Annotated in this window: 56 protein-coding genes and 1 tRNA gene (2 of these 57 running past the window's edge); 25 read left to right on the top strand and 32 right to left on the bottom strand. The window is 69.2% G+C overall.

The genetic code is table 11. The annotated features are described in order from the left end of the window. The 4 genes in view from AAHF99_RS17035 to AAHF99_RS17050 are tightly spaced (at most 56 nt apart) and all read left to right on the top strand, a layout consistent with a single transcriptional unit that may run on beyond the window. On the top strand, positions 1-206 hold the 3' end of the coding sequence (locus AAHF99_RS17035; RefSeq protein WP_342165822.1) for a 3-hydroxyacyl-CoA dehydrogenase. Its footprint begins 718 nt before the window's first position; 206 of the gene's 924 nt are visible here — the last part of the coding sequence; its start codon lies off the left edge, out of view; its stop codon occupies positions 204-206. A 2-nt stretch (positions 207-208) separates the two neighbouring features. Then, positions 209-1,138 (top strand): beta-keto acid cleavage family enzyme, encoded by a 930-nt coding sequence (locus AAHF99_RS17040; protein WP_342165706.1) that lies wholly within the window; start codon positions 209-211, stop codon positions 1,136-1,138. Between the two features lie 56 nt (positions 1,139-1,194). Further along, complete coding sequence (locus AAHF99_RS17045; RefSeq protein ID WP_342165707.1) at positions 1,195-1,425, top strand: antitoxin; 231 nt, start codon at positions 1,195-1,197, stop codon at positions 1,423-1,425. Further along, the gene (locus AAHF99_RS17050; RefSeq protein WP_342165708.1) at positions 1,422-1,844 is read left to right on the top strand and encodes a type II toxin-antitoxin system VapC family toxin; all 423 of its coding nucleotides are present in this window, start codon (positions 1,422-1,424) and stop codon (positions 1,842-1,844) included. Before AAHF99_RS17045 ends, AAHF99_RS17050 begins: the two co-directional genes overlap by 4 nt. Here AAHF99_RS17050 and AAHF99_RS17055 read toward each other — a convergent pair. Genes AAHF99_RS17055 through AAHF99_RS17070 form a run of 4 tightly spaced genes read right to left on the bottom strand, consistent with a single transcriptional unit; the run spans position 1,841 to position 6,184 of the window. After that, on the bottom strand, positions 1,841-2,152 hold the full coding sequence (locus AAHF99_RS17055) for a DUF167 domain-containing protein (protein WP_342165709.1): 312 nt from the start codon (positions 2,150-2,152) through the stop codon (positions 1,841-1,843). The two genes, AAHF99_RS17050 and AAHF99_RS17055, sit on opposite strands and share 4 nt — an antisense overlap. Positions 2,153-2,156: 4 nt before the next feature. After that, positions 2,157-3,527: an FAD-binding oxidoreductase gene (locus AAHF99_RS17060; protein WP_342165710.1), complete on the bottom strand. Its 1,371-nt coding sequence runs from the start codon at positions 3,525-3,527 to the stop codon at positions 2,157-2,159. A 33-nt stretch (positions 3,528-3,560) separates the two neighbouring features. Beyond that, positions 3,561-5,165, bottom strand: a complete 1,605-nt coding sequence (locus AAHF99_RS17065; RefSeq protein ID WP_342165711.1) for an acyl-CoA synthetase — start codon at positions 5,163-5,165, stop codon at positions 3,561-3,563. Positions 5,166-5,167: 2 nt separating this feature from the next. Beyond that, positions 5,168-6,184 (bottom strand): TRAP transporter substrate-binding protein, encoded by a 1,017-nt coding sequence (locus tag AAHF99_RS17070; protein WP_342165712.1) that lies wholly within the window; start codon positions 6,182-6,184, stop codon positions 5,168-5,170. Positions 6,185-6,414: 230 nt separating this feature from the next. Here AAHF99_RS17070 and AAHF99_RS17075 point away from each other — a divergent pair, with 230 nt between their 5' ends. After that, positions 6,415-8,049 (top strand): dihydroxyacetone kinase subunit DhaK, encoded by a 1,635-nt coding sequence (locus AAHF99_RS17075; protein ID WP_342165713.1) that lies wholly within the window; start codon positions 6,415-6,417, stop codon positions 8,047-8,049. Between the two features lie 9 nt (positions 8,050-8,058). Then, positions 8,059-9,009 (top strand): D-2-hydroxyacid dehydrogenase family protein, encoded by a 951-nt coding sequence (locus AAHF99_RS17080; protein WP_342165714.1) that lies wholly within the window; start codon positions 8,059-8,061, stop codon positions 9,007-9,009. A 4-nt stretch (positions 9,010-9,013) separates the two neighbouring features. Here the strand turns inward: AAHF99_RS17080 and AAHF99_RS17085 are convergent, their stop codons facing one another. From AAHF99_RS17085 to AAHF99_RS17105, 5 genes are read right to left on the bottom strand one after another with little or no spacing between them, the layout of a single operon-like run. Next, positions 9,014-10,078, bottom strand: a complete 1,065-nt coding sequence (locus AAHF99_RS17085) for an ABC transporter permease (RefSeq protein ID WP_342165715.1) — start codon at positions 10,076-10,078, stop codon at positions 9,014-9,016. Continuing rightward, a complete protein-coding gene (locus AAHF99_RS17090; protein ID WP_342165716.1) occupies positions 10,075-10,998 on the bottom strand; it encodes an ABC transporter permease in 924 nt (307 codons plus the stop codon). Before AAHF99_RS17090 ends, AAHF99_RS17085 begins: the two co-directional genes overlap by 4 nt. Beyond that, a complete protein-coding gene (locus AAHF99_RS17095; RefSeq protein ID WP_342165717.1) occupies positions 10,995-12,587 on the bottom strand; it encodes a peptide ABC transporter substrate-binding protein in 1,593 nt (530 codons plus the stop codon). The genes AAHF99_RS17090 and AAHF99_RS17095 overlap by 4 nt, the downstream gene beginning before the upstream one ends. After that, on the bottom strand, positions 12,587-13,024 hold the full coding sequence (locus tag AAHF99_RS17100; protein ID WP_342165718.1) for a GlcG/HbpS family heme-binding protein: 438 nt from the start codon (positions 13,022-13,024) through the stop codon (positions 12,587-12,589). Before AAHF99_RS17100 ends, AAHF99_RS17095 begins: the two co-directional genes overlap by 1 nt. Before the next feature lie 13 nt (positions 13,025-13,037). Beyond that, on the bottom strand, positions 13,038-13,538 hold the full coding sequence (locus AAHF99_RS17105; protein ID WP_342165719.1) for a GAF domain-containing protein: 501 nt from the start codon (positions 13,536-13,538) through the stop codon (positions 13,038-13,040). Positions 13,539-13,842: 304 nt separating this feature from the next. Between AAHF99_RS17105 and AAHF99_RS17110 the strand changes: the two genes are divergently transcribed. Both AAHF99_RS17110 and AAHF99_RS17115 read left to right on the top strand, forming a co-directional pair. Next, on the top strand, positions 13,843-15,123 hold the full coding sequence (locus AAHF99_RS17110; RefSeq protein WP_342165720.1) for a glycosyltransferase: 1,281 nt from the start codon (positions 13,843-13,845) through the stop codon (positions 15,121-15,123). Positions 15,124-15,217: 94 nt separating this feature from the next. Next, positions 15,218-16,210: an SDR family oxidoreductase gene (locus AAHF99_RS17115; protein WP_342165721.1), complete on the top strand. Its 993-nt coding sequence runs from the start codon at positions 15,218-15,220 to the stop codon at positions 16,208-16,210. Positions 16,211-16,317: 107 nt separating this feature from the next. Here AAHF99_RS17115 and AAHF99_RS17120 read toward each other — a convergent pair. Then, a tRNA-Lys gene (locus AAHF99_RS17120) sits at positions 16,318-16,393 on the bottom strand. 101 nt (positions 16,394-16,494) lie between these two features. Continuing rightward, positions 16,495-18,069, bottom strand: coding sequence for a 2-isopropylmalate synthase (locus AAHF99_RS17125; RefSeq protein WP_342165722.1), 1,575 nt, complete (start codon positions 18,067-18,069; stop codon positions 16,495-16,497). A gap of 403 nt (positions 18,070-18,472) precedes the next feature. Here AAHF99_RS17125 and leuB point away from each other — a divergent pair, with 403 nt between their 5' ends. The 3 genes from leuB to ubiB all read left to right on the top strand — a co-directional run bounded on the left by leuB (position 18,473) and on the right by ubiB (position 22,035). Continuing rightward, positions 18,473-19,582 carry a 3-isopropylmalate dehydrogenase gene (gene leuB, locus AAHF99_RS17130; RefSeq protein WP_342165723.1) on the top strand — a complete coding sequence of 370 codons (1,110 nt, stop codon included), beginning with the start codon at positions 18,473-18,475 and terminating at the stop codon, positions 19,580-19,582. A gap of 103 nt (positions 19,583-19,685) precedes the next feature. Continuing rightward, positions 19,686-20,459 (top strand): bifunctional demethylmenaquinone methyltransferase/2-methoxy-6-polyprenyl-1,4-benzoquinol methylase UbiE, encoded by a 774-nt coding sequence (ubiE, locus tag AAHF99_RS17135; RefSeq protein WP_342165724.1) that lies wholly within the window; start codon positions 19,686-19,688, stop codon positions 20,457-20,459. A 13-nt stretch (positions 20,460-20,472) separates the two neighbouring features. Then, positions 20,473-22,035, top strand: coding sequence for a 2-polyprenylphenol 6-hydroxylase (gene ubiB, locus AAHF99_RS17140; protein ID WP_342165725.1), 1,563 nt, complete (start codon positions 20,473-20,475; stop codon positions 22,033-22,035). A gap of 6 nt (positions 22,036-22,041) precedes the next feature. Here ubiB and zapE read toward each other — a convergent pair whose 3' ends face one another. Then, positions 22,042-23,274, bottom strand: coding sequence for a cell division protein ZapE (gene zapE / locus AAHF99_RS17145; protein WP_412759903.1), 1,233 nt, complete (start codon positions 23,272-23,274; stop codon positions 22,042-22,044). A gap of 266 nt (positions 23,275-23,540) precedes the next feature. Between zapE and AAHF99_RS17150 the strand changes: the two genes are divergently transcribed. Then, positions 23,541-24,137 (top strand): GNAT family N-acetyltransferase, encoded by a 597-nt coding sequence (locus tag AAHF99_RS17150; RefSeq protein WP_342165726.1) that lies wholly within the window; start codon positions 23,541-23,543, stop codon positions 24,135-24,137. Here AAHF99_RS17150 and AAHF99_RS17155 read toward each other — a convergent pair. Both AAHF99_RS17155 and AAHF99_RS17160 read right to left on the bottom strand, forming a co-directional pair. Further along, positions 24,134-24,841: a ComF family protein gene (locus tag AAHF99_RS17155; RefSeq protein WP_342165824.1), complete on the bottom strand. Its 708-nt coding sequence runs from the start codon at positions 24,839-24,841 to the stop codon at positions 24,134-24,136. The genes AAHF99_RS17150 and AAHF99_RS17155 overlap by 4 nt on opposite strands. 74 nt (positions 24,842-24,915) lie before the next feature. Beyond that, positions 24,916-25,146 carry a hypothetical protein gene (locus AAHF99_RS17160; protein WP_243955720.1) on the bottom strand — a complete coding sequence of 77 codons (231 nt, stop codon included), beginning with the start codon at positions 25,144-25,146 and terminating at the stop codon, positions 24,916-24,918. Between the two features lie 146 nt (positions 25,147-25,292). On the opposite strand from AAHF99_RS17160, the gene AAHF99_RS17165 reads away from it, so the two are divergent. Then, positions 25,293-26,174, top strand: coding sequence for a methyltransferase domain-containing protein (locus tag AAHF99_RS17165; RefSeq protein ID WP_342165727.1), 882 nt, complete (start codon positions 25,293-25,295; stop codon positions 26,172-26,174). A gap of 22 nt (positions 26,175-26,196) precedes the next feature. Here the strand turns inward: AAHF99_RS17165 and AAHF99_RS17170 are convergent, their stop codons facing one another. Further along, positions 26,197-26,436: a DUF2188 domain-containing protein gene (locus AAHF99_RS17170; RefSeq protein WP_243955718.1), complete on the bottom strand. Its 240-nt coding sequence runs from the start codon at positions 26,434-26,436 to the stop codon at positions 26,197-26,199. A 126-nt stretch (positions 26,437-26,562) separates the two neighbouring features. Here AAHF99_RS17170 and AAHF99_RS17175 point away from each other — a divergent pair, with 126 nt between their 5' ends. Continuing rightward, complete coding sequence (locus tag AAHF99_RS17175) at positions 26,563-26,826, top strand: hypothetical protein (protein WP_342165728.1); 264 nt, start codon at positions 26,563-26,565, stop codon at positions 26,824-26,826. 2 nt (positions 26,827-26,828) lie between these two features. Here AAHF99_RS17175 and fabI read toward each other — a convergent pair whose 3' ends face one another. The 3 genes from fabI to fabA form a co-directional block, all read right to left on the bottom strand. After that, on the bottom strand, positions 26,829-27,659 hold the full coding sequence (gene fabI / locus AAHF99_RS17180; RefSeq protein WP_342165729.1) for an enoyl-ACP reductase FabI: 831 nt from the start codon (positions 27,657-27,659) through the stop codon (positions 26,829-26,831). Positions 27,660-27,758: 99 nt separating this feature from the next. After that, on the bottom strand, positions 27,759-28,985 hold the full coding sequence (gene fabB / locus AAHF99_RS17185; protein WP_342165730.1) for a beta-ketoacyl-ACP synthase I: 1,227 nt from the start codon (positions 28,983-28,985) through the stop codon (positions 27,759-27,761). 183 nt (positions 28,986-29,168) lie between these two features. After that, complete coding sequence (fabA, locus tag AAHF99_RS17190) at positions 29,169-29,708, bottom strand: 3-hydroxyacyl-[acyl-carrier-protein] dehydratase FabA (protein ID WP_243955714.1); 540 nt, start codon at positions 29,706-29,708, stop codon at positions 29,169-29,171. A 191-nt stretch (positions 29,709-29,899) separates the two neighbouring features. Between fabA and irr the strand changes: the two genes are divergently transcribed. Beyond that, on the top strand, positions 29,900-30,418 hold the full coding sequence (gene irr, locus AAHF99_RS17195) for a Fur family transcriptional regulator Irr (protein WP_243955713.1): 519 nt from the start codon (positions 29,900-29,902) through the stop codon (positions 30,416-30,418). A 54-nt stretch (positions 30,419-30,472) separates the two neighbouring features. Here irr and AAHF99_RS17200 read toward each other — a convergent pair whose 3' ends face one another. After that, the gene (locus tag AAHF99_RS17200; RefSeq protein ID WP_243955712.1) at positions 30,473-31,024 is read right to left on the bottom strand and encodes an SH3 domain-containing protein; all 552 of its coding nucleotides are present in this window, start codon (positions 31,022-31,024) and stop codon (positions 30,473-30,475) included. A gap of 193 nt (positions 31,025-31,217) precedes the next feature. On the opposite strand from AAHF99_RS17200, the gene AAHF99_RS17205 reads away from it, so the two are divergent. Next, positions 31,218-32,216, top strand: a complete 999-nt coding sequence (locus AAHF99_RS17205; RefSeq protein WP_342165731.1) for a 2-hydroxyacid dehydrogenase — start codon at positions 31,218-31,220, stop codon at positions 32,214-32,216. Here the strand turns inward: AAHF99_RS17205 and AAHF99_RS17210 are convergent. Then, the gene (locus AAHF99_RS17210) at positions 32,213-32,833 is read right to left on the bottom strand and encodes a Crp/Fnr family transcriptional regulator (RefSeq protein WP_342165825.1); all 621 of its coding nucleotides are present in this window, start codon (positions 32,831-32,833) and stop codon (positions 32,213-32,215) included. The two genes, AAHF99_RS17205 and AAHF99_RS17210, sit on opposite strands and share 4 nt — an antisense overlap. A gap of 64 nt (positions 32,834-32,897) precedes the next feature. Continuing rightward, positions 32,898-34,205, bottom strand: a complete 1,308-nt coding sequence (locus AAHF99_RS17215; RefSeq protein WP_342165732.1) for a flavin monoamine oxidase family protein — start codon at positions 34,203-34,205, stop codon at positions 32,898-32,900. Positions 34,206-34,293: 88 nt separating this feature from the next. Between AAHF99_RS17215 and AAHF99_RS17220 the strand changes: the two genes are divergently transcribed. Both AAHF99_RS17220 and AAHF99_RS17225 read left to right on the top strand, forming a co-directional pair. Further along, positions 34,294-34,995, top strand: coding sequence for a sulfate transporter family protein (locus AAHF99_RS17220; RefSeq protein ID WP_342165733.1), 702 nt, complete (start codon positions 34,294-34,296; stop codon positions 34,993-34,995). A gap of 93 nt (positions 34,996-35,088) precedes the next feature. Next, positions 35,089-36,363, top strand: a complete 1,275-nt coding sequence (locus AAHF99_RS17225; RefSeq protein ID WP_342165734.1) for an efflux RND transporter periplasmic adaptor subunit — start codon at positions 35,089-35,091, stop codon at positions 36,361-36,363. A gap of 2 nt (positions 36,364-36,365) precedes the next feature. Here AAHF99_RS17225 and AAHF99_RS17230 read toward each other — a convergent pair whose 3' ends face one another. Then, positions 36,366-36,743 carry a cupredoxin domain-containing protein gene (locus tag AAHF99_RS17230; RefSeq protein WP_342165735.1) on the bottom strand — a complete coding sequence of 126 codons (378 nt, stop codon included), beginning with the start codon at positions 36,741-36,743 and terminating at the stop codon, positions 36,366-36,368. Between the two features lie 231 nt (positions 36,744-36,974). Between AAHF99_RS17230 and AAHF99_RS17235 the strand changes: the two genes are divergently transcribed. Continuing rightward, complete coding sequence (locus AAHF99_RS17235; protein WP_342165736.1) at positions 36,975-39,737, top strand: EAL domain-containing protein; 2,763 nt, start codon at positions 36,975-36,977, stop codon at positions 39,735-39,737. Positions 39,738-39,772: 35 nt separating this feature from the next. On the opposite strand, the gene AAHF99_RS17240 is transcribed toward AAHF99_RS17235, so the two are convergent. The 7 genes from AAHF99_RS17240 to AAHF99_RS17270 all read right to left on the bottom strand — a co-directional run bounded on the left by AAHF99_RS17240 (position 39,773) and on the right by AAHF99_RS17270 (position 46,101). Next, the gene (locus AAHF99_RS17240; RefSeq protein ID WP_342165737.1) at positions 39,773-41,155 is read right to left on the bottom strand and encodes a class II 3-deoxy-7-phosphoheptulonate synthase; all 1,383 of its coding nucleotides are present in this window, start codon (positions 41,153-41,155) and stop codon (positions 39,773-39,775) included. 93 nt (positions 41,156-41,248) lie between these two features. Continuing rightward, positions 41,249-41,572: an RNA polymerase sigma factor region1.1 domain-containing protein gene (locus AAHF99_RS17245; RefSeq protein WP_342165738.1), complete on the bottom strand. Its 324-nt coding sequence runs from the start codon at positions 41,570-41,572 to the stop codon at positions 41,249-41,251. A 54-nt stretch (positions 41,573-41,626) separates the two neighbouring features. Continuing rightward, entirely contained in the window at positions 41,627-43,006 is a 1,380-nt protein-coding gene (gene gor / locus AAHF99_RS17250) for a glutathione-disulfide reductase (RefSeq protein WP_342165739.1), read from the bottom strand. Then, positions 43,003-44,217 (bottom strand): O-antigen ligase family protein, encoded by a 1,215-nt coding sequence (locus AAHF99_RS17255; protein WP_342165740.1) that lies wholly within the window; start codon positions 44,215-44,217, stop codon positions 43,003-43,005. Before AAHF99_RS17255 ends, gor begins: the two co-directional genes overlap by 4 nt. Before the next feature lie 6 nt (positions 44,218-44,223). Then, positions 44,224-44,766 carry a DUF2059 domain-containing protein gene (locus AAHF99_RS17260; protein WP_342165741.1) on the bottom strand — a complete coding sequence of 181 codons (543 nt, stop codon included), beginning with the start codon at positions 44,764-44,766 and terminating at the stop codon, positions 44,224-44,226. Between the two features lie 29 nt (positions 44,767-44,795). Beyond that, positions 44,796-45,509 carry a ribose-5-phosphate isomerase RpiA gene (gene rpiA / locus AAHF99_RS17265; protein ID WP_342165742.1) on the bottom strand — a complete coding sequence of 238 codons (714 nt, stop codon included), beginning with the start codon at positions 45,507-45,509 and terminating at the stop codon, positions 44,796-44,798. 127 nt (positions 45,510-45,636) lie between these two features. Continuing rightward, positions 45,637-46,101, bottom strand: coding sequence for a hypothetical protein (locus AAHF99_RS17270; RefSeq protein ID WP_342165743.1), 465 nt, complete (start codon positions 46,099-46,101; stop codon positions 45,637-45,639). A 127-nt stretch (positions 46,102-46,228) separates the two neighbouring features. Here AAHF99_RS17270 and gph point away from each other — a divergent pair, with 127 nt between their 5' ends. Further along, the gene (gene gph, locus AAHF99_RS17275; RefSeq protein WP_342165744.1) at positions 46,229-46,906 is read left to right on the top strand and encodes a phosphoglycolate phosphatase; all 678 of its coding nucleotides are present in this window, start codon (positions 46,229-46,231) and stop codon (positions 46,904-46,906) included. Between the two features lie 6 nt (positions 46,907-46,912). Here gph and AAHF99_RS17280 read toward each other — a convergent pair whose 3' ends face one another. Beyond that, positions 46,913-48,067 carry a pyridoxal phosphate-dependent aminotransferase gene (locus tag AAHF99_RS17280; RefSeq protein WP_342165745.1) on the bottom strand — a complete coding sequence of 385 codons (1,155 nt, stop codon included), beginning with the start codon at positions 48,065-48,067 and terminating at the stop codon, positions 46,913-46,915. Positions 48,068-48,190: 123 nt separating this feature from the next. On the opposite strand from AAHF99_RS17280, the gene AAHF99_RS17285 reads away from it, so the two are divergent. The 4 genes from AAHF99_RS17285 (at position 48,191) to aat (ending at position 51,711) form a co-directional block, all read left to right on the top strand. Continuing rightward, complete coding sequence (locus AAHF99_RS17285; protein ID WP_342165746.1) at positions 48,191-48,967, top strand: DsbA family protein; 777 nt, start codon at positions 48,191-48,193, stop codon at positions 48,965-48,967. Positions 48,968-49,132: 165 nt separating this feature from the next. Beyond that, on the top strand, positions 49,133-49,600 hold the full coding sequence (gene accB / locus AAHF99_RS17290) for an acetyl-CoA carboxylase biotin carboxyl carrier protein (protein ID WP_342165747.1): 468 nt from the start codon (positions 49,133-49,135) through the stop codon (positions 49,598-49,600). 20 nt (positions 49,601-49,620) lie between these two features. Continuing rightward, positions 49,621-50,973, top strand: a complete 1,353-nt coding sequence (gene accC, locus AAHF99_RS17295; protein ID WP_342165748.1) for an acetyl-CoA carboxylase biotin carboxylase subunit — start codon at positions 49,621-49,623, stop codon at positions 50,971-50,973. A gap of 57 nt (positions 50,974-51,030) precedes the next feature. Beyond that, positions 51,031-51,711: a leucyl/phenylalanyl-tRNA--protein transferase gene (aat, locus tag AAHF99_RS17300; RefSeq protein WP_342165749.1), complete on the top strand. Its 681-nt coding sequence runs from the start codon at positions 51,031-51,033 to the stop codon at positions 51,709-51,711. Positions 51,712-51,718: 7 nt separating this feature from the next. Here aat and AAHF99_RS17305 read toward each other — a convergent pair whose 3' ends face one another. Together AAHF99_RS17305 and AAHF99_RS17310 are read right to left on the bottom strand one after the other, a co-directional pair. Further along, positions 51,719-52,369 (bottom strand): DUF2155 domain-containing protein, encoded by a 651-nt coding sequence (locus tag AAHF99_RS17305; protein WP_342165750.1) that lies wholly within the window; start codon positions 52,367-52,369, stop codon positions 51,719-51,721. Positions 52,370-52,456: 87 nt separating this feature from the next. After that, the gene (locus AAHF99_RS17310) at positions 52,457-52,870 is read right to left on the bottom strand and encodes an NADH:ubiquinone oxidoreductase subunit NDUFA12 (protein WP_243955680.1); all 414 of its coding nucleotides are present in this window, start codon (positions 52,868-52,870) and stop codon (positions 52,457-52,459) included. Positions 52,871-53,351: 481 nt separating this feature from the next. Here AAHF99_RS17310 and AAHF99_RS17315 point away from each other — a divergent pair, with 481 nt between their 5' ends. Next, positions 53,352-54,551 carry the beginning of a vitamin B12-dependent ribonucleotide reductase gene (locus AAHF99_RS17315; protein ID WP_342165751.1) on the top strand. 2,505 nt of this gene lie beyond the right edge of the window, so only the first 1,200 of its 3,705 coding nucleotides appear in the window; its start codon is at positions 53,352-53,354; its stop codon lies beyond the right edge, outside the window.

A 54,551-nucleotide genomic window follows, 5' to 3' on the forward strand; every position in this document is an offset into this window, starting at 1 on the left:
GGGGCATCGCGGATTACTGCGCGCGCTACACCGGCTTCTACAAGCGCCTTGCCGCCGAGCCTCCGGCCCCCGCCGTCTACGAACCGGCTGCGGTCGAGACGATCCTCGCCCAATGGACTGCGCCCGCCGATCTGCCGGCGCGGATGACACGACGCGACGCGCGCCTGGCCGCCCTTCGCGCCCACAAGAGCCAACACAAGGATTGAGCATGGCCACCCAGCGGAAGGTCATCATCACCTGCGCGGTGACGGGGGCGATCCACACGCCGAGCATGTCTCCTTACCTGCCGGTGTCGCCCGAGGAGATCGCCGACGCCGCCATCGGCGCGGCGGAAGCGGGCGCGGCCATCATCCACCTGCACGCCCGCGACCCGCAAGACGGTCGCCCTGACCAGAGCCCGGAAGCGTTCGCGAAGTTCCTGCCTGTCATCAAGCAGCGGTCGAACTGCGTCGTAAACCTCACGACCGGCGGCGCGCCGACCATGTCCATCGAGGAGCGCGTCCGCCCCGCCGCCACGTTCAAGCCGGAGGTTGCCTCCCTGAACCTCGGTTCGATGAATTTCGGCCTGTTCGGGATGCTCGACCGCTTCAAGGATCTGAAGCACCAGTGGGAGCGCGACTACCTCGGCAACAAGGACATCATCTTCCGCAACACGTTCGGGCAGATCGAGCACATCCTCACCACCTGCGGCCCGAACGGGACGCGGTTCGAGTTCGAATGCTACGACACCGCGCATCTCTATAATCTCAAATACTTTTTCGACCGTGGCCTTGTTCAGGCGCCGCTCTTCATCCAGACGGTGTTCGGCCTTCAGGGCGGCATCGGCGCCCACCCGGACGACGTGATGCACATGAAGCGCACCGCCGACCGGCTGTTCGGAGACCAGTACCGGTGGTCGGTGCTGGGCGCGGGCCGCAACCAGATGACCATTGCCGCCATGGCCGCCGCGATGGGCGGGAACGTCCGCGTCGGCCTGGAGGACAGCCTCTGGGACGGCCCCGGCAAGCTCGCCGAGACCAACGCCGCCCAGGTCCGCCGGGTGCGCAGCATCATCGAAGGGCTCGGCCTCTCCATCGCCACACCCGACGAGGCGCGGGAGATGCTGTCGCTGAAGGGCGGGGACAACGTGGGCTTCTAAGAATCTTGCTTCGTGAGAGGCCCCGGCATATGTCAAAGCATATGCCGGGGTGAGACATGGAACGCGTCGCAAGCTTGTTCATGAACAATCGCAGCCAAGCCGTTCGCATCCCGAAGGAATTCGAGCTGCCGGGCAGCGAGGTCACGATCGAGCGCCAGACGGATGGCAGCCTCGTGATCCGCCCCAGGCTTCACTTGGCTGCCCTCATCGCATCTCTCGATCCACTGCCGCCCGGCGATATCCTCGATGACATCCCGGAACTCGATATCGAGGACGTGACGCTGTGAGCGTCGCGCCGCATTACCTTCTCGACACGAACATCCTGTCCGATCTGATTAATCGCGGCCGGACCAGCGTGGTGTCCGCGAAGCTCGACAAGTTCGGCGCCGTCGTGTGCACGAGCGTCGTGGTGGCGGCCGAAATCCGCTACGGCGTCGCGAAGAAAGGCTCCGCGCTCCTGGCGGAACGCGCCGATGCCGTGCTGAAGACCATCCCCATCCGCGCTCTCGGCGATCCCGTGGATCGGCACTATGCCGAGATCCGCGTCCATCTGGACCGCCAGGGGACGCCGATAGGCCCGAACGACCTGCTGATCGCAGCCCAGAGCCGTGCCCTCGACCTGTGTCTGGTGACGGCGAATGTCGGCGAGTTCGAGCGCGTGCTGGGCCTCGCGGTGGAGAATTGGCTCGATCCGCGCGACCGTTAAGGCACCACGCCAAACACCCGCGTCAGGTCTGCCTCCCCTACCCCCACGATCTCCAACCGCTTCACCCGCGCCTGATGGCCGGCGACGACCTTCACGGCGCGGCCGGGCACGTTCAGTGTGCTCGCGATGAGCTTCTCCAGCGCCTCGTTCGCCGCGCCCTCGACCGGCGGCGCCGAGACGCGGACCTTCAGGCAGGGCGCGCCGTCCGCGTCGCGCATCCAGCCGTCGATGGTGTCGCGACCGCCGCGCGGGGTGAGCCTGACCACGAGGCGCGCGGGCTTGTCCGCCTCGGCGGGAGCGCGGGCCATGGCCTCAGAAGACCTTGCCGGGGTTCAGCCGGTTGTCGGGGTCCAGCGCCCGCTTGACGAGCCGCATCGTGGCGATCTCCTCAGGCGAGCGGGAGAGCTTCAGCTTGCCCCGCTTCATCAGGCCGATCCCGTGTTCGGCCGAAACCGAGCCGTTCAAATCGGCCAGCGGCTCATAGATCGCCGCGTCGATGGCCGCGTTGCCGGCGGCGTCGAGGTCGGTCGTGTTCCAATGCAGGTTGTTGTCGCCGATATGGCCATAGACCACCGCGCGACAGCCGGGGATCGCGCCCATCCGCGCCAGGGCGCCCTCGACATAGCCGTTCATCGTGTCGAGGGGCACGCTCACGTCGAAGGCGCGCTCGATCCCGTCGGCGTTCATGTTCTCCACGCGGTCGCGGATGCGCCACATCGCCTGCCGCTGCTCCTCGGACGAGGCGAGCGCCGCGTCGAGCACCGTGCCCTCGCCCATCAGGCGGTCGAGGAGGTCGATGAAGCGGTCCGTCTCTTCCGGCACGCACTCGACTTCGATGATGGCGTAGAACGGGTAATCCGGCCCGAGCGGCGGGGTGGCGCGGCCGGGCTTGGTCATCAGCCGGTAGAAATCGGGCCACAGGCCCTCGAAGGAGGAGACGCGGCCCTGGAAGGCCGATTGCGCGGCCCGCAGCAGCCGGGCGCCGTCATCGACGCCGGGGCAGGCGACGAGGGCAGTGACATAACCCGCAGGCTCCGGCCGCAGGCGCAGCACCGCGCGGGTAACGATGCCGAGCGTGCCCTCCGTGCCGAGGAACAATTGCTTCAAATCGAGCCCGGTGTTGTTCTTGATGAGCGGGCGCATGGACGACACGATGGTGCCATCTGCCAGCACGGCTTCGAGCCCCAGCACCATCTCGCGCATCATGCCGTAACGCAGAACACGCAGGCCGCCGGCATTGGTGGAGATCGTCCCGCCCACGGTGGCCGAGCCCCGCGCGCCGAGATCCAGCGGGAAGAACAGGCCGGCGTCGCGGGCGGCGTTCTGCACCGATTCCACCGTCGCGCCGCTGCCCGCCACCACGGTCATCGACAGGGGATCGACGGGGGCGATGCCGGTCATCCGCTCGGTGGAGAGGGTGATCTGGTCGGTCTCGCAGAGGATGCCGTCCACGAGGCCGGTGGCCCCGCCGCGCGGCACGATGCTCACCCCCATCTCCGCGCAGGCCTTCACCACGCCGGCGGTCTCCTCCGTGTCGCGAGGGCGCACCAGCGCGAGGGCGGCGCAGGGCTCGGCGGGGCGGGTCCAGGTGGCGGGGCGGCTGCGCAATTCCTCGCCCGTCACGAGGCCGTTCGGCCCGACGATGGCGGCAAGGCGGTCGAGGATCGCGGACGCTTGGGTCATGGCGCGTGAGCTATCGTTCGAGGGGGCGTACGGTCACAGCGGAAGGCTACCTCTGGCTTCGAGCCCTTCGCGGATGGCGCGCTTGGTGATCTTGCCGTAGCCGGATTTCGGCAACTCGTTCCAGAAGAAGATGCGCTTCGGCAGCTTGTAGCGCGCCACCTCGGCCGAGAGCCATGCGATCAGCGCAGCCTCGTCCACCGCCTCGCCGGGCCGCAGAACGCAGACCGCGACGCCGACCTCGCCCCAGGTCGGGTCGGGCACGCCGAGGATCGCGGCCTCGGCGATGGCCGGGTGCTTCAGGAGCTTTTCCTCGGTCTCGCGCGGATACACGTTCGAGCCGCCGGAGATGTACATGTCCGAGGCGCGGCCGGTGATGAACAGGAAGCCCTCGTCATCGAGATGGCCCAGGTCGCCCGTGCGGAACCAGCCATTGCGAAACGCCTCCGCATTGGCTTTCGGGTTGTCGTAATAGCCCGCGAACACCGCCGGCCCGCATACGCAGATCTCCCCGGTCTCCCCCGCCGGGAGGGAGCGGCCGTCCGTGTCCTGGATATCGACCTGCATGCCTGTGCGCTCGAAGCCGCAGGTGCCGACCTTCACCGTCGGCCCGTCCTCGGCCGCGTGGAGGCGCGGCGGCAGGACAGTGACGTTGCCGGTCACTTCGCCGAGGCCGAAATACTGCACCAGCACCGGCCCGAGGGCCTTCAGCGCTCGCTTCTGGTCCTCCCGGTACATCGGCGCACCGGCATAGATGACGTGGCGTAGGCTCGAATGGTCGTGATGGGCCACCGACGGATGTTCGGTCAGCAGCTTCACGATGGTCGGCACCGTGAACATGTTGGTGATGCGCCATTCCTCGACCAGCGACCACACCTCCGCCGGGTCGAGTCGATCGCCCGCCGTCAGCACCGTCGTCGCCCCGGCGGCGGCCTGCGCCAGTTGGTGAATGCCGGCGCCGTGCGAGAGCGGCGCCACGACGAGAGAGGTGTCGCCCTCCTGCGTGCCCGGCATCAGGTCGCAGAGGTGGTTGGTGATGACGAAGCCCATCTGGCCATGCGTCAGCACCGCCGCCTTGGGCCGCCCGGTCGTACCGGAGGTGAAGAAGAACCAGCACGGGTCGTCGTGCTCGACATCCGCCGTAGGGGCGGCCCGCCCCGCATGGTCCGCGACGAGGATGTCGTAATCCTCCCCGAAGGTCGCGCCGCCGATCTCGACCACGATGTCGATGGCGGGGCACTCGGCCCGGATCGCGGCGGCGTGGTCGGGGAAGACGCAGCCGCAAATCATCGCGCGGGCGCCGCTCGCCTTGGCGAGATAGGCGACCTCGGCCGGCGTCTGCCGGTAGTTCGTCGGCACCCAGACGGCGCCGAGCCGGAAGCAGACGAACATCGATTCGAACAACTGGTGGCAGTTGCGCGACTGCACCAGCACCCGGTCGCCCTTCACCACCCCGCGCTGCGTGAGCGCGGCGGCCATGGCATCGACGCGGGAATCGAGGTCCGCCCATGTCCAGCGGCGTTCGGCCTGGACGAGACCGAGGCCGTCGCGCAGGCGACGGCCGTTCTTGCGCAGGACATGGGCGAGGTTCATCACCCGCCGCGTGCAGGGGGCGACCCCGCCGCGCGGCGCGGTGGCCACCACTAGGCGAGCTTCCCCGTGTACTTCTCGAGGATCGACCAGCCCTCTTCGCCGTAGCGGCCCTTCCACTCGGTGTAGAAGCCAGCCTTGCGCAGCTTGTCGCGGAAGGGCGCCGGGTCGGGCTTGTTGAAGGCGAGACCGTTCTTGGTCAGCTCGTCCTGAAGGTTGGCATTGAGCTTGGCGACATCCTCGCGCTCCTTCATGCCGGCGGCGTTGATGTGCTTGGCCACCATTTCGCGCAGGTCCGGCGGCAGCTTCTCGAAGGCGCGGCGGTTGGCCAGGAACCAGTATCCGTCCCACATGTGGTTCGTGAGCGAGCAGTACTTCTGCACCTCGTAGAACTTGGTGGTGGAGATCACCGCCAGCGGGTTCTCCTGGCCTTCCACGATCTTGGTCTGAAGGGCGGAGTAGGTCTCATTCAGGTTGATCGAAGTCGGCGCGGCATCGAAGGCCTTGAACATCGAGGTCCAGAGCGGCGACACCGGCACGCGGATCTTGAAGGCCTTGAAGTCGTCGGGCGTCGCGATCGGCTTGGTGGACGAGGTAGTCTGCCGGTAGCCGTTGTCCCAGATCTTCTCCATGGCGATGAGGTTTGCCTTGGCGATCTGCCCGCGCACCCAGGCGCCGAGCTCACCGTCCATCGCCGCCCAGACCTTGTCGTAGTCGGGGAAGGCGTAGCCGATGCCGTTGATCGAGGCGTTCGGCACGAGCGTCGAGAGGATGAGCGGCGACATCGTGAAGAACTCGACGCCGCCGTTTCGCAGCTGGCTCAACGTGTCGGTGTCGGAGCCGAGCTGGCTGGTCGGGAAGATTTTCAGGTCGAACCGGCCGCCGCTCTCGGCGCGCAGGGCTTCCGCCATCTCCCGAGCGCGCACGTTCATCGGGTGCGTGTCGGGCAGGTTGTTCGCGTATTTGTAGGTGAACTCGGCCCGCTGAGCGCGGGCGACGTGGGGCGCGGCGACTCCGGCGAGCACAGCGGTGGAACCGGCCGACAGGATGCGGCGGCGGGTGAAAAGCATGGCGAACGCCTTCCCGGTGGGGGCTTCGAACGAGCCCGGCATTTCCTCGTGACCCACGGGTGAACCCCGCGGATTTTGTATGCGAAGTCATCGATAGCTTCGGTCGAGGTCGTGTCAACGGCCAAGACAGACGATGCGCCGAGCGCCCACGGCCGTTGTCAGCCGGCACGGATCGCGCCACCCTCGGTTCAGGACCGCGCGGGGAATCGCGGCCAATGGGGAGGGGTGTCATGGCGCAACCGCTCGGGCATTTCATCGAGGCGCGCGACAGCCTCGTCACCGACGCCATCGACGGGCTGCTCGCCGCGCGGGGCGGGGCGCTGGCCCGGCTCGACGGCTATCCCGATATCCGCGTCGTGGTTCGGGCCGAGCGCGATCCCAACAAGGTCGCCATCATCTCCGGCGGCGGCTCGGGGCATGAGCCCACCCATGCCGGGTTCGTCGGCGAAGGGCTGCTCGACGCGGCGGTCTGCGGCGATGTCTTCGCCTCGCCCTCGGCCGATGCGGTGCTGGCGGGCATCTTCGCGGTGAGCGGCCCAGCGGGCTGCCTCGTGGTGGTAAAGAACTACGCGGGCGACCGGCTCAATTTCGGCCTCGCCGCCGAGCGGGCGCGGGGCCTCGGTATCGCCGTCGAGACGGTGCTGGTGGCCGACGACATCGCCCTGCCGGAGGCCAAGCAGCCGCGCGGCATCGCCGGCACATTGTTCGTCCACAAGGTAGCGGGCCATGCCGCCGCCGCCGGATTGCCCCTCGCGGAGGTCGCGGAGCGGGCACGCAAGGCGGCGTCGGTCGCGCGGTCGCTCGGCATCGCCGTCTCCACCGCGACCATTCCCGGCTCGCACCGGGCCGAGCGCATGGCGGAGGGGCAGGCGGAACTCGGGCTCGGCATCCATGGCGAGCCGGGGGTCGAGCGCCTTGCCCTGCCGCAGGCCTCCGAACTGGCGCGGATCATGGCCGAGCGCCTCGCGCCGACGCTGCCGGGGGATGCGCCGCTGGCGCTCTTCCTCAACAATCTCGGCGCGACGACCGCGCTTGAAATGCAGGTCCTGACCCGCGCCGTGCTCGCGACCGATCTCGGCAAGCGGGTGCGGCTGCTGCTAGGGCCTGCGCCGGCCATGACCGCGCTCGACATGCACGGTGCCTCGCTGAGCGTCCTTCCCCTCGACGGGACGATGGAAGAGGCCTTGCTCGCCCTGGTGCCCGTGCCGTCGTGGCCGGCGGCGGTGACGGTGACGGCGCCCGTGGTGAAGCCGCTTCCCGGCGGTCTCGAAGGCGAGCGCTTCACGCCCTCTCAGGATGTCCTCGCCGCCGGGCGCATCGCGGCGGTGGCGAAGGCGCTGATTGCGGCCGAAGCCGACCTCAACGCCCTCGACGCCAAAGTCGGCGACGGCGACACCGGCACCACGTTCGCGGGCGCCGCCCGCGCCGTACTGGCCGATCTCGACCGGCTGCCGCAAGCCGATCCGTCTGCCCTCGCCCGCGCGCTGGCCGAGCGGATCGGCCGGGCGGCCGGCGGGTCGAGCGGCGTTCTCGCCTCGATCTTCTTCGCTGCCGCCGGCGCGTCCCTCGCGGACGGAGCCGGCTGGCCGGAGGCCCTGGCGGAAGGCGTCGCGCGGGTGCGGGCCTATGGCGGCGCCAATCCCGGCGACCGCACCATGCTCGATGCCCTGATCCCCGCCGTCGAAGCGCTCAGATCGGGCGATCTCACCGGCGCGGCCTCGGCTGCCCGTGAGGGCGCCCGCGCCACCGCCGGCATGAGCCGCGCTGCGACCGGCAGGTCGAGCTACCTCGCGGCGGGCGACCTGCAGGGCGTCGAGGATCCCGGCGCGGCGGCCATCGCCATCGCCTTTTCCGCCCTCGTCTGAAAGCCGACGATGCCCTCCTGCCTGATCCTCGACGATTACCAGAACGCTGCCCTCGGCCTTGCCGAGTGGGGGCGCCTCGACGGCGTCGATGTCTCCACCATCACGGAGTATATCGGCGACAGGGAGGCGCTGGTGGCGCGGATCGCGGAGGCCGAGATCCTGGTGATCATGCGCGAGCGGACGCCCGTTCCGGCGGATCTGCTCGCGCGTCTGCCGAAGCTGAAGCTCCTCGTCACCAGCGGGATGCGCAACGCCTCCATCGACCTCGCGGCGGCGAAGGCGCGGGGCGTGATCGTCTGCGGCACGGACTCGAGCCCGACGCCGCCCACCGAACTGACCTGGGCGCTGATCCTCGGCCTCGCCCGGCATCTGCCGGAGGAGGTGGCGAACATCCGTGATGGCGGGTGGCAGACCAGCATCGGCGCCGACCTGTCCGGCGCGACGCTCGGCATCCTCGGCCTCGGCAAGATCGGCGCGCTCGTCGCGCGGGTGGGGCAGGCCTTCGGCATGAACGTGCTGGCTTGGAGCCCGAACCTCACGGCGGAGCGCGCCGCGGCGGCCAGCGCGACGCTGGCGACGTCCAAGGACGCGCTCTGTGAGGCCGCCGACTTCCTCACCCTGCACCTCGTGCTGAGCGAACGCAGCCGGGGCATCGTCGGCGAGGCCGAGTTGCGGCGGATGCGGCCGAGCGCCTACCTCGTCAACACGTCCCGCGCGGGGCTCGTGGATCAGGCCGCCCTGCTCCGCGCGTTGGAAGACGGCTGGATCGCGGGCGCCGGGCTCGACGTGTTCGACACAGAGCCCCTGCCCGCCGACAGCCCGTTCCGCCGCGTGCCGAACGTCCTCGCCCTGCCCCATCTCGGCTACGTCTCGCGAGCGAATTACACGCGCTTCTTCACCCAGGCCGTCGAGGATATCGCGGCGTGGCAGGCTGGTAGCCCGATCCGGCAACTCGGCTGAGCCCTCAGCCGGCGCGGGGGTCGAGGGCGTCGGCGAGGCCGTCGCCGAGGAGGTTCAGCGAGACCAGCGTCGCGATGAGGAAGGCGGCCGGCGCCGCGAGCATGTGCGGCGCGGCCTCGATGGCGCGGGCGCCTTCCGCGATCAGCACGCCCCAACTCGTCTGCGGCTCCTGCACGCCGAGGCCGAGGAACGACAGGAAGCTCTCCAACAAAATCACGCGCGGCACGAGGAGCGTCGCCGCGACGGCCACCGGCCCCAGCGTGTTCGGCACGATGTGCCGGAGCACGATGCCCCCCGCCGACAGGCCCAGCGCCCGGGCGGCGCGGACGAAATCGCGCTCGCGCAGGGAGAGGGTCTGCGCGCGCACGATCCGCGCCATGTCGAGCCACTCCACGGCGGCGATGGCGAGCAGCATGAGCACGAGGCTCGCGCGGAAGAACACCAGCAGCAGGATGACGAAGAACACGAAGGGCAGCGCGTAGAGCGCATCGACGGCGCGCATCATCGCGGCGTCTACGGCCCCGCCGGCATAGCCCGCCACCGCGCCGTAGCCGACGCCGATCAGCAGCGCCACCAGCGTCGCCGTCAGCCCCACCGCCAGGGAGACCCGCCCCGCCACGAGGCTGCGGGTGAGCAGGTCGCGCCCATGCACGTCGGTGCCGAGGAGGAAGCGCAGATGGCGGATCGGCATATCGAGGAGGAGACGGCGCCCGCCCTCCTCCTCCGCCACCACCGACGGTGGGCCGAACAGGTCGGAGCGCGGCAGGTAGACGAGGCTGCGCCGGTCGATGGGCTGGTCCGAGGCCAGGGTAAGGTGCAGGCGGTCGCCGTCCCGCGCGAAGGTGGCGACACGGGCGCGCATACGGAACGCGATGCGGTCCAGGGCTGGCTTCAGATGCGCGTCGTCCGGCTGGGCCGTCAGCCCGGCGGGCAATTGGCGCAGGTCCGGGTAGAAGCGGTCGGGCTCGTGCCCGGTGAAGGCGGGCCCGACGAGGCAGGCGAGCGCTAGTAGCGCCAGCACGACGAGGGAGGCGACGGCGCCCCGCGCGCGGGCCAGCCGCCGGATCATGCTCCCGCCCGCAGGCGCGGATCGAGCCACGCGCAGGCGAGGTCGGCGGCGAGGTTCAGGACGATGACCAGCACTGCCACCAGCAGCACCACGCCCATCACCAGCGTGTAATCGCGGTTGACGGCGCCCTCGACGAAGTAGCGCCCGATGCCCGGCAGGCCAAAGATCGTCTCCACCACCACCGACCCGGTCAGCAGCGCGGCGGCGAGTGGCCCGAGATAGGCCACCACCGGCAGCAGCGCCCCGCGCAGGGCATGGCGCGTGACCAGAATGGGCGGCAGGCCGAAGGCGCGCATGGTCCGCACCGGCTGGGTGCGCAGCACCTCCCCGAGGGAGGCGCGGGTCAGGCGCGCCAGCGCCCCGATCTGGGGAAGGGCCAGGGTGAGGACGGGCAGGATGAGATGGCGCGGATCGCCCTCCTCCCATCCGCTGAGGGGAAGCCAGCGCAGGGTGAGCCCGAAGGCGATCTGCAACAGGGGCGCGACGACGAAGCTTGGCAGTGACAGGGTGAGCGCGGCACCGAGGCCGATGGCCCGGTCGATCCATCCGTCCCGCCGGAGCGCGGCGACGCAGCCGAGCCCGATGCCGAAGACACAGGCGACGACGAGGGCCAGGGCGCCGAGGGTCGCCGAGACCGGCAGGCCCCGCGCGATCAGCCCGGCAACGCTCATGTCGCGGAACGAGAAGGACGGCCCGAGATCGCCCCGCGCCAAGGCCGTGAGGTAGCTGCCGAACTGCGCGATGAGCGGTCGATCCAGCCCATAGACCCTGCGCAGGTTCTCCATCGCGGCCGGCGAGAGCGGGCGCTCGAGGTCGAACGGCCCGCCTGGGGCGAGGCGCATCAGGAAGAAGCTCAGCGCCACCACCGCGAGCAGCGTCGGCACCCCCTGCCCCAGCCGCCGCAGGACGAGGCCGATCATGCCGTCAGCCTGAGGTAGCGGGTCGGCGCGGCGTTGCGCAGGTTCGGGTGGTATCCCTGGAGGCGCGGCGAGATCAGCGCCTTGGTCCGGTAATGCATCAGCGGAATCCAGGGCAGCTCGCGCAGCGCGATCTCCTCGGCCCGGTACAGGAGGTCGGCCCGCCGCGCGAGATCGCGCTCGCGGGCGCCCTCCTTCAGCAGCGCGTCGTAATCCGGGTTCGACCAGCGGCCGGCATTGAAGCCGTCATTGCCGGTCTGGAGCAGGAACAGGAAGTTCTGCGGATCGGAATAGTCGGCGATCCAGGACATGCGGGCAATGTCGAAATCACCGCCGTCGCGCAGATAAGCAAAATGCGTCTTCGCATCGGTGTAGACGAAGCGCGTCACGATGCCGAGGTCGCGCCACATCTCCGCGAGCGCCACCGCAATATTGCGGTTGTTGTCGCTCATGTTGAAGCGGTACTCGACCTTGAGCGGATTGCTCTTCGGATTGAAACCGGCGGCGGTGAGGAGGGCGCGGGCCTCCTCCTCGTGGTCGATGGGCAGTCCCTTGCGTCCCGCCGTTTCCGGCGGCGTGCGGTAATGGTCTAGGCCCTCCGGGCAGAGGGAATAGGCCGGGCTCATCGTGTCGCCGAAGAGCGCCTGGGCGAGGTAGTCGCGGTCGATCACTAGCGAGAGGGCGCGGCGCACCCGCGCGTCCGAGAACGGCGCCTTGCGGGTGTTGATGGCGAGCGCCGCGAGGCCGAGGGCCGGGCCGAGCACCACCTGCGCTCCGAACCGGTCCTGAAGCGCCACCATCTGGTCGCCGGGCAGGTCGGACAGCGAATCGATCTCCCCGGCGGCGTAGCGGCGCACGGCCCCCGACAGATCCGGCGTCGGCAGGAAGGCGACCCGGCGGATCGCCACCGAGGCGGCGTCGGGGTGGTGCGGATTGGCGTCCAGCAGGATGCGGTCGCCCGGCACGTTGTCGATCAGCCGGTAGGGGCCGTTCGTCACGAGGTTGCCCGGCCGCGTGAAAGATTCGCCGTGTTGCGTCACCGACGCGGCGTGGACGGGCGCCGCCGTCTGATGCGTCAGCAGTTCGAGGAAGTACGGCGTCGGCTCTTCGAGCCTGATCTCTACCGTTGCCGGGTCTGGCGCCGAGACACCGAGGGTGTCCACCGGCTTCTCGCCGCGATTGATGGCGGCCGCGTTGGCGATGGGAAACAGCACCTCGGCGTATTTGGCGCCCGTCGCCGGGTCCATGATCCGCCGGAGCGAATAGACGAAATCCGCCGCCGTCACCGGCTCGTCGTTCGACCAGCGCCCGTCGGGATTCAGTGTGAAGCGATAGGTCATGCCGTCCTCCGAGACAGACCATGCCTTCGCCGCGCCGGGCACGATGGCCCCGCGATTGTCGTAGGTGAGCAGCCCGTCGCAGAGGTCGCGCAGGATGTGCGCCTCCGCGACCGTGGAGGACTTGTGGGGATCGAGGGTTTCCGGGTCGGCGTCGTTGCCGCGCCGGTAGAGCGGATCCCCGGCGGCGGCGGCACCCGACGTGGCGGCGAGCGCGGCGGCGCCGGCGAGCCAATCCCGCCGACGCAGGCGCATCAGGCGCCGGTCTCGGCCACGAGCCCGGCGGCCTCGATCCCGGCGACGGCACAGATCTCGTCGTTGTCCGAGGTGTCGCCCGAGATGCCGACCGCGCCTAGCAGACGCCCGTCCTTGCCCCGGATCAGGACGCCGCCCGGAACCGGCACCAGGGCGTCGGGCCCGGCGAGGTGGCTGATCGCGGCCACGAAATAGGGCTGCGCCTCGGCGCGGGCATGGATGGCCCGCGAGCCCATGCCGAGGGCCAGCGATCCGTTGGCCTTGCCGCAGGCGACTTCGGCGCGACGCAGGGACGCCCCGTCCTCGACCTCGACGCAGCGGAGCGCACCGCGCGCATCGTAGACCACCACCGCCATGGGCTTCAGGTGCCGCTCACGCGCGGTGCGCAGGGCCGTCGCCACGACGATGCGGGCGGCCTCCAGGGTCAGATCGATCATCGGTGCTTCGCGTTCAGGCTAAGTGGGACACACGTTCGAACGCGATTGTGGCCACCTGCGCCAGGATCTCAAGTCGCCGGACGGTGGATTCGTCGGGCTCGATATACGCGCACCAATAGGCGCCGAGCGCCGCGACGGGTTCCGGCGTGCCCATCGGCACCATGGCAAGGCTGCGCATCGACGTGCGCCGGTAGGCGATCTGCGGCACCCGAGAGTCGTTCTCGAGATCGGGGATGACCGCCGTGCGCCCATTCAGCATCGCCCAACCGGAGACGCATTCGGTCATGGGGAACCGCGCGCCGCGCCACAGGGGCTCGATGGCGTCCTCGGCGGCGTAATGGCAGAAATCACCCTCCCGCAGCACCACCGCGATCCCATCGGAGCCGACGACGTCGCGGGCAGTCCGGCAGAGCACCGCCACGATCTCGTCCACCGAGCGCGCGGCCGCCAGCGACTTGGCCGCCTCGGCCAGCCGGACACCATGATCGTCGTCGTATTCGGTCGTCAGCAACATCCAGAAAATCTCGCGATGAACCATCGCTCAAGGGGGTGGGTAAGCCCCTCATCGATCTAATAGGTGAATGAGCGGGGCCGGAAAGGCGTTCCACCGCTACGCTATCACGCGGCCCGGCGTGGCAGCGAAGTCGCAGCGGTGCCGCCCACGGTGGAAACCACTCAGAGGAAAAGCCCCCGTGCCTGAATCACCCGTGAATCGCCGGCTCGACGTGCGGCGACGCACTTAAGAGGCCGCTGCACTGCAACGACGCGAACACTTCGGCGAATTGTCCGGTGAGGACACATACCCGTAGGAGTTCGCCGTGAGAGTGCTCATCGCCGCCACGCCCCTGACCGGGCACGTCAACCCGCTGCTGGCCATCGGCCGGCTTCTGTCGGCCCGCGGCGACAGCGTCACCGTCCTCACCGATCCCGCCTTCGCGGACAAGGTGACGGAGGCGGGCCTGCGCTTCTCGTCATACGACGATCAAGGCTCCGCCGGCTATCTCGAACCGACCCTGCCGCCCGGCCCGGAGCGCTGGACCAATGAGTTCGACCGCCGTTTCATCGCGCCGATGCCCGTTCAGGCTGCGCGGCTCCGCGAGCTGATCGCCAGCGAGGCGCCCGATGTGATCGTGGCGGGCAGCATGTTCCTCGGGGTGCTGCCGCTGCTCCTCGATACGAAGCCCCGGCCGCCCATCGTCGTCGTGAACATCAGCATCCTGTTTCTCGACAGGCCGGATGGCGCTCCCCTGGGGATGGGTTTGCCCCCCGCCCGCGACGAGGCGGATTTCGCCCGCTACGCGCAGTTCAAAGCCGGCATGGACGCGGCCTTCGTCGGCCCGGTGCGGGCGCGCGCCGACCGCCGGCTCGCCGAACTCGGTCTGCCGGGCCTGCCGGCCTCGCTCACCCAGTCCATCGCCATCCTGCCGGATGCCTTCCTCCAGCCGAGCGTGCCGGAGTTCGAATACGATTTCGGTTCGCTGCCGGAGACGTTGCATTTCGTTGGTCTGCTGCCGATGGCGCGAACGAACGCCTCGGTGCCGGATTGGTGGGCGTCGCGGGACCGCAGCAAGCGGATCGTGCTGGTGACGCAGGGCACCCTGGCCAATGCGGAGTTCGGCCAGGTCGTGGAGCCCACCCTGCAGGCCCTGGCGCACCGCGACGACCTGCTCGTCATCGCCACGACCGGTGGGCGTCCGATCTCGGCCCTCACCGTCCCGATCCCGGCCAATGCCCGCGTGGAGCGCTTCCTGCCCTTCGGCGAAATCCTCCCGGAAATCGACCTGCTCGTTACCAACGGCGGTTACGGCAGCGTCTGTCAGGCGCTTTCGGCCGGCATTCCCATCGTCTCGGCAGGCCTGAGCGAGGACAAGGCGGAGGTCTCCGCCCGCATCGGCTGGTCCGGGGCCGGCATCAATCTCGCCACCAACACGCCCTCCGTCGCGGCGCTCCGCGATGCGGTCGAGACGGCCCTGTCCGATCCGCGCTACCGGGATCGAGGCGGGGTCATCGCCGAAGCCTTCGCCGCGCGTGATGCGGGCCGCGAGATCCTGGCCGCCATCGACGGGCTCGTCCGCATCCCCGAAACGCTGGGCGCGTGATCCCCGGCGGCCGGGCGACACGTCTCTTGGCCGCAGGAACAGGAGCGCCTGCCCCCGGTTCGCCCTTCGAACAGCACGGACGGGAGAGCGGAACATGGCGCAGGTGCGCGGATCGACGGTCGTCATCACGGGAGCGTCGAGCGGCATCGGACGCGCCGCCGCGTGGGCCTTCGCCGAGCGAGGTGCCCGTGTCGTCCTGGCCGCGCGCCGCGCCGAGGTTCTGGAAGACCTCGCGCGGGAGATCCGCGAGGAGGGCAGCGAGGCCCTCGCCATTCCCACCGATGTGACAGACCCGAGAGCCGTCGAGGCGCTGGCCGACGGGGCGGTGCGTCGGTTCGGCAAGATCGACGTCTGGATTAACAACGCCGGCGCGGGCGTCTTCGGGCCGCTGCTCGACGCCCCGCTCGATCTTCACCGCGAGACCATCGCGATCAACCTGCTCGGCGCCATCCACGGCGCCTACGCGGTGCTGCCGCATTTCCAGCGGCGGGGACGCGGCACGCTCATCAACACCGTCTCGATGGGCGGATGGGCGCCGACGCCCTTCGCGGCGGCCTATACGGCGAGCAAGTTCGGCCTGCGCGGCTTCTCGGCGAGCCTCCGGCAGGAACTCGCCCGGCACAAGCACATCCATGTCTGCGGCGTCTTCCCCGCCATCGTGGACACGCCCGGCCTGGAACACGGGGCGAACGTCTCCGGCAAGACCCTCAACCCCGGCCATCTCTACTATGCGCCGGAGGACGTGGCCGAGGCTTATGTCCGGCTCGTGCGCCATCCCCGTCACGAAGTAGCGGTGGGTTGGCCGGCGCGTCTCGCCCAGGCGGGTTACGCTCTGGCGCCGAGTCTGACGGAGCGCATGATGGGGGCGGGCTTCCGCTTCGCCCTCGACCGTGCCGATCCGGGCCCCCGAACCCACGGCGCGCTGAAGGACCCGATCCCGCAGGGCACGACCGCCGACGGCGGCTGGCGCAAACGCAAGGGCGTGCCCTCCGCTGGGACGATGAGCACGGGACTGGTCGTAGCAGGAGTCGGCGCGGCAGCGTTGCTTGGTCTCGCCCTCGGCACCCGCACTTCACGAGAGTCTTGAACGACCATCGGCTCGGGCGGCAGGCCGACCTGCCGTCCTCAACATCCGCCGCGATCCAACCAAAAGTGGATGCGGTTCAAGATGTCTGGAATGTCTGGGAGAAGTCTTGGTGGGCGCACTAGGGTTCGAACCTAGGACCCGCTGATTAAGAGTCAGCTGCTCTACCAACTGAGCTATGCGCCCGATCACTAAGTGATCGCCCCCGCCGGCCACCAAGTCCGTCTGGGGTGCCGGGCTGATACCAATGCCACCGGGGGCTGTCCACCCCCGGCGGCGATTTTTTCTCACTCGGCCGCTGCGTGCTGTGCATGGAGCCGCACGGCCTGGGCCGAGAGCTTGTTCAGTGCCGACAGGTAGGCCTTCGCCGAGGCGACCAGCGTGTCCGGGTCGGCTCCGCGGGCGGTGATGCTGCGGTCGCCGTCGCGCAGGCGCACCGTCACCTCCGCCTGGGCGTCGGTGCCGCCGGTCACGGCGTGGACGTCGTAGAGGTCGAGCTGCGCCTCGTGCGGGACCAGGGCGCGGATCGCGTTGAAGACGGCATCCACCGGCCCGTTGCCGTCCGCTTCCTCGATCCGCGAGCCGGCCTCGTCCTGGATGCGCAGGGTCGCCCTCTGCGGCCCACGCGTGCCCGCAATGACCGACAGGGAGACCAGCCGAATCCGGTCCTGCGCAGTGGCGAGGTTTTCGTCCACCAGAGCCTCGATATCCTCGTCGTAGACGTGCTTCTTGCGGTCGGCCAACGCCTTGAAGCGCTCGAACGCGTCCTGGAACTGGTTGTCGGACAGGTGCAGGCCGAGATCGTCCAGCTTGGAGCGGAAGGCCGCCCGGCCGGAATGCTTGCCCATCACGAGGGAGGTCTTGGTGAGGCCGACCGAGGCCGGCGTCATAATTTCGTAGGTCTCGGAATTCTTCAGCATCCCGTCCTGGTGGATGCCGCTCTCGTGCGCGAAGGCGTTGCGCCCGACGATGGCCTTGTTGAACTGCACCGGGAAGTTCGTGGCATGGCTCACGAGCTTCGAGGCGCGGGTCAGCATCTGCGATTCGATGCCCGTCTCGTAGGGCATCACGTCGGCGCGGGTGCGGATCGCCATCACGATCTCTTCGAGCGCCGCGTTGCCCGCCCGCTCGCCGATGCCGTTGATGGTGCACTCCACCTGCCGGGCGCCGCCCTCGATACCCGCCAGCGAGTTCGCGATCGCGAGGCCGAGGTCGTTGTGGCAGTGTACGGAGAAGATCGCCTTGTCGGCGTTCGGCACCCGCTCGCGCACGCTCCGGAACATGTCCCGGTACTCGGCGGGCGTAGCGTAGCCCACCGTGTCGGGCAGGTTGATCGTGGTGGCGCCCGCCTTGATCGCCGCCTCGACGCAGCGGCACAGGTAGTCGATGGGCGTGCGGGTCGCGTCCATGGCCGACCACTCCACGTCCTCCACGAGGTCGCGGGCCTGGGCGACGGTCTTCAGGATGATCTCAAGCACCTCGTCCTGCGTCTTGCGCATCTGGTGTGCGAGATGGATCGGCGAGGTCGAGACGAAGGTGTGGATGCGTCCGCGCTGGGCGCGTCGCACGGCCTCGCCGGCGCGCGCAATGTCGGCGGTGATGGCGCGGGCCAGCCCGGCGATGGTCGCACGCTTGGTGCGGCGGGCGATCTCGGACACGGCCTCGAAATCGCCGATGGAGGCGATGGGGAAGCCGGCCTCGATGATGTCGACGCCCATCGTGTCGAGCAGTTCGGCGACTGCGAGCTTCTCGTCGAAGGTCATGGTCGCGCCGGGGCATTGCTCGCCGTCGCGCAAAGTCGTGTCGAAGATCAGGACGCGGTCACGGGTGCCGGTCGTCTGGGTCGGGGATTGGGTGCTCATCGTGTCGCCTTCCTGAACCCTGTCGCGCTCCGCCCGGGCTGCTGGCCGGAGGCGGGGAATGCCCTCGTCGGGCGGTTATTCGCGAAACAAAATCCCCTAAGGGCCCAGGCGCATGCCCGGACGGCCCTCAGGGGCGGGTAAGCAGAAGGTCGAGGAGGAGGACCGGGCGCGCGCGCGACAGCAGGGCCGCGTGAGCGGCACCGGCGATCTCGGACGCTGAGCCGGCGCTGGCCAAGGCTCGTCTCTCCTCATGGGTCGCGCGGCTGAAGACGCGCGTCAGGCGCGAAGAGGTACATCTGCACCGTTCGAAACTCAAGGGCATGGCGGGAGCGGACGGCTTCCCCTCGGACGGAGACCGCACTAAAGCCGCGCAAGTTCTCTCAAATCGTGCGCGAGACCCACCATGGCCAGCTACAAACTCCTGCTCCTGCCCGGCGACGGCATCGGCCCGGAAGTGGCGGGCGGGCTTCAGGTGGTGCTCGGCGCGCTGAAGGAGACGGGGCTCGCTTCGTTCGAGACCGAGACCGACCTCGTCGGCGGCTGCGCCATCGATGCCCACAGCGTGCCGCTGGCCGACGCGACCCTGCAGCGCGCGAAGGACGCCGACGCGATCCTCCTCGGCGCGGTGGGCGGGCCGAAATGGGCGGGCGTCGCCTACGAGAACCGCCCCGAGGCGGGGCTCCTGCGCCTGCGCAAGGATCTCGACCTGTTCGCGAACCTGCGTCCGGCGATCTGCTACCCGGCCCTGGCCGAGGCCTCCGCGCTCAAGCGCGAGCTAGTCGAAGGCCTCGACATCATGATCGTGCGCGAGCTGACCGGCGGCGTCTATTTCGGCGAGCCGAAGCAGATCACCGAGCTGCCCGATGGCGGCAAGCGGGCGGTGGATACGCAGGTCTACACGACGGGCGAGATTGAGCGCATCGCGCATGTCGCCTTCGATCTCGCGGGCAAGCGCTCGGGCCGGGTCGCCTCGGCCGAGAAGCACAACGTGATGAAGACCGGCGTCCTGTGGAAGGAGGTCGTCACCCGCGTCCATGCCGAGCACTACGCCGACATCGAACTGGAGCATATCCTGGCCGACAATTGCGCCATGCAGCTGGTGCGCCGCCCGAAGCAGTTCGACGTGCTCGTAACCGACAACCTGTTCGGCGACGTACTCTCGGACATCGCGGCGATGCTCACCGGCTCCCTCGGGATGCTGCCCTCGGCCTCCCTCGGCGCCGTCGATGAGAAGGGCCTGCGCCGCGCCCTCTACGAGCCGGTGCACGGCTCGGCGCCCGACATCGCCGGGCAGGACAAGGCGAACCCCATCGCCATGATCGGCTCGCTGGCCATGTGCCTGCGCTACTCGTTCGGTCTGGGCGATGCGGCGGATGCCCTCGACGGGGCCATTACTGATGCGCTGGCCGGGGGCGCCCGCACCGCCGACATCGCCGGGCAGAGCGCCAACCCGATGGGCACGAAGGCCATGGCCGAGGCCATCGCCGCGGCGCTCAAGGCGCGGGTCGGCTGAAAACACCCCGTGGGACGCCGTCTGGGACGCATGGCGGCGTGGCCGGACTCCGGTTAAGACGCCCGGATCGCTCGGCGGTCCGGGCGCGAAGGGCGGGAGCAGCATGACGGTGTCGGACGAGGGCTCGGGTCGCGAAACCACGGATTTCGGCTTCGAGCGGGTGGCCCTCAACGAGAAGCAGGGACGCGTCGACAGCGTGTTCCACTCCGTGGCCCGCCGCTACGACGTGATGAACGACCTGATGTCGGCGGGGCTGCACCGGGCGTGGAAGGCGCAGCTCGTCTCGATGCTGCGCCCGTCCAAGACGCGGCCCTACGACCATCTCGACGTGGCCGGCGGCACGGGCGACGTGGCGTTCCGGGTGCTCGATGCGGGCGGTCCGGCGACGCGGGTGACGGTGCTCGACATCAACGAGTCGATGCTGCGCGTCGGCGCGGAGCGGGCGCCGGAAAAGTACGAGGGCCGGGTGAACTTCGTCACCGGCAACGCCGAGAGCCTGCCGCTGCCCGACGCCTCCTTCGATTCGTACACGATCGCCTTCGGCATCCGGAACGTGCCGCGCATCGATCTCGCGCTCAGCGAGGCGCGGCGGGTGCTGAAGCCCGGCGGGCGCTTCCTATGCCTCGAGTTCTCGGCGGTCGACGTGCCGCTGCTCGACAAGATCTACGAGGCCTATTCCTTCCACGTCATCCCGCGCATCGGCGCGCGGGTGGCGGGCGATGCGGATTCCTATCGCTACCTCGTGGAATCGATCCGCAAGTTCCCGACGCGCGGCGCCTTCGCCGGCATGATCGAGCGGGCGGGCTTCCGCCATGTCACCGACCGGCCGCTCTCCGGCGGCATCGTGGCGATCCATTCCGGCTGGAAGGTCAGTTGAGGGTGGTGCACTCGTGATCGGCGCCGCCATCAACCTCGTCCGTGGGGCGCGGGTGGGCTTCGTACTCGTCCGCGAGGGCGCGCTCGCCTTCGCCGACCCGTCCGAGATGCCGGCTGTCCTGCGCTTCGCCCTGAAGGTCGGCCGCTCCATCGAGCGGAAGGGCCTCGGCGACGGCGCCGCGCGTCTGTCGGCGGCGATGACGCGGCTCGGGCCGTCCTACGTGAAGTTCGGGCAGTTCCTGGCGACCCGCCCCGACATCGTCGGGATGCGCGCCGCGCTCGATCTCGAAAAGCTTCAGGACCGGGTGCCGCCCTTCCCGCAAGCCACCGCCGTGCGGGTGGTGGAGGCCGCGTTCGGCAAGCCGATCGGCCAGCTCTTCGTCTCGTTCAGCGAGCCCATCGCCGCCGCCTCCATCGCGCAGGTCCACCGGGCCGTGGTGCAGGATGCGGACGGCACCCAGCGCGCCCTCGCCGTGAAGGTGATGCGCCCGGGCGTGCGCGACGGGTTCAAGCGCGACCTCGAAGTCATGCGCTTCATGGCGCGGATCGTCCACGCCCTCTCGCCAGAGGCCGAGCGCCTGCGCCCGCGCGAGGTGGTGGAGATCCTGGCGCGCTCCGTGCTGATGGAGATGGATTTCCGCCTCGAAGCGGCGGCCGCCTCCGAACTGGCCGAGAACACCAAGGGCGACGACGATTTCCGCGTGCCCCGCCCCGAATGGGAGCTGACCGCCCGCGACGTGCTCTCCTCGGAGTGGATCGACGGCATCAAGCTGCACGGCCCGGCGGCCATCGTCGCGGCGGGGCACGACCCGCGCAAAGTCGGCCGCGCGGTGATCCAAAGCTTCCTGCGTCAGGCGATCCGCGACGGGTTCTTCCACGCCGACATGCACCAGGGAAACCTGTTCGTGGACGGCCAGGGCCGGCTGGTGGCGGTCGATTTCGGCATCATGGGCCGGCTCGGGCCGAACGAGCGGCGCTTCCTCGCCGAAATCCTGCTCGGCTTCATCACCCGCGATTACCTGCGGGTGGCGCGGGTGCATTTCGAAGCGGGCTACGTGCCGGCGCACCATTCGGTGGAGGATTTCGCCCAGGCCATCCGCGCCATTGGTGAGCCGATCCACCAGCGCAAGGCCGACGAGATTTCAATGGCCAAGGTGCTGACGCTGCTGTTCGACGTCACCGCCCTGTTCGACATGAGCACCCGCACCGAACTGGTGATGCTGCAGAAGACGATGGTGGTGGTGGAGGGCGTGGCCCGCTCCCTCGACCCCAAGCTCGACATGTGGACCACCGCCGAGCCGGTGGTGCGCGCGTGGATCGCCCACAATCTCGGCCCCATCGGACGGCTTCAGAGCGGCGCGGAGGCGTTGCGGACCCTCTCCGACGTGGTGACGGACTTCCCCGACCTCGCCGTGCGCCTTAAGCGCGTCCTCGTGCGGCTCGATGAGGCCGGCACGGGGGACGCGAAGAGGCTCGAACGGTTCGCCCGCAACGAACGTCTTCGCGCCGTTTGGTCGACGCTGGCGCTTTGGGGCATCGCCATTGGTGCGCTGACCCTGGCGTTCCGGGGCCTGTAAGCCCCGCTACGTCTCGACCAAGCCGCTGCTCGACCCGCTGGCCTCGGACGTCGCGCGGCCGTGCGGCTTGGCGATGTACTCCTCCGAGCGCATCTCGATCAGGCGGGAGACGGTGCGGTCGAACTCGAAGGCCTCCCGGCCGGTGCTGGCCGTGTAGAGGTCCTGCGCTTCGGCCGCCGCCGAGGCGACGAGCTTCACGTTGCGGTCGTAGAGGGTGTCGATGAGCGTGATGAAGCGCTTGGCCTCGTTGCGCTCGGCCTCCTGCATTACCGGAATGCCGTCGATCAGCACCGTGTGGTAGGCGCGGGCGACCGCCATGTAATCCGAAGCGCCGAGCGGCTGGCGGCAGAGGTCGTCGAAGCCGAAGCGCACCACACCGCCGGCCTCCTGCGGCACCCGCACGGCGCGGCCATGCACCGTCAGGCTTCCCTCCGCCCCCTTCGTTCGGCCGGTGAGGCCCTTGAAGGCGGCATCGAGGGCGGCGCGAGCCGCGTCGTCCGCCGGCACATGCCAGACCTTGGCGCTCCCCAGCTTTTCGAGGCGGAAATCCGTCCGCGAATCGAGCCGCAACACGGAGACGCGCTCCTTCAGCACCTCGATGAAGGGCAGGAACAGCGCCCGGTTCAGGCCGCCCTCGTAGAGCCGGTCGGGCTCGACGTTCGACGTGGCGATGACGGTCACGCCCCGGCGGAACAGGTGATTGAACAGCCGCCCCAGGATCATCGCGTCCGCGATGTCGGTGACGGTGAACTCATCGAAGCACAGGAGCGTCGCCTCGTCGGCCAGGGCGTCGGCCACGGGGCCGATGGGGTCGTCGCCTTTCACCTCGCCGCGCTTCAGCGCCTGCCGGTAGGCGTGGATGCGTTCATGCGCGTCGGCCAGGAAGCCGTGGAAATGGACGCGGCGCTTGGGTCCCGGCGCGGCCTCGTAGAACAGGTCCATCAGCATGGTCTTGCCGCGACCGACCGAGCCCCAGACGTAGAGGCCCCGCACCGCTTCCGGCTCGTCCTTGCGCTTGAACAGCCAGCCGAGGGCGCTGCTCTTGCTCGCGCGTTTGCGCCGACCGAGTTCCTGCACGATGACATCGAGGCTGCGCACGGCGGCGACCTGTGCCGGGTCACGCTCGATGGCGCCGGTGGCGATCAGCGCCTCGTAGCGGTCATGGACGGGGCCGGGCGAGACGGCGCTGCGGCGTGCCTCGGGAGACGGGCCGCGCCCCACGCCGGATGTCTGGCTCACGAAACCGGTTCCTCGCCAAGTCCGATGCCCGGCGTCGCCGGGCGGCGCCGTTCCTGTGCCGTGGCCCGCCCCTCCGAATCAAGTCTTTCGGCTCGACGGTTCAAGCAAACCGTTCCATGTCCGAACCACATCGCAGCCCCCGCACCACAACCCATGCGGCGGTTTTGCTGCATTGCACAACGGCGTATGCTCTGCCATATCCCAGGTCTATTCGGGAGGAACGTCCGTGTCCCGTGGCGCCGAGGCGCCAACGACCGGAGACGTTCATGGCCGACCAACGGCACTTAGACTCATCACCCATCGTCCGCCGGCTCTGGCTCAGCGACCGGCAGGCCGTGCTGGACTATTTCTGTCGCCTCGACGCCGACACCCGTGCCAACCGTTTCATGGGGCAGGTCAGCGAGGCGGGCCTCCGGGCCTATGCCGATCAGGCGATGTCCGCGCGCGGCGTCATGTTCGGCGCCTTCCTCGATGGGAGCCTGCGCGGCCTCGGCGAGTTGCGGCCCGGTGGCCCCGGCCCGTCGAACTACTTCATCGGGCCGGAGGCGGAAGCCGCCTTCGCGGTGGAGCGCCCGTTCCGCCGCATGGGCCTCGGCGCCGCGCTGTTCGCGCGCATCACCCAGGCGGCGCGCAACCGCGGCGTGTGTGATCTCCATGTCCGCTGCTTCGCCCGCAACGGGCCGATGATCCGCCTCGCTGCCCGGCAGGGCGCCACCCTCAGCCGTGACGGGCTCGATGCGGACGGCTCGCTGCACCTGAACCGGGCGACGCCCCTCTCGCTCTGGTACGAGAGCATCGCGGAGGCCTTCGACTTCACCCTCTCGGTCTCGGCGAAGACCCTCGACCGGAAGGACGCGGCCTAGCCGATCGGCTCCCCCACCAGGGCAAAGGTGAGGAGATCGACAGACGCCGCACCGCCCCGCAGCAAGGCGCGGGCGGCGGCGTTCGCGGTGGCCCCCGTGGTGCGCACGTCGTCCACGAGGAGCACGCGAAGCCCGGCCAGCCGGTGCGCCTCGGCGGGCGGGACGTGGAACGCCCCCGACAGGTTCTCGGCGCGGCCCGCACGGCTCAAGCCCACCTGCGAGCGCGTGGCGCGTTGGCGAATCAGCGCGTGGGGGAGGAAGGGCAGACCCGCTCCGTCTGCAAGGGGTCGCGCCAACAGCGCCGCCTGATTGAAGCGCCGCCGCCACAGCCGCCAGCGATGCAGCGGGACCGGCACGATGCAATCGGCCTGCGCGATCAGGTCCCGCCCGGCACCGGCCATCATCCGGGCCATCGGCCGGGCGAGATCGTGCCGGTCCTCGTATTTCAGGCGATGGACGAGGCCTCGTGCCACGTCGTCGTAGAGCGCCACGGCCCGCGCCCGCGCGAAGACGGGGGGCTGTGCGAAGGCTTGGGGGGACGTCAGCCGGCCGATCCCAAGATCGACGGCGAAGGCTATGCCGAGGCGGTCGCACAGCGGCTCCTCGATGAGCCGCAGGCCAGACCAGCAGGCGGGGCAGAACGCACCCGCATCGGCGGTGGCGGCGCCGCATCCGGCGCAAGTCGGGGGATAGACGAGGCCCAGCGCGAGATCCCGCGCCCGGCGAAGGGAGGCGGCGGCGCCCCGGAGGACGCCGCCGGACTTGTCGGTGAGGGTGCTCAGCGCGCCCCGGCAGGCTGCATCGCCTGCTGGTCGGCGGCCTTCGCCTTGGAGTTCGCGCGATGACGGCCGATGGCACAACCGGCGGCCGCGCCCATCACGCCGTGGCCCGCCATGTGGCCGGCGACACCGCCGACGAGGGCGCCCTTGATGCAGCCCTTCGCCTCGGCGGCGCCGGTGGCGGTGAGGGCGGACAGGGCGACGACGGTTCCGAGAATCAGACGCTTCATCAGGTTTCTCCCGAACGAATCCATGAGCCGACTGGCTTGTGGGGCAGGAACGGCGGGTGCGGTGTCCAGTTCCGTTTTCATCCCTCGGCCGACTTCACGTCTTCGCGGGTGGTATCGCGCCCCTGCATACGCCATTTCACCCGGTGATGAGTACGCCCCATCCGCTTTTCGACACCGCTCTGATCCGCCGCCGCCTCGCCCGCGCGCAGGCCGGCGGCTATGCCGGCTTCCTGCTCGAACGAGCCGCCGAAGATCTTGAGGATCGGCTCGGCACGGTGATGCGCGATTTCCGCCGGGTGCTCGATCTCGGCAGCCCGGCGGCCGTGGCCGATGCGGTCCTGGCGCGGCGCTATCCCGAGGCTGAGCGCTACCGGCTCGCTCCCCTGCCGGAAGCAGGTCCGGGCCGCGCCGTGGCCGACACGGAGGCGCTACCTATCGGTCCGGCCAGCATCGACCTTGTCGTCTCGCTGCTCGCCCTGCACGCAGTAAACGACCTGCCGGGCGTGCTGGTGCAGGTCCGCCGGGCGCTCCGGCCGGATGGGCTGTTTGTGGGATGCCTGCTTGGCGGGGCGACCCTCACCGAACTGCGTCAGAGCCTGACCCAGGCCGAAAGCGAGATCGAGGGCGGGGTGAGCCCGCACGTCGCGCCTTTCGTGGCGATCCGCGAGGCGGGCGGACTTCTGCAGCGGGCGGGCATCGCCCTGCCGGTGGCGGATTCGGACATGCTAACGGTGCGCTATGCGGATGCGTTCGCGCTGATGCGCGATCTGCGCGCGATGGGCATGACAAACGCCCTCACCGACCGCCGGAAACGCCCGATGCGCCGGGCGACCTTGCTGCGCGCCGCGCAGATCTACGCGGAGCGCTTCGCGGATGCGGACGGTCGGATCCGGGCGAGCTTCGAACTGGTCTGGCTTCTCGGCTGGGCGCCGCACGAGAGCCAGCAGAAGCCGCTCAAGCCGGGCAGCGCCTCGGCACGCTTAGCCGATGCCCTCGGGACCGTTGAGTTGAAGGGAGAGGGCAGCTAGTCCGCCCTCCCCGCGCGACGCCTTACTCTTCGACCTTGGCCACCGGGCGGTCGTTGCCCTGTGCGGTCTCGTCGTGCCACTGGCCCGCCTTGTCCTGATAGCGGATGCCCTCGGTCGAGCCCGGCACCTGCTGCTCGGCGGCGGCGGCCTGGGCCGCCTGAAGCGCCTCGTCCCGGCTGGGGAAGGTTTCGGAGAAGACGTCGCCGACCTTGTAGGCGTAGCCGCCGTCGTGCTCGACGATGTGATAGGTGACTTCCGACATGACGCCTCCGAACGCGTGAACGGGTTTCGGAGCGCGAACCGCTGGGGCACCGTAGCGGTTCCGCAGCCACCGATCCGCCCGAATGCGGCATCAGAGGCATCGGCTCCTCGCTCGCAGGGTCATTCGATGCCGCTTCATCCCCGTCTTCTCGCCTGTGCCGCCTGCGTGCTGACGCTCAGCGCCCTGCCGGCACGGGCGGAGGAAGGCTTCCTCGACAGGCTGTTCGGCGGGACGCCGGGCGCCGCGCCGGCCAACCCGTTCGCCTCGAACTACCCGTCCGCAGCGCCCTCTCAGCGGGAGGTCGCGGCGGCGCGGGCGGAACGGGCCGCGCGTCGGTCGCGCGGCGCCGAGGCCGGGCCGATCCCGCCCGGCCGTATCCCGGAGGAGTAGCCTCAGGCGTCGCCGACGACGCCCGCCTCGTCCTGCGCCTGGAGCACGTCCGGGCGCGGCATCGAGATGATGTTGTAGCCCGAATCCACGAAATGGGTCTCGCCCGTGACGCCGCCCGACAGCGACGAGAGCAGGTAGAGCGCCGAGCCGCCCACCTCGTCCAGCGTCACCGTCCGCCGCAGGGGAGCGTGGGCACGCTGGTGGTTAAACATCAGCCGCGCATCCGCGATGCCCGCGCCTGCCAGCGTCCGCATCGGCCCCGCCGAGAGAGCATTCACGCGGATGCCGTCCGGCCCGAGATCAGTGGCGAGGTAGCGCACGGAGGCTTCGAGCGCCGCCTTGGCCACGCCCATCACATTGTAATTGGGCATGACGCGGGTCGAGCCGCCGTAGGTCAGCGTCAGCAGCGAGCCGCCGTTCTTCATCCGCTTGGCCGCGCGCTGCGCGATCTCGGTGAAGGAGAAGCACGAGATCGTCATCGTGCGCACGAAGTTCTCGCGCGTCGTGACATCGACGTAGCGGCCCTTCAGCTGCGCCTTGTCCGAGAAGCCGATGGCGTGGACCACGAAGTCGAGCTGGCCGTCGAACCGCGCGTCGAGGGCGTCGAAGGTCGCATCGACGGAGGCGAGATCCTCCACGTCACAGGGCAGCACGATATCGGAATCGAGCTTGGCGGCGAGCGGCGCGACACGGCGCCCGAGGGCATCGCCCTGATAGGTGAAGGCAAGCTGAGCGCCGTGGGCGTGGAGCATCTTCGCGATGCCCCAGGCGATCGAATGGTCGTTGGCCACGCCCATGATCAGACCGCGCCGGCCTGCCATCAAACCCGTCATGCGAAACCGTCTTCATCGTGGCCCGCCGCCCCCGATGAGAGGGCGGCTCTGAGCCCTTGCCTTAGCCCGCCCTCCGCGGCCCTGTCCAATCGCCGCCCGTCAGGCGTCGATATGCTTCAGGACCAGCGTCGCGTTGGTACCGCCGAAGCCGAAGGAGTTCGACAGGACGTGGCCGAGCTTCACCCCGTCGCGGCGGGCGCGGAGGATTGGCATGTCGGCGAAGGCGGGGTCGATCTCGTCGATATGCGCACTCTCGCAGATGAAGCCGTTGTTCATCATCAGCAGGGAGTAGATCGCCTCCTGCACGCCGGTCGCCCCGAGGGAATGGCCGGTGAGCGACTTTGTGGCCGCGATGGGCGGGCACGCGTCGCCGTTGCCGAACACCTCGCGGATCGCCTCGATCTCCTTGTCGTCGCCGACTGGGGTCGAGGTCGCATGCGGGTTGATGTAGTCGATCTTCACGCCCTTCAGGCCGGCGATCGCCTGCTTCATGCAGCGGATCGCGCCCTCGCCCGAGGGGGCCACCATATCGTAGCCGTCCGAGGTGGCACCGTAGCCGGCGATCTCGCCGTAGATCCGCGCGCCGCGCGCCTTGGCGTGCTCGTACTCTTCCAGCACCACCACGCCCGCGCCGCCGGCGATCACGAAGCCGTCCCGGCCCGCATCGTAGGCGCGGGAGGCCCGGGCCGGCGTGTCGTTGTACTTGGAGGACATGGCGCCCATGGCGTCGAACAGGACGGAAAGCGTCCAATCCAATTCCTCACAGCCGCCCGCGAAGATGATGTCCTGCCGACCGCCCTGGATGATCTCGGCGGCGTTGCCGATGCAGTGGTTCGACGTCGCGCACGCGGACGAGATCGAATAGTTCACGCCCTTGATCTTGAACCACGTGGCCAGCGTGGCCGAGGCGGTGGAGGACATGGCCTTCGGCACCGCGAACGGGCCGACGCGCTTCGGACCCTTGCTGCGGGCGATGTCGGCCGCCTCCACGATGGCATGGGTCGAGGGGCCGCCCGAGCCCATGATGATGCCGGTGCGCTCGTTCGAGACGTCGCCGTCCTCAAGGCCGGCATCGCGGATCGCCTGTTCCATGGCGACCTGATTCCAGGCGGTCCCGCCGCCATGGAAGCGCATGGCGCGCCGGTCGAGCACCGTCTCCGGGTCGAGGGTGGGGGCACCCTGGACCTGACAGCGGAAGCCGTGTTCGGCGAAGGGCACGGCGCGGGTGATGCCCGAGCGTGCCTCGCGAAGGGAGGTCAGAACCTCCTGCGTGTTGTTGCCGATGGACGAGACGATGCCCATCCCGGTGATGACGACGCGGCGCATGGAAAAACCAAACCTCCGTCGCGGCGACGGTTGCCCGCGCCGCGTTGCGGTCAGCTAAGGGGTAGCCGGTGCAATCTCAACAGTCCGGAACGTCAGGCGTTGCCCGCGCCACCCTTAACTTCGACCGGCCGGGCCGATTTCGACCCGATCCGGCCTCCTAAATGGGAGCGGATATCAGGCGTTCTAGGCCCGGAAAAGTGCGACGCGCAGATCGGTCGCCTCGTAGATGCGGTTTCCGTCGGCTTCCAACCACCCATCGGCGATGCCGAGGACCAGTCGGCCCTGGCGGACGCGCTTGAGATCGACGCCGTAGACGACCTTCTTGACGGTCGGCAGCACCTGATCGGCGAACTTCACCTCGCCGACGCCAAGGGCGCGGCCGCGACCGGAGGCACCCAACCAGCCCAGGTGGAAGCCCACGAGCTGCCACAGGGCGTCCAGACCCAGGCAGCCCGGCATCACGGGGTCGCCCTGGAAATGGCAGGGGAAGAACCAGAGGTCGGGGCGGATGTCGAACTCGGCTAGGACATGGCCCTTGCCGTGGGCGCCGCCCTCCTCGCCGATGGAGGTGATGCGATCGAACATCAGCATCGGCGGCAGCGGCAATTGCGCGTTGCCCGGTCCGAATAGCTCGCCGCGCCCGCAGGCCAACAGATCCTCGTAGGAGTAGCTCGAGCGGCGGCTCGGGGCCGGCGATTGCGCGGTGTCGGCGTCGGGCGGCATGAAAGCGCAGCAATTCCCGTTCAGTAGCGACGTTCCAGCGCCCATCGCCGGCCCATCCGCAGGCGGGTTAGCACGGGCGGGGGCGCGTTCAAAGCGTCTCGCCCCGTCAAGCTGCGCCGGGTTGCGACGCGGGGTCGCCTTCCGTATACTCGTAGCAATTGTTTGCCCTCTCTCAGAGCGTTCAGTCCCCAATGTCAGAGATGGTGCCCCTGCAGGCTGTCCTCAGCGGTCGTATCCCCGCCTTCCAAACGGAGGCGAACGGAGCCGGCCGTCGTGGTTGCCCGCTTTCGGACCTGCGGGAGCGGCTTCGTCGCGCCGGCCTGCGCCCGACCCGTCAGCGCCTGTCGCTGGGATGGCTGCTGTTCGGCCGGGGCGACCGTCACCTGACGGCGGAAATGCTCTACGACGAGGCGATGCGCGCCAAGGTGCCGGTCTCGCTGGCGACCGTGTACAACACGCTGCATCAGTTCACCGAGGCCGGGCTGCTGCGTCAGCTCGCGCTGGACGGGTCGAAAGCCTATTTCGACACGAACCCGAGCGAGCACCACCACTTCTACCTTGAGGAAGAAGGCGCGGTGATCGACATGCCGGATTGCGGCATCACGGTTGATTCGCTTCCCGAGGCTCCTGAGGGCATGGAGATCGCGGGCGTCGAGGTGATCGTTCGCCTCCGCCGCAGCCGTCCCGCCGGCCGTCGCCAGCAGGGCTGAGCGGCCGACCACGAGGTTATCAACGGAAAAGGCTCGGCTTGCGCCGGGCCTTTTTCATTCCACCTTCTCGTTCGGATAGACGCCCCACAGGCGATTCTGGCGGATATACCCGTCGACATCGCGCTTCGACGGGAGCGTGACAACCAAGCGGCACCACGTCCCGCCACAGGTCTTGACGTTGCCGATCACCCCGGATTGCAGCCGCGCCTGATCGCTCGACGTGTCGTCGGGGCTCGACCGCAGGGGTACCGCCGCCTTGGCGCCGTCCTTGTCCGGCCCGGCATTCACGATGGCCGTGCGCCGGCCGGACAGCAGCGAGTGCAGCACCCAGCCCTCGGTGCCCTCGGAATCGCGGATCCGCCTCCACGTCTCGAACTCGCCGATGATCTCGACGGGCAAGCCGGCGCGCTGGAACACCCACAGGGTGCGGTGGTCCTTGGAGGGACCCTCGCGCAGGTTCACGCGGTCGGTCTTGAGGCTGGCATAGCGCGGCAGCGGCAGCTTCGTGACCGGGCCGACGCCGTTCTCCTGCGCCAGGGCGGGGCCGGCGAGGCCCATGGTGCCGGCGAACAGGACGGCGATGAGAGTCGGGCGTAGCGCGCGCATCGTCCCTCCGGGAATGACGTCCGGGGCGGATCCCCCAATGGTCGATCCGCGCTCCGATTGTGTTCCGCCCGGCCTCTGCTAGACAGGCCATCACGGCCGGCGCCAGCCGGCAACCGGGGTGCGGAAGCCGGTCCTGTGTGGCCGAACTCGGTTAACGGATGCTTGCGGCCCATGCGCCGGGGGGAGTGAGACCGTGTCGAAGCGTAAGCCGCTCGTGGTGGTGACGCGCCGTCTGCCGGACGCCGTCGAGACGCGGATGCGCGAGTTGTTCGACGTCCGCTTGAACGAGAGCGACTCGCCGCTCACGGGCGAGGCCATGGCCTCCGCCCTGCGCGAGGCCGACGTGCTCGTGCCGACGGTGACGGACGAGATCGATTCCGGTCTCCTCGCCCAGGCCGGGCCGAACCTGCGGCTCATCGCCAATTTCGGCAACGGCGTCGATCACATCGATGTCGGCGTCGCGCTGGAGCGGGGCATCACCGTCACGAACACGCCGGGCGTCCTCACCGAGGACACGGCGGACATGACGATGGCGCTGATCCTCGCGGTCGCCCGCCGGGTGCCCGAGGGCGCGCGGATCATCCCCGAGGACGATTGGACGACCGGCTGGTCGCCCACCTGGATGCTGGGCCGGCGGATCACCGGCAAGCGCCTCGGCATCGTCGGCATGGGCCGGATCGGTCAGGCGCTCGCCAAGCGCGCCCGCGCCTTCGGCCTGCAGGTCCATTATCACAACCGCCGACGCGTCCCGGCCGCCACCGAGAGTGCGCTGGACGCGACCTACTGGGAATCGCTGGACCAGATGCTGGCCCGCGTCGACATCGTGTCGGTGAACTGCCCGCACACCCCGGCGACCTATCACCTGCTCTCGGCGCGGCGTCTCAAGCTCCTGAAGCCCGAGGCCATCGTCGTGAACACCGCCCGTGGCGAGGTGATCGACGAAAACGCCCTCGCCCGCCTGATCGAAGCCGGCGATATCTCGGCGGCGGGTCTCGACGTGTTCGAGCAGGAGCCGGCGGTGAGCCCGCGCCTCGTGAAGCTCGCCCGTCAGGGCAAGGTCGTGCTGCTGCCGCATATGGGCTCGGCGACCCATGAGAGCCGCATCGACATGGGCGAGAAGGTCATCATCAATATCCGGACCTTCATGGACGGGCATCGCCCGCCGGACCGCATCCTGCCGAGCATGCTTTAAAGCATATCCCCGGCGGCGATGCGTTCGCCGCCGCCGGCGGTGTGGAACAGGCGCTCGCTGGTCAGCTTCAGGAAGTAGAATCCGAATTCCGGGTTCTGGTAATAAAGCTGCTTGACCTCCGAATAAGAGACCCGCAGCGCCCTCCCCGCCTGCATGCAGACCAGCGACGCCGTGCGCGTGTTGCCCGGCGAGAGCAGGCCGAGCTCTCCCACGATCCCACCCGTCCGCACCTCGTACCCGACTTCGGGCACGAGGAAGACGCCGCTCTCGATGTAGTAGAGCTCGTCGGCCGGGTCGCCCTTGCGGAACACGGTCTCCCCCGTGCCGAAGCGGCGCTTGTTGCCGAACGGCGCCAGCCATTCGAGGGTCAGGCTGCCGGAGGCCGCCGCCTCCGCCTGCCGCACGAGCCGTACCATTTCCCACAGCCTGTAGGCGTTGAACGGGATCTGGATGCACTCGGTCAGCACGACGGGCATGCTGCCGATCAGGATGCCGTAGGTGACGACGGCGCAGCTCGCGCAAAGGGAGATGATCCGCAACGGGATCATCGTGCTCATCGCGGAGGACGCGATCGTCAGCGCGGTTCCGAGATAGCCGATGGCCTCGATCCAGTTCATCGCCTTCCCCGGCAGCGGTTGCGGCGGGGGAATGCCCGTCCGCGTCCGTTCCGGCAAGCCGATCTCAGGCGGAAGTTGCGGCTTCCAGCGTTGTGCGAACGGCCTCGGCGGTGCGTATCCCCTGCTCGTAGGCGCCGCCGACCGTGCCCCATTGCTCCCGCGACAGCGCTTCGCCCGCGAAGAACAGCTTGCCGCCGAGGCCGTCACGCAGGGTGAGCCGCGCCTGGGCATGGCCCGGCGGGACGACGGCCCAGGAGCCGCGCGCGAACGGATCGTGCCGCCACGCGCTGATGGCCGGGATCGTCAGATCGCGCAGCCGCGCCCGCCCGACCTGCTCGGCCAGCACGGCGCGGACGTGCCGGCGCACCGCATCGGGCCCCCCGCCCGTGGCATCGATGGCGGCGGCCTCGTGGATATCCAGTTCGTAGAAGTGGAATGGCGTGCCGTCGATGCGGGTGAGCAACCCGGAGGGCGAGCGGCGACGGCCGTGGAAACCCGCGAGCCGGTCGCGCCCGCCGAACGGGCTCGACGGCCAGTGTAGCACCGCATGCTCGTAGATGCCGGTCGTGAACCCGTCGATCGCCGCCCGCACCGTATTGGGGAGGGGCGGCGAGAAGGCTGGTCCGTCGCGCAGGACCATGACCGGCACAGTGACGATGGCGGCTTTCGCCGACAGGCTCGTGCCGTCTTCCAGCGAAACCCGCACCCCCTCCCCTGCCCAATCGATGCGGCGGACGGGGGCCGAGAGGCGGATCGGCAGGCCGGCGGCGAGCCGCACGAGGTAATTGCCGTAGCCCCCGGCGATGAAGAAGTTGTCGCCGTATTCCATGCTCGGGAAGTCGTGCAGGGAGACCTCCCCGAGGGGCCGCCCCGAGACGAGGCCGTGGACCTGCGCGACCCGCGCGGCCCAGGGCCCGAGCCCGGCCGGCAGGGCGCTGGCGGCGGGGCGATCCTCGCCGCCCTTGCCGGCGCTGCCGGTCATGGCGTGGTCGGCGCGCTCGAAGGCGCGGGCGCCCGCGCGGGCTTCCCTAGGGCGGGCGGGCCTGCCAGAAACCCAGAAGTGGCCGTCCTGCGGCGCCCGGCGCAGGCGCTCGCCGCGCTCCCGCCCGAGGGCCACGAGGGGATTGATCGGCCCGGCATGGAGCCAATGCGCCCCGAGATCGACCGGGTGCCCGCGTAGCGACACCGTCACGGCCCGGCCGCCGACACGGTCCCGCGCCTCCAGCACCGCCACCGAACGCCCAGCCGCTATAAGGCTCCGGGCCGCCGCGATTCCCGCCGCCCCGGCACCAACGATCACCACATCCGGGGAGGCCGGCAGTGGCGCCAGAGACGGACGAAAATCGGGGGTCAGGGCCGGTTGCGTCGTCATCGTCACCGTCTCGCTTCTCGCCCGCCCTTGCACCGCAGCGGGCGCGATCCCACAACCCTGCCGTCTCGATCCGTCCGGACCAGAACCGATGATTCTCGATTCCGCTTCCGCGGCCCTTCGTCAGACGTTGTCGCCGGCCCTGCGCGGCATCCTCTGGAAATCGCTCGGCCTCACCCTCGCGATCCTCGCGCTCCTGTGGCTCGGCCTGACGCGGCTGATCCAGGCGTTCCAGGCGAGCCACCACATCTCGTCGCAGTACCCGATCCTCGACAGCCTCGCCTACTACCTCGCGGGGTTCGGCCTCTTCGTCGCCCTCGCCTACCTGATGCCGGCCGTGTCGATCATCGTCGCCGGCTTCTTTCTCGATGACGCCGCCGAGATCGTTGAGCGCACCGACTTTCCCGGCGAGCCGCCGGGGCAGGCCATGCCGTTCGGCATCTCCATGCTCTACGCCCTGCGCTTCGCGGGCCTGACGCTGCTCGTGAATATGGCCGCGTTGGTGATCTTCTTCGTTCCGGTGATCGGCGTGGCCGCGTTCTTCGCCGCCAATGCCTACCTCCTCTCGCGGGAATATTTCGAGATGGCAGCGGCGCGCTTCTGCCGGATCGACGGCGCCGCGCAGATGCGCCGTGACCATGCCCTGCGGACGCTCCTCGCCGGGTGCCTGCTGGCGGGCATGATGATCGTGCCGGTGGTCAATCTCGTGACGCCCCTCTTCGGCATCGCGTTGATGGTGCATCTGCACAAGCGCATCTCCGCCCGTCAGCCGCGCCTGACCTACCCGCACTGAGGACGCTGCGGCGAGGGGCGCCCTGGTATTCCAGCAAGCGCCCCTCTAGCGTGCCGCGATGCCCGGTCGCTGCCGGGCCGGAGCGGGCCTGTGATGGAATCGCGTGAGGAACGCCGGGACCCGCCGCCCCCACCGGGCATGGCCCCCTTCGTACTCCTGATCTTGGCCGCGGCGGGCCTGATCGGCTGGGGCGCCTACGGGCAGTGGCAGCGCGACGTCGAGGCGACGCGCACCCTCGACAAGATCCGCACACTCGTGCCCCGCGTGCGCACGGCCCTGGCCGAGCGGGCCGACGGCCCCCTCGACCTGACGCTGCCCGGCGAGACGCGCCCCTTCCTCACGGCCGCCATCGCCGCGCGGGCGACGGGCTACATCGCCGAGCGCCGGATCGACATCGGCTCCCGCGTGAAGGCGGGGGATCTCCTCTTCCGGATCGCGGCGCCCGATCTCGACCAGCAACTGACCCAGGCCGAGGCGCAACTCGGCCAGTTGAAGGCGCAGAAGCTTCAGGCCGAGGCGCAGGTGGAGCAGGCCAAAGCCAACGTCACGCTGGCCAACCTGACCAACAACCGGACGACGACGCTCGCCGACCAGGGCTGGGCCTCCCGCCAGAATGCCGACACGTCGCAGGCGGGTGTCCTGTCCCAGGCCGCGACCCTGGCCGCCGCCGAGGCCGGCGTGAAGGTCGCCGCCGCCAACATCAAGGCGCAGGGCGCGGTGGTGGAACGCCTGAAAGCGCTCGCCGCGTTCGAGAGGGTCGTGGCGCCCTTCGACGGCGTGGTCACGACCCGGAACATCGATGTCGGCGATCTGGTGAAGGCCGACAACGGCGGCACCCCGCTCCTGACCATGGATCAGGACACCACCCTACGCATCGCGGTGAACGTACCGCAGAACCTCACCCGCGGCGTGGCCCCCGGGGTCGAGGCGACGATCCGCGTGCCGCAACTGCCGGGACGGACCTTCACCGGCTCGGTGGAGCGCAGTTCCGTCGCGTTGCAGGCGGCCTCGCGGACGCTGACCACCGAAGTCGATGTACCGAACCCGGACGGCATCCTGCGCGCCGGCATCCATGCCGACGTGACCATCAAGCTGCCGCGCGACAAGCCGGGCGTGATCGTCCCGTCCGAGGCGGCGATCTTCAGCAAGGGGGAGTTGCGCGTCGCCGTGGTGAAGGATGACGGGCGCGCCACGTGGCGGACCATCCGCCTGCGCCGGGATTTCGGCCGCGCTCTCGAAGTCGAGGACGGCATCGATGCGCAAACCCGCATCATCCTTGGGCCGCCGCCCGATCTGCGCGAGGACCAGCCCGTAGAGCGGGACGACGGCCCCGCCGGGCACCAGCCGATGCGCTCGGCGGCCCGCTAGGATCAGTTCACCCGGACGACGAGCTTCATCTTTGGGTGGATGCCGCAGAGCACTTGGAACACGCCCGTCTGCGTGAACGTGACCGGCGTGCGGCTGCCCGGTTCCTGATCGCCCGAATCGAAGCTGAAGGTCGGCGAGTCGACGTAGGCGTGGTGGAGAAGATCGCTGTCGTCGTTGACGATGACGATCGTTTCACCCTTCGACACCACGATCGTCTCGGGATGGAAGGTCCGCCCCTTCTGCGAGACGACGATGCCCAGGGCCTGCAGTTTCCCCACGACGGGAATGCCGGCGACGATGCCGAGCCCCAGCGACAGCAATGTCGGAAACATCACTGCAAGGCCAGGCTTGCGCGGCGGGAGAGTGGCGAGGCTGGGCATGCTGGCTCCCGTTTCTTCACAACACGTAGCCATACAAGGTTGAGAAAAGCTTTTGCTTGATCCACCCGACCACGCTGCTTGCCGTCGCAATGCAAACGCGAGGCCGGGACGGCACTTTCGTAATTCAACGAAACGCTCAGCTAATCACACTTTAAGATGTCGCCCATAGGATCGACGTCGCGGACCGAGTGGTGAACCGGTGAGATGCAATATTTCGAGGCGGCATTCCCGATGAAAGCGAGGGCGCGAGCCCTCAGGCTGAGCTCGCCGGTCGGTGCCTTCGTCGCAACGATCAAGGCGCGCATCTTCATCGCCTTCTTCGTGATGAGTCTGCTCTCCGGCGGCCTCGGCTTCTACGCCATCGTGGCCATCGCCCATGTCGGCGACCTCGTCGGCCGGACCTACGACCAGTCGTTGATGTCCATCAATTATGCGCGCGCCACGGCGGCGGACTTCGCCAAGATGCGCGCCACCTTCGCGCGGCAGGGCCTCACCCGCGACAAGGCTGCCATTGCCAAGCTCGACGCGCAGATCACCGAACTCCACACCACCCTCGCCGAAGACCTGACCATCGCCGTCGAGCGCGCCCAATCCGACCGGGCCGTGCGCGCCGCCCTCGCCGTGCAATCCGGCGTCGCCGCCTGGGACGACATCCGGCGCAGCTTCGGTGATCTCTCCGCCGTCCGCCCCGAGCGCTGGGATGCCCTCGACCATCAGGCCGACACCATCGACGCCCAGATCGACATGCTCGTGAACTACACGGCAGGCGACGGCTTCACCTTCCGGCAGGCTGCCCGGACGGCGGTCGGCAGCGAATTGCGCCTCAACATGGCGGCGGCGCTGCTCGCGATCTTCGGCTCGGGCGTGATCGCGTGGCTTCTGCATCGCCGCATCCGGGGGCCGATCGTCTCCGCGTCCCTTGCTGCCCAGCGGATCGCGGGCGGGCACCTCGACGATTCGATTCCCACCGACGGCCGCGACGAACTCGGCAGCCTGCTCCGCTCCATGGCGGCGATGCGCGACAACATCCGCGCGATGATGGAACGCGAGGTCCGCCAGCGCCAATCGGCGGAACGGCTCCTCACCGACGCCTTGCAAAGCTCGCGCGAGGGCGTCGTCGTCGTCGATGCCACCGGCTGCATCGCCTTCGCCAACCCGATGGCGCTGAAGTTCTTCGAAGGGCTCGGCACGGCCGGCAACTCCTCCGGCGAGACCAACTGCCGCGAGGCCCTGTCGCGCGATGGCGAGTTCCGGCTGCCGAACGGGCGCTGGCTGCGCGTGAGCCGCAGCGCCACCGAGGGCGGCGGCTTCGTCGCCGTTTGCAGCGACATCAGCGTCGAGAAGGAGCAAGAGGCCAAGCTTCGCGAGACGAACCTGCGCCTCGACGCGGCCCTCGACAACATGTCCCAGGGCCTGTGCCTGTACGATGCCGACCACCGGCTGATGGTGGTGAACCGCCGCTACGGCCAGATCTACGGCCTGCCGGCGAACGCGGTGACGCCGGGCATGACGGCGATGGAGGTGCTGGCCGTCAGCTCCAACGGCGGCCATTCAGCCGTGCCCTCGGTCTATCCGGTGATCGACGAACTGCCGAACGGCAAGGTCATCGCCATCGAGCGCCGGAACACCGCCGATGGCGGCTTCGTGGCGACCTTCGAGGATGTCACCGAGCGGCGCCACGCGGAGGCGCGCATCGCGTTCCTCGCCCATCACGATGTGCTCACCGGCCTGCCGAACCGCATCGCGCTGGAACAACAGATCAACGCCTCCATCGCGCAGACCGGGCGGGACCAGGGCTTCGCGATCTTCGCCCTCGACCTCGACGATTTCCGGCCGATCAACGACACGTTCGGCCACGCGGTCGGCGACGAATTGCTGGTGGCCGTGGCCAACCGGTTGAGCGCCTGCGTGCGCGAGATCGACTGCGTCGCCCGTATCGGCGCGGACGAGTTCGTCGTGGTGCAGCGGGCCGTCGAACGGCCGGAGGATGCCGCCGTCCTCGCACGCCGCCTCATCGACGTGGTGAAGGCGCCCTACGTCCTATCGAACCAGACCGTCAGCGTCGGCGTCACCATCGGCGTCACCGTCGCCCCCGGCGACGGCATGAGCTGCGGCAAGCTTCTGAAGAACGCCGACGTGGCGCTGGCCAGGGCGAAGGCCGAGGCGCGGGGCGCGTTCCGGTATTTCGAGCCGGATATGGACGCCCGGTTGCAGGCGCGGCGCGCGTTGGAGAGCGATCTGCGCCACGCGCTGGAGACCAAGGCGTTCGAGGTCTACTACCAGCCGATCTACAGCCTTGGCTCCGAGCGGATCTGCGGGTTCGAGGCGCTGCTGCGCTGGAAGCACCCGGTGCGCGGCTTCATCTCGCCGGCCGAATTCATCCCCCTCGCGGAGGAACTGGGCCTGATCGTTCCCCTCGGGGAATGGGTGCTGGTCCAGGCCTGCACCGATGCCGCCCGCTGGCCGGATGGCTTGAAGATCGCCGTCAACGTCTCGGCGGTGCAGTTCACCTCGGCGAGCCTCGTGTCGGCCGTGCGGGACGCGCTGCGCTCCACGGGACTTCCGGGCCGGCGCCTTGAACTGGAGATCACCGAATCGGTGCTCGTCGCCAATCCGGGCGTGACGACCGCGATCCTGCACAGCCTCAAGGGGCTCGGGGTGCGGGTGTCGATGGACGATTTCGGCACCGGATACTCGTCGTTGAGCTACCTGCGTAGCTTCCCGTTCGACAAGATCAAGATCGACCAGTCCTTCGTCCGCGATCTCTGCGAGGAGGACGGCACCGACTTCATCGTCCGCGCGGTCATCAGCCTTGGCGCCAGCCTCGGGATGACGACGACGGCGGAGGGCGTCGAGACGGAAGCGCAGCTGGCGCGGCTGCGCGCCGAGGGCTGCGACGAGGTTCAGGGCTATCTCTTCAGCCGCCCGGTGCCGATCACCGAGGTGCCGAACGTCATCGCCCGCTGGAACGGCGCGACGCGCGCCATCGCCTGAGACGGGAAGGCCGGGCTCATCGCCCGGCCTTCGTCTTATTCCGCCGCGTCGAGGCGCGGGGTTTCGAGATCGGCCCGCTCGCGCTTCACGAGTTCGGCCGTGCGGAACGCCACCTCAAGGGCCTGCTCCGCGTTGAGGCGCGGGTCGCAGTAGGTGTGGTAGCGGTCGCTCAGGTCGTCGGCCGTCAGGGCGCGGGCACCACCGGTGCACTCGGTCACGTCCTTGCCCGTCATCTCCAGATGGATGCCGCCGGCAATCGTGCCCTCAGCGCGGTGGACGCCAAAGAAGCCTTCGATCTCTTGCATCACCCGGTCGAACGGACGCGTCTTGTAGCCGCCCGCCGAGACCGTGTTGCCATGCATCGGATCGCACACCCACACGACCGACCGGCCCTCCCGCTCGACCGCCCGCACGAGGCCCGGCAGGTGCTCGCCCACCTTGTCCGCGCCGAAGCGGCAGATGAGGCTGAGCCGGCCCGCCTCGTTCTCCGGGTTCAGCAGGTCGATGAGCTTGATAAGCCCCTCCCCCGTCATAGACGGCCCGCACTTGAGCCCGATCGGGTTTTTGATGCCGCGCGCGTATTCCACGTGGGCATGATCCGGCTGGCGGGTACGATCACCGATCCACAGCATGTGCCCGGAGGTCGCGTACCAATCGCCGCTCGTGGAATCGACGCGGGTCAGGGCCTGCTCGTAGCCGAGCAGAAGCGCCTCGTGGCTCGTGAAGAAATCGGTGGTCCGCACCTCCTGGTGCGTCTCCGGGTTGATGCCGATGGCGCGCATGAAGCCGAGCGCATCGGTCATGCGCGAGGCGACATCCTGGTAGCGCGAAGATTGCGGCGAATCCTTCACGAAGCCCAGCATCCAGCGATGCGCGTTCTCGAGGTTCGCGTAGCCGCCGGTCGCGAAGGCACGCAGCAGGTTCAGCGTCGCCGCCGATTGCCGGTATGCTTCGAGCTGGCGCCGCGGATCGGGGATCCGGGCCTCTTCCGTGAAGCCGATGCCGTTGACGATGTCGCCCCGGTAGCTCGGCAGGGACACGTCGCCCTGCGTCTCGTTCGGGGACGAGCGCGGCTTGGCGAATTGCCCGGCGATGCGCCCGACCTTCACCACGGGCGAACCGCCCGCGAAGGTCAGCACCATGGCCATCTGCAGGAACACGCGGAAGAAATCGCGGATGTTGTCGGCCGAGTGCTCGTTGAAGCTCTCGGCGCAGTCGCCGCCCTGGAGGAGGAAGGCCTCACCGGTGGAGACGCGGGCCAGTGCCGCCTTCAGCTTGCGGGCCTCGCCTGCAAAAACCAACGGCGGAAAGCTCGCGATCTGCGTCTCGACGGCAGCCAGGGCGGCGGCGTCCGGATAGGCCGGCACCTGCTGAATCGGCAGATTCCGCCACGTCGTCGGTGTCCAGCGCTCGCCCATGATTCCTCTCCACGCACGTCACTCGTGCGGCCGCGCCCTTCGCGCGGATGGGGGCTTATAGAGACATTCCTCACGGATCGCGAGGGGGCTGGGCTAGAGGCCGGGCTCGCCGTCCTCGACCTCGATCCCGTGCTCCGCGAGGATCCAGAAGATGGCTTCCAGATCCTCCGCCGACACGTCCCGGGGCGGCAGCGCCTCTTCGAGGTCGTCGTAGGTCAGGCAGCGGCTGCGCTGCGCCTCCGCCTTGGCGAGCAGCCTGTCGATGGCCCGCCGGATGTCGGCCGGAAGCGCATCCTGGCTTGGCAGGCGATACGAGAACGCCGGCCGCAAGGCTTCGGCCAGAAGGCCGTCAATGATCGCTTGACGCCGCTCGTGGGCGTCGTCGCGTTTTCCGTTGCCAGAGCCGTGCTTGCCCATGCGCCTGATATGGCTCAGGGGCGCACGGCGTCGAGGCCCCGCTACACGATAGCGTCAACCGACTCCCACCGGATGCTTGGTCACGGCCGGCACCCGCATGGTCACGAGTTCCTCGGCGGCGGTGGGGTGGACGGCGATGGTGCGGTCGAAATCCGCCTTGGTGGCGCCCATCGTCACGGCGATGCCGACCGCCTGGATCAGCTCGCCCGCATCCTGCCCGAACAGATGCACGCCCATCACTCGATCCGTCGCGCAATCGACGATCACCTTCATGATCACCCGCTCGTCGCGACCGGAGAGGGTGGCCTTCATCGGCCGGAACGACGCTTTGTAGACGTCGATTCGCTCGCAGGCTTGGCGCGCCGCGCTCTCGCTGAGGCCCACGGTGCCGATCTCGGGCGTCGAGAACACGGCCGTGGGGATGAGGTGGTGATCGACGCTGGTCGGCTTCCGGCCGAACTCGGTGTCGGCGAAGGCGTGGCCCTCGCGGATGGCGACGGGCGTAAGGTTGGCGCGGTTCGTCACGTCGCCCACGGCGAAGATCGAGGGCACAATGGTGCGCGAGAACTCATCGACGGGGATCGCGCCGGCCGCGTCGGGCACGATGCCCACCCGGTCGAGGCCGAGCCCGCCGATATTCGGCTTGCGGCCGGTGGCGAGGAGGACCTGATCGGCCTCGATCACGCTGCCGTCGTCCAGCGTCGCGGCGAGGCCGGTGCCCTGCCGTTCGATCTTGCTCAAGGTGCGCCCGAGGCGGAGGTCCATGCGCTTCGCGTAGGCCTCGGCCAGGGCGTCGCGTACCTCGTCGTCGAAGCCGCGCAGCAGCTTCTCGCCCCGGTGCAGGAGGGTGGTGCGGCTGCCCAGCGCCGCGAAGACGCCCGCGAACTCCACCGCGATGTAACCGCCGCCGATGACGAGGATGCGCTCCGGCAGGGTCTCCAACTCGAACACCTCGTTCGAGGTGATGGCGAGGTCCACCCCCGGTACGGCCGGCTCCTTCACCGGATGCGCGCCCACCGCCACGAGAATGCGCTCCGCGCGCACGAGGCGATCCGACTTCAGCAGGCGCACCGTGTGGGCGTCCTCGATCACCGCCCGCTCGGGGACGATCTCGACGCCCGCCCGCATCAGGTTCACGTCGTAGATGCCTTCGAGCCGCGTGACCTCGGCGTCGCGCCGCGCCTTCAGCACGGACCACTCGAAGCGCGGCTTTTCCAGCGTCCAGCCGAACCCGGCGGCATCCTCGAACTCGTCGGCGAAGCGGCCGGCATAGACCATTAGCTTCTTCGGGACGCAGCCCCGGATCACGCAGGTGCCGCCGACGCGATATTCCTCGGCCAGCATCACCTTCGCGCCATAGCCGGCCGCGATGCGCGCCGCCCGGACACCACCCGAGCCGCCACCGATGACGAAGAGATCGACGTCGAAGCTCATGTCGGCAGATCCGTCGCGGGTGTTCTGGAACGGGCGCGGGCCGCCCGCGCCCAGGTGATGGCAGCCCCGAGCCCGGCCGTCCACCAGCCGGCCCAGCCGTTATGCTCCACGAAGGCGATGGAGGCTGCGCAGGCGACGAGACCGAGCGCCACGGCGAGGTCCGCCGCCGGCAGGGTGGCGATCCGCGCCAGCATCAGCATCAGGACCAGGGCCGCGAGGAACGCCCCCGGCACGCCGAGTTCGGCCCAGACCTGCAGGAAGCTGTTATGCGGATGACCGACGCCGAGGAGAACCCGCATGTCCGGCGGCACCTGCGCGGCCACGGGCGTCTCCGCGAACCGCGCGCTCGTGCCGAAGCCCGCGCCGCGCCAGGGCGCGGCGGCGACCGCCGTGCCGAAGCTGCGGGCGATGGCGACCCGCGCCCGCGACGAGGATTGCGTCAATTGCTGGTGTGCCGCCTCCGGCATCAGCCGGGCAAGGAGATCGCCCTCGACGGGTGCCAGCGCCACGGCGAGCCCGAGCCCGAGGCCGGCAAGGGCCACACCCGCCTTTCGCGGCAGCACGCGGCCGAGCCCCGCCATGGCGATGCCCGCCGCCAATCCCATCATCGCCGCGCCGCTGATCGAGCGCAGGATGCCGAGACCGGCGAAGCCGAGCGTCGCGAGGGCGGCGACCCGCCTCTGCGACCGCCACAGCAGCAGGGCGAGGGGCGCGGCCACGAGATCGAGGGTCAGCACCGGCCGGTTGTGCACGAAGGCCGCGACCCGGCGGCCGAACGCCCGCTCCACCGGCAGGTCGTAGGCGAGGTCGATGGCCACGAACAGGCCCGATGCCACGATGGCGAGGCAGCCAAGCGGTAGGGCGAATTCCGGGATGCGCCCCGGCGCGAGCCGCGCCAGCAGGTAGGCCCCGATCAGCGTCGGCAGGAATTCGCCGAGGATGCGCAAGGACAAAGCCGGAAACGGGCTCCACGCGATGGAGACGAGGCTCCACGCAAGGAAGGCCAGGGCGGAGAGCCCCAGCGGCGTCCTGAGCGGGCCGATGAGCAGGGCCGGCGTGTCGCCGCCCCCCTCGCGCCAGCGGCCGGCGAGGAAGGCGAGCGCCGCAATGCCCACGACGACGGGGCTCGACCGGTTGGCGAGCACCATCGCAAGGGGCAACAGTGCCAGAGCCGCCCCACCGAGGGCGTAGAACGGCCGGGCCGCGTGCATGGGGGCTTACTGAAGCTGGTGGCCGCGCTTGCCCATCTCCGCGCGGACGCGGACCATGATGTATTCCGAGACTTCCTCGGTCCAGCCCTGCATGGCGCGGACCATCTCGTCGAGAAGGGCCGGCTGCATCTCGACGTAGCGCTTGCCGGCGGGCGAGCGGAAGAAGGTCGCGATGTCGTTGAGTTCGGACTCGGAGAACTTCGCCGCGTAGGTCCGGGCGGCGATGTCGATCATCCGCTGCTTCTGCAGTTCCATCTCCGGCTGAAGCGCGACCAGCACCTCATCGAGATCCTTCTGCAACTCCGGCCGGGTGACGGCCTGCTTGCGGATCTGATCCGCGAAGGACGGGATGATCGAATCGAACGAGCGCGCGATGCCTGAGGAGAGCATCACCTCGCGGGCGAGGGCGAGGTGGTTCGCCGTGTAGGTCGGCCCGGCCGGGGTGTTGGCGGCCGGCATCGGGGCGGCGGGCTTCTTGGCCTGGGCCAGGGCCGGCAGGCAGGGAGCCGCGAGGGCGAGGCCGACCAGGGCGGCGAGGAGGCGGGACATCAGCGGGTTCCGTCGTTGCGAGGAGCGGTTCAAGCGAGGCGGCCGAGGATCGTGACCTCGGCTTGCCCGCCGACATCGGCGGCGAGGATCGCAGCGGTCGCGATGCCTAGGAAGAGGCCGTGCTCGACCACGCCGGGCACGGACCAGAGGGCGGTGCCCAGCCGTTCGGGATCGGGGATGCGGCCGAGCTTGGCATCGAGGATGACGTGGCCGCCATCGGTCTTCACCGGCTGTCCGTCCGGGCCGAGGCGCAGGTCGACCGGCCCCCGGCAGCCGGCGGCGGCGATCGCTTCCTCGACCGCCTGCTGGGTGGCGGTGAGGCCGAACAGATTCACTTCGATGGGAAGCGGGAAGGCACCGAGCGTCGCGACGTGCTTGGCCGCGTCCGCGATCACCACCATACGGTGGCTCGCGCAGGCGACGATCTTCTCGCGCAGCAGCGCGGCGCCGCCGCCCTTGATGAGTCGCAGGTTGTTGTCGACCTCGTCCGCCCCGTCGATGGTGAGATCGAGATGCGGAAGCTCGTCCAGGGTGGCGAGTCGAATGCCGAGCCCCTGCGCCTGACGCCGGGTCGCCTCGGATGTCGGCACGCCGACCACGTCGAGCCCGTCGCGCACCCTTGCGCCGAGCAGGTCCACGAAGGCGGCGGCGGTCGAGCCGGTGCCGAGGCCGAGGCGCATCCCCGGCTCGACCAGTTCGAGGGCACGGGCGGCAGCGGCCCGGCGAAGGTCGGGCGCGCTCATGGACGACGGTTCCGGGGAGTCTGAGCGAGGTGGACGACGCGCATGATCGGGTTGGCCCTGAGGGACGTTCGCCGCGCCCCTAGCATGCCGGCCGCCCGACCGGAACGGGACTCGCGCGAAGCCGGTATCATGGACGTCCACCCTGTGGGGGCGTGGCGCTGGTGCCCGGCCGCCCGGTGGAGATGCCGGGGACGGGCGAGCCGTCCTGCGCCTCGGCGCCGGCCTTCGATTGCTGAGTGCAGACCACCTGCTCCTTCTTCACCAGCACGAAGCAGATGCTCATCTCGCCGGTGCGGTAGTTCACCCGGAACACGCCGGCTTCGCGGGCATGGCGGCTGGCGACGAGGCCGTATTCCGCCGGGGGCTGGGCGCCCGCGCCCTCACCCGCGCCGAAGCACACGGTCTGGCCGATGCCGCCGCCCGATTCCTGCAGCCCGTACTGGCAGGAGGTGACTTCGCCCGTCACCTTGTCGACCCGGTACATGCGGTTCAGATCGGTCTGCGGCGCGGGCACAAATTCATACGAGGACGCCAGAGCCGGCAAGGCGTGCAGCGTGGCACAGACGAGAAGCGTCGGCAGGATCAGGCGCATGGGACATCCGGTGGAGGGAAGCCTCCGGTCTCGCTGAGGTTTCGGGCAAGTCTTAGGCATGGCGCGACTTGCCGGCCCGCCACCGGCCAGATAGCGAGGCGCCATTCCCTGATAGACGGATCTTGCCATGGCCGCCCCGCCCATCGCCGTGTTCGACCTCGACGGCACACTCGCCGAGACGGCGGGTGACCTGATCGGCACGCTGAATGTACTCCTGACTCGCGAAGGCCTCGCCGAGCTTCCCCTGTCACAAGCGCGCGAATTGATCGGCGCCGGGGCCAAAGCCCTCATCAAGCGCGGCTTCGAGGCCGAGGGGCGCGAGATCGGCCCGGCCGAACACGAGCGGCTGTTCGACGATTTCATCGCCCATTACGGCGAGCATCTGGCCGATACTTCGCACCTGTTCGACGGCGTCGTGCAGGCGCTGGACCGGCTGGAAGCATCGGGCTTCCGGCTCGCCGTCTGCACGAACAAGTACGAGGGGCAGTCGGTGAAGCTGCTGGGCCTGCTCGGCATCGCCGACCGCTTCGCCGCCATCTGCGGGCGGGACACGTTCCCGCAATCGAAGCCCGATCCGCGCCACCTCACCGGCACGATCGAGCGCGCGGGCGGCGATCCGGCCCGCGCCGTAATGGTGGGCGATTCCCGCACGGACATCGACACCGCCAAGGCGGCGGGCATCCCGGTGGTGGCCGTGACCTTCGGCTACACCGACACCCCCGTCTCCGAACTCGGGCCCGACCGGGTGATCGAGCACTTCTCGGACTTGCACGAGGCCGTCACCGCGCTGGTGCGCGTGGCCTGAGCAGGCTCAGGCGAGCCATGTCTTGAGGCGGGCCACCGTATCGCGGCAATCCTTCTCCGATCCGGCGAAGGAGAAGCGGACATGGTGGCCCCCGGCGGCGGGGTCGAAGTCGAGGCCGGGCGTCGAGGCGATGCCGGCCTCGTCCAGCATCCGGCGGCAGAAGCCGGCGGCGTCGTTCGTCAGGTTCGACACGTCCGCATAGATGTAGAACGCCCCGTCCGCCGGATGGACCTTGCCGAGGCCGAGGCCGGGGAAGGCGTCGAGAAGGATGGCGCGGTTGCGGGCATAGCCTTCGCGGACGGCTTCCAACTCCTCCGTCGCGTCGAACGCGGCGAGCGCCCCGACCTGCGAGAGGTAGGGGGCCGAGATGTAGAGGTTCTGCGCCAGCCGCTCGACGGCGCGCAGCAGGCTTTCCGGCACGACCATCCAGCCGATGCGCCAGCCGGTCATGCAATGGTACTTCGAGAAGGAGTTGATGATCACCGCATCCGGCTCGAACTGGAGCGCGGTGGCGGCCGGCGCCCCGTAGGTGAGGCCGTGGTAGATCTCGTCCGAGATGAGCGGCAGCCCGAGGCCCCGGGCACGGGCGCAGAGGTCGGCCAGCGCTTCGGGCACGATCACCGTCCCCGATGGGTTTGCCGGGCTCATCACGAGCACACCGTTCAGGTTGCTCGCCTCGTGCGTCGCCTGCAGCAGGGCGGCGGTGGGGGCGAAGCGGTCTTGCTCGCGCAGGACCATCGGCACCGGCTCGACGCCGAGCGAGGCGAGGATGTTGCGATAGGCCGGATAGCCCGGCTGCGGCACGCCGACCCGGTCGCCTGCATCGAACATTGCCATGAAGGCGAGGAGGAAGCCCGCCGAGGAGCCGGTCGTCACCACGACCTGCTCCGGGGCCACCGTGACGCCGTAGCGCGACCTGTAATCCCGCGCGATACGCTCGCGCAGCGCCGGCAGACCCAGTGCTTCCGTATAGGGCACGCGCCCGAGGGTCAGCGCTTGGCGGGCCGCCTCGACCACCGGGCGCGGGGCGCCCGCCGAGGGCTGGCCCACTTCCATATGCACCACGTCGAGGCCGGAGCGCTCCCTGGCGGCGGCGGCGCTCATCACGTCCATCACCATGAACGGTGCGACGGAGGAGGCACGGCGGGACGGTTGCGGCATGGGATCCGGCAGGTTCACGCGCCCGGCGGGCGCAGATGGGCTATTTGACCGCGCGCCGCGAAAACGCCAAACCCCTCTCTCATAGGCTCGCGCCTGTCAGACGCCCGCGTCCCGCGAGGATCCATGCCCTTCACCCGTTCCCTGCCCGCCCTCGCGCTCGTCCTGAGCCTCGGCGCGTCCGCCACCGCCCTGGCCCAGGAAGCCGCCGCGCCGTTCACGGACGCACAGCGCTCGGCCATCGAGGGGATCATCAAGGAATACCTCGTCAAGAACCCCGAGGTTCTGCAGGACGCCCTCGCCGAGGCCGAGAAGCGGCAGGTCGAGACGCAGCGCCTCGCCCAGGCCGCCGCGCTCAAGGAATCTCGCGAGATGCTTGTGAATGGCAAGCACGACGTGGTGGCCGGCAATCCGACGGGTGACGTCACCCTCGTGGAGTTCTTCGATTACAATTGCGGCTATTGCCGTAAGGCGCTCAGCGACGTGCAGGCGCTGATCAAGTCGGACCCGAAGCTGCGGGTCGTCATCAAGGACTTCCCCGTGCTCGGCCCGGAATCGCTCGAGGCGAGCCAGGTCGCCATGGCCGTGGCGCAGCAGCTGAAGGGCGACAAGCTCTTCGAGTTCCACCAGAAGCTGCTCGAGTCGAAGGGCCGGGTGAACGGCGCCAAGGCGATGGACGTCGCCAAGTCGATGGGCCTCGACACCGCGAAGCTTCAGAAGGACATGGGTTCCCCGGACGTGAAGGCCGCGCTCTCGGAGAATCGCGGGCTCGGCGACCGCCTCGGCCTGTCGGGCACGCCGGCCTTCATCATCGGTGACGAGGTGATCCCCGGTGCGGTCGGCGTGGAGCCGATGCGCAAGACCATCGCCGACGTTCGCCAGTGCGGCCACGCCTCCTGCTGAGGCATACGACGCAACAACAACCGTTCATCGCCGCTTGTCGCGGGGCTGCCTCGTCGTCTAAGACCACGGGTGCCCGCGGCGAACCGCGGTGCCCTCCGGCGCCCGGTTGAGCCCGAGCCCCCGCCCGCCGGAACATCGGACCCGATGCCAGACGAAGAAGGCCGGATGCCCAAGCACGACTCCATCGATCCCGAGCTCGTCCGCGAGCTCGCCCACCTCGTCACGGAGACCGGTCTCTCCGAGATCGAGGTCGAAAAGGGTGACCTGCGTATCCGCGTGGTCCGCCGGATCGAGCCCGTTTCCGTTCAGGTCGCGGCGCCGGCCCCCATCGCGGTGACGGCGCCCGCGCCGATGCACATGCCGGCGGCCCTGGCCCCGGCCGAGCCCGCACGCACGGAGCCCGGCACGGTGCCCTCCCCCATGGTCGGCACCGCCTACCTGCGTCCGTCGCCCGAGGCGAAGGCGTTCATCGATGTCGGCTCGCGGGTCGAGGTCGGTGACAAGCTTCTGCTGATCGAGGCGATGAAGACCTTCAACGAGATCGTCGCGACCCGAGCCGGCACCGTGACGGCGATCTTCGTCGAGGACGGCCAGCCGGTCGAGTTCGGCGAGGCGCTCCTCGTCATCGCCTGACGCCTCGGGAAGCTGCCGCCATGTTCGACAAGATCCTGATCGCCAACCGGGGCGAAATCGCGCTGCGAATCCTGCGGGCGGCGAAGGAGCTCGGCATCGCCACCGTGGCGGTCCATTCCACCGCCGACGCGGACGCCATGCATGTGCGCCTCGCCGACGAGAGCGTGTGCATCGGCCCGCCCGCCGCGCGCGACAGCTACCTCAACATCCCCTCGATCATCGCGGCTTGCGAGATCACCGGGGCGGATGCGGTCCATCCCGGCTACGGCTTCCTCTCGGAGAACGCCCGCTTCGCCGAGGTGCTGGCCCATCACGAGATCGGCTTCATCGGCCCCAAGGCGGAGCATATCCGCGTCATGGGCGACAAGATCGAGGCCAAGCGCACGGCGCTGAAGCTCGGTATTCCTTGTGTCCCCGGCTCCGAGGGCGGGGTCGAGACCGGCGACGAGGCCAAGCGCGTCGCCGCCGAAATCGGCTATCCCGTGCTGGTGAAGGCCGCCTCCGGTGGCGGCGGTCGCGGCATGAAGGTCGCCCGCACCGAGGCCGACCTTGATCAGGCCATCGGCATGGCCCGCTCCGAGGCGAAAGCCGCCTTCGGTGACGATTCGGTCTACCTCGAAAAGTATCTCGAAAAGCCGCGCCACATCGAGGTGCAGGTGCTCGGTGACGGCAATGGCGGCGCAGTCCACCTTGCCGAGCGCGATTGCTCGCTCCAGCGCCGCCACCAGAAGGTGTGGGAAGAGGGCGGCTCGCCGGCCCTCAACGAGGCGATGCGGGCCGAGATCGGCGGCATCTGCGCCAACGCCATGCAGAAGCTCGGCTATCTCGGCGCCGGCACGGTCGAGTTCCTGTACGAGGACGGCCGCTTCTACTTCATCGAGATGAACACCCGAATCCAGGTGGAGCATCCGGTAACGGAGATGATCACCGGCATCGACCTCGTGAACGAGCAGATCCGCGTGGCGGCCGGTGCGCCCCTCTCGGTCGTGCAGAGCGACATCAAGGTCGAGGGGCACGCCATCGAGTGCCGCATCAACGCCGAGGACCCGGAGACCTTCCGGCCCTCGCCGGGGCTTATCACCTATTACCACCCGCCGGGCGGCCTCGGGGTCCGCGTCGATTCGGCCGCCTTCCAGGGCTACCGCATCCCGCCGAACTACGATTCGCTGATCGGCAAGCTGATCGTCCACGGCCGCACCCGGAACGAGTGCCTGATGCGCCTGCGCCGGGCCCTGGACGAGTTCGTCATCGATGGTGTCGACACCACCCTGCCCCTGTTCCGCGCCCTGGTCCGCAATCAGGACGTGCAGAACGGCATGTACGACATCCATTGGCTGGAGACGGCGCTCGCCAGCGGTGCCCTCAAGACCTGACGCCGCGCGGCTCCCGGGCCTCTGGCCTTTCGCGCGGCGCCGGGCGACATTTCCGCCATGCATGACGGCGCCCGTATCGACATCACGCCCGAGATCCTGCTGAAGGCCTATGCCGCCGGGATCTTCCCGATGGCGGAGGACGCGGACGATCCGACGCTCTACTGGGTCGAGCCGCGCGCCCGGGGCATCCTGCCCCTCGACGGGTTCCGCATCCCGCGCCGCCTCGCCCGCACCGTCCGCTCGGACGTGTTCGAAGTCCGCTCCGACACCGATTTCGGCGGCGTGATCGAGGGCTGTGCCGGGCCGCGCCGGGACAGCGAGCGCACCTGGATCAACGGACGCATCCGCGACCTCTACGGCGCCCTGTTCGACGAGGGCTACGTCCACACGATCGAGGTCTATGCCCGCGACACGCAGCGACTCGTCGGCGGGCTCTACGGCGTCTCTCTCGGCGCGGCCTTCTTCGGGGAGAGCATGTTCCACCTCGCCCGCGATGCCTCGAAGGTGGCCCTGGTCCACCTGATGGCGCGGCTGAGGACGGGCGGATACCGGCTGGCCGACACGCAATTCGTGACCGACCACCTCGCCCAGTTCGGCGCGGAGGAGATTCCCCGCCACGCCTACAAGCGCAGGCTCGCCACGGCCCTCGACGGCGAGGCGGATTGGGGCATCTGGCCGGGGGACGGCAGCGTCAGCGGAGAGCAAACGCTGCTGGCGTTGGCACCGGTCGAGGTGTGACCGGGGACTAGCGGAAGATCGCGTCGAAGATCGATTGCGGCTGAGGCGGCGGCGGCGGGGCCGGCGCGGGGCCCTCGTTCGACGGGAAGAATTTCCGAGAAGGCTTCTGCTTCGGCTGCACCGGGACGCCGCGCGGCGCCTCGACGTCCACCTGCCCGGCCGAGTTAACCTGCTGGGCGGTCTTCGTCGCATCCTTGCGCTTGCCGGACTTCTCTGGCTTCGCCGCGAGGGCCGGTACGTCCTCCTGCTCCTTCGCCTCGGCGATCACGTCGCTGCCGCCCTTACAATCGACGAGCCAGACGTCGTAGATCGGATGCTCGATGGCGTGCAGGCCGGGGCTCGACGCGAACATCCAGCCGGTGAAGATCCGGCGGTACTTGTTGTCGAGGGTCACTTCGTCCACCTCGAGGAAGGCCGTAGTCTTGGCCGGCTCGGTGGGCGGACGCGAATAGCAGACGCGCGGGGTCAGTTGCAGGGCGCCGAACTGGACGGTCTCGTCCACGGCGACCTCGAAGGACACGATGCGCCCGGTGATCTTGTCGAGGCCGGAGAACACCGCCGTCGGGTTCTTGATCTTGTCGGCAACGGCCGGCACGGCCGCGAGGCACGCGGCGCCGAAGCAGAGCGCCCGGACGGCGCGGGAGAGGGTGCGGCTCAAGGCGTCTGCCTTTCGGCGGTCTGGGCTAAGCGAGGTGCGCCCGTTTCAACACCGCAACGGTGGCGGCAAAAGGGCGCTGCGCCGGGCCTATTCCGGCGACCAGGGGGCGTAATCGCCCGTCGCGGCGGGACGCGAGCCCCAGGACAGCTGCGAGCCCTGCGGCCGGTAGGCGTTGGCCGTGCCGGTCTGGTTCTCGACATGCGGCTTCTGCCAGGGCTTGGGCGTGTACTGCTCCTCGCTGGGCGCCACGTCGACGTTGTGGCACAGCCAGCCGCGCCAGCCCGGCGGCACCTTCGAGGCGTCCGCGTAGCCGTTGTACACGACCCAGCGACGCTCGCTTCCGACCGAACGGTCGATCAGCGCGCCCTGCGCCTTGTAGTACTTGTTCCCCAGCTCGTCCTCGCCGACGAAGATGCCCGAGCGCGCGGTTTGGACGGCGACCGAGACGGTCTGACCGTTCCACCACGTGAAGATGCGCAGCAGGGTGTCTTTGAGTGCCATCACCCGATCCGGTCTGGGCCGCGCCCGCGGGCGCGTCGGAGGCGGTTATGGGCAGGCCGCGCCCGCGAGTCCAGTGCTGCGTTGCGGTGGGCCGACCTGTCGCACGGATGTCACGGCCACGCTCCGGCATTTCCGGGCGGCTCGCGTTGCCATGTGGACGCAAAATAATCCCGGCGGAAATCATCGACGCCAGAACGACACTTAGGCGAGGCGGGATGGATATCCACAGGGATTTGTCGCACACCACAAGATGTAGCGGGAAACCTTCCGCCCGCACACCACTTGTTGACGTGAAAGGCGGGTAGGCGTTAATCTCTCGGACATGGTGGTGCCCCTTCGGTCACGGCGTTCAGTGGGCCGCCCCCGTCTCTAAAATTAACGTCGCGGAACCGAACCGAGCCCAGTGCGGGCCGGGTCGGAACCGCTGCCCCCGCTGCTGGCGGGACCGGGGACGCGTGCCCCGTTGGGAGAGGTGTGACTAATGCGGTTCGAGCGTCGCTACACCACGGCCGGGCAGTCGCCCTATGCGGCCATCGCGTTCCGCAAGACGCTGAGCGAGATCCGTAATCCGGATGGGTCGGTCGTGTTCCGCCTCGACGGCATCGACGTGCCGGAGAGCTGGAGCCAAGTTGCGAGCGACGTCCTCGCTCAGAAGTATTTCCGTAAGGCAGGCGTGCCGGCCCGGCTGAAGAAGGTCGAGGAGAACGACGTTCCCTCGTTCCTGTGGCGCTCCGTGCCGGATGAGGCGGCGCTGGCCGAGTTGCCGGAGGACGAGCGCATCGGCTCCGAGATCTCCGCGACGCAGGTCTTCGACCGTCTGGCCGGCTGCTGGACCTATTGGGGCTGGAAGGGCGGCTACTTCTCCTCCGAGGAAGACGCTTCGGCCTTCATGGACGAGCTGCGCTTCATGCTCGCCCGCCAGATGGTGGCGCCGAACTCCCCGCAATGGTTCAACACCGGCCTGCATTGGGCTTACGGCATCGACGGACCGGGCCAGGGCCACTTCTATTGCGATTACCGCACCGGCGAGCTGACCCGCTCGGGCAGTGCCTACGAGCACCCGCAGCCGCATGCCTGCTTCATCCAGTCCGTGCAGGACGACCTCGTGAACGAGGGCGGCATCATGGACCTGTGGGTCCGTGAGGCGCGCCTGTTCAAGTACGGCTCCGGTACCGGCTCAAACTTCTCCATGCTCCGTTCGGAGAACGAGAAGCTCGGCGGTGGCGGCAAGTCCTCCGGCCTGATGTCCTTCCTGAAGATCGGCGACCGCGCGGCGGGCGCCATCAAGTCGGGCGGCACCACCCGCCGCGCCGCCAAGATGGTGATCGTCGACATCGACCACCCGGACATCGAAGCCTTCATCGACTGGAAGGTGAAGGAAGAGCAGAAGGTCGCCGCCCTGGTGACGGGCTCGAAGGTCGTCTCCAAGCACCTCACCGCCGTCATGAAGGCCTGCACCCAGTGCGAGGCCGAGGGCGATGCCTGCTTCGACGCCGAGCGGAACCCCGCGCTGAAGCGCGAGATCAAGGCCGCCCGCAAGGCGATGGTGCCGGACGCCTACATCAAGCGCGTCGTGCAGTTCGCCAAGCAGGGCTTCACCAAGATCGAGTTCCCCGTCTACGACACCGATTGGGATTCGGAAGCCTACCTGACGGTCGCCGGCCAGAACTCCAACAACTCG

This window comes from Methylobacterium litchii (assembly GCF_038442315.1).
GTDB lineage: Bacteria > Pseudomonadota > Alphaproteobacteria > Rhizobiales > Beijerinckiaceae > Methylobacterium > Methylobacterium litchii.

Bases quoted from the DNA above. Each gene is read 5' to 3' on its own strand.
- AAHF99_RS17230 (WP_342165735.1), bottom strand. From the start codon at position 36,743: ATGCCCAGCCTCGCCACTCTCCCGCCGCGCAAGCCTGGCCTTGCAGTG.
- AAHF99_RS17240 (WP_342165737.1), bottom strand. From the start codon at position 41,155: ATGGGCGAGCGCTGGACACCGACGACGTGGCGGAATCTGCCGATTCAG.
- AAHF99_RS17260 (WP_342165741.1), bottom strand. From the start codon at position 44,766: ATGTCCCGCCTCCTCGCCGCCCTGGTCGGCCTCGCCCTCGCGGCTCCC.
- ubiE (WP_342165724.1), top strand. From the start codon at position 19,686: ATGACGGTGTCGGACGAGGGCTCGGGTCGCGAAACCACGGATTTCGGC.
- AAHF99_RS17075 (WP_342165713.1), top strand. From the start codon at position 6,415: ATGGCGCAACCGCTCGGGCATTTCATCGAGGCGCGCGACAGCCTCGTC.
- AAHF99_RS17200 (WP_243955712.1), bottom strand. From the start codon at position 31,024: ATGCGCGCGCTACGCCCGACTCTCATCGCCGTCCTGTTCGCCGGCACC.
- AAHF99_RS17255 (WP_342165740.1), bottom strand. From the start codon at position 44,217: ATGCACGCGGCCCGGCCGTTCTACGCCCTCGGTGGGGCGGCTCTGGCA.
- AAHF99_RS17150 (WP_342165726.1), top strand. From the start codon at position 23,541: ATGGCCGACCAACGGCACTTAGACTCATCACCCATCGTCCGCCGGCTC.
- accC (WP_342165748.1), top strand. From the start codon at position 49,621: ATGTTCGACAAGATCCTGATCGCCAACCGGGGCGAAATCGCGCTGCGA.
- AAHF99_RS17055 (WP_342165709.1), bottom strand. From the start codon at position 2,152: ATGGCCCGCGCTCCCGCCGAGGCGGACAAGCCCGCGCGCCTCGTGGTC.
- fabA (WP_243955714.1), bottom strand. From the start codon at position 29,708: ATGCCGCCCGACGCCGACACCGCGCAATCGCCGGCCCCGAGCCGCCGC.
- AAHF99_RS17215 (WP_342165732.1), bottom strand. From the start codon at position 34,205: ATGACGACGCAACCGGCCCTGACCCCCGATTTTCGTCCGTCTCTGGCG.
- AAHF99_RS17045 (WP_342165707.1), top strand. From the start codon at position 1,195: ATGGAACGCGTCGCAAGCTTGTTCATGAACAATCGCAGCCAAGCCGTT.
- AAHF99_RS17310 (WP_243955680.1), bottom strand. From the start codon at position 52,870: ATGGCACTCAAAGACACCCTGCTGCGCATCTTCACGTGGTGGAACGGT.
- irr (WP_243955713.1), top strand. From the start codon at position 29,900: ATGTCAGAGATGGTGCCCCTGCAGGCTGTCCTCAGCGGTCGTATCCCC.
- accB (WP_342165747.1), top strand. From the start codon at position 49,133: ATGCCCAAGCACGACTCCATCGATCCCGAGCTCGTCCGCGAGCTCGCC.
- AAHF99_RS17060 (WP_342165710.1), bottom strand. From the start codon at position 3,527: ATGACCCAAGCGTCCGCGATCCTCGACCGCCTTGCCGCCATCGTCGGG.
- AAHF99_RS17220 (WP_342165733.1), top strand. From the start codon at position 34,294: ATGATTCTCGATTCCGCTTCCGCGGCCCTTCGTCAGACGTTGTCGCCG.
- AAHF99_RS17105 (WP_342165719.1), bottom strand. From the start codon at position 13,538: ATGTTGCTGACGACCGAATACGACGACGATCATGGTGTCCGGCTGGCC.
- AAHF99_RS17160 (WP_243955720.1), bottom strand. From the start codon at position 25,146: ATGAAGCGTCTGATTCTCGGAACCGTCGTCGCCCTGTCCGCCCTCACC.
- gor (WP_342165739.1), bottom strand. From the start codon at position 43,006: ATGAGCTTCGACGTCGATCTCTTCGTCATCGGTGGCGGCTCGGGTGGT.
- leuB (WP_342165723.1), top strand. From the start codon at position 18,473: ATGGCCAGCTACAAACTCCTGCTCCTGCCCGGCGACGGCATCGGCCCG.
- AAHF99_RS17100 (WP_342165718.1), bottom strand. From the start codon at position 13,024: ATGATCGATCTGACCCTGGAGGCCGCCCGCATCGTCGTGGCGACGGCC.
- AAHF99_RS17235 (WP_342165736.1), top strand. From the start codon at position 36,975: ATGAAAGCGAGGGCGCGAGCCCTCAGGCTGAGCTCGCCGGTCGGTGCC.
- AAHF99_RS17270 (WP_342165743.1), bottom strand. From the start codon at position 46,101: ATGCGCCTGATCCTGCCGACGCTTCTCGTCTGTGCCACGCTGCACGCC.
- AAHF99_RS17070 (WP_342165712.1), bottom strand. From the start codon at position 6,184: ATGCTTTTCACCCGCCGCCGCATCCTGTCGGCCGGTTCCACCGCTGTG.
- aat (WP_342165749.1), top strand. From the start codon at position 51,031: ATGCATGACGGCGCCCGTATCGACATCACGCCCGAGATCCTGCTGAAG.
- AAHF99_RS17085 (WP_342165715.1), bottom strand. From the start codon at position 10,078: ATGATCCGGCGGCTGGCCCGCGCGCGGGGCGCCGTCGCCTCCCTCGTC.
- AAHF99_RS17175 (WP_342165728.1), top strand. From the start codon at position 26,563: ATGCCGCTTCATCCCCGTCTTCTCGCCTGTGCCGCCTGCGTGCTGACG.
- AAHF99_RS17165 (WP_342165727.1), top strand. From the start codon at position 25,293: ATGAGTACGCCCCATCCGCTTTTCGACACCGCTCTGATCCGCCGCCGC.
- gph (WP_342165744.1), top strand. From the start codon at position 46,229: ATGGCCGCCCCGCCCATCGCCGTGTTCGACCTCGACGGCACACTCGCC.
- AAHF99_RS17090 (WP_342165716.1), bottom strand. From the start codon at position 10,998: ATGATCGGCCTCGTCCTGCGGCGGCTGGGGCAGGGGGTGCCGACGCTG.
- AAHF99_RS17245 (WP_342165738.1), bottom strand. From the start codon at position 41,572: ATGGGCAAGCACGGCTCTGGCAACGGAAAACGCGACGACGCCCACGAG.
- AAHF99_RS17080 (WP_342165714.1), top strand. From the start codon at position 8,059: ATGCCCTCCTGCCTGATCCTCGACGATTACCAGAACGCTGCCCTCGGC.
- AAHF99_RS17115 (WP_342165721.1), top strand. From the start codon at position 15,218: ATGGCGCAGGTGCGCGGATCGACGGTCGTCATCACGGGAGCGTCGAGC.
- fabI (WP_342165729.1), bottom strand. From the start codon at position 27,659: ATGACGGGTTTGATGGCAGGCCGGCGCGGTCTGATCATGGGCGTGGCC.
- AAHF99_RS17040 (WP_342165706.1), top strand. From the start codon at position 209: ATGGCCACCCAGCGGAAGGTCATCATCACCTGCGCGGTGACGGGGGCG.
- AAHF99_RS17285 (WP_342165746.1), top strand. From the start codon at position 48,191: ATGCCCTTCACCCGTTCCCTGCCCGCCCTCGCGCTCGTCCTGAGCCTC.
- AAHF99_RS17170 (WP_243955718.1), bottom strand. From the start codon at position 26,436: ATGTCGGAAGTCACCTATCACATCGTCGAGCACGACGGCGGCTACGCC.
- AAHF99_RS17280 (WP_342165745.1), bottom strand. From the start codon at position 48,067: ATGCCGCAACCGTCCCGCCGTGCCTCCTCCGTCGCACCGTTCATGGTG.
- AAHF99_RS17095 (WP_342165717.1), bottom strand. From the start codon at position 12,587: ATGCGCCTGCGTCGGCGGGATTGGCTCGCCGGCGCCGCCGCGCTCGCC.
- AAHF99_RS17125 (WP_342165722.1), bottom strand. From the start codon at position 18,069: ATGAGCACCCAATCCCCGACCCAGACGACCGGCACCCGTGACCGCGTC.
- AAHF99_RS17225 (WP_342165734.1), top strand. From the start codon at position 35,089: ATGGAATCGCGTGAGGAACGCCGGGACCCGCCGCCCCCACCGGGCATG.
- fabB (WP_342165730.1), bottom strand. From the start codon at position 28,985: ATGCGCCGCGTCGTCATCACCGGGATGGGCATCGTCTCGTCCATCGGC.
- AAHF99_RS17210 (WP_342165825.1), bottom strand. From the start codon at position 32,833: ATGAACTGGATCGAGGCCATCGGCTATCTCGGAACCGCGCTGACGATC.
- rpiA (WP_342165742.1), bottom strand. From the start codon at position 45,509: ATGAGCGCGCCCGACCTTCGCCGGGCCGCTGCCGCCCGTGCCCTCGAA.